General features: G+C 62.1%; 46 protein-coding genes and 3 tRNA genes (1 of these 49 cut by a window edge). 29 read left to right on the forward strand and 20 right to left on the reverse strand.

Translation table 11 applies throughout. From position 1 onward, the window contains the following. Positions 1 to 21 precede the first annotated feature (21 nt). Positions 22 to 462, forward strand: coding sequence for an acyl-CoA thioesterase (locus tag EI293_RS07830; RefSeq protein WP_125436587.1), 441 nt, complete (start codon positions 22 to 24; stop codon positions 460 to 462). Between the two features lie 65 nt (positions 463 to 527). Here the strand turns inward: EI293_RS07830 and EI293_RS07835 are convergent, their stop codons facing one another. Beyond that, entirely contained in the window at positions 528 to 1,064 is a 537-nt protein-coding gene (locus EI293_RS07835) for a DinB family protein (protein WP_125436588.1), read from the reverse strand. A 77-nt stretch (positions 1,065 to 1,141) separates the two neighbouring features. On the opposite strand from EI293_RS07835, the gene EI293_RS07840 reads away from it, so the two are divergent. After that, positions 1,142 to 1,816 carry a nitroreductase family protein gene (locus EI293_RS07840; protein ID WP_125436589.1) on the forward strand — a complete coding sequence of 225 codons (675 nt, stop codon included), beginning with the start codon at positions 1,142 to 1,144 and terminating at the stop codon, positions 1,814 to 1,816. Positions 1,817 to 2,073: 257 nt separating this feature from the next. On the opposite strand, the gene EI293_RS07845 is transcribed toward EI293_RS07840, so the two are convergent. Together EI293_RS07845 and EI293_RS07850 are read right to left on the reverse strand one after the other, a co-directional pair. Further along, entirely contained in the window at positions 2,074 to 3,057 is a 984-nt protein-coding gene (locus EI293_RS07845) for a pyruvate dehydrogenase complex E1 component subunit beta (protein WP_125436590.1), read from the reverse strand. A 194-nt stretch (positions 3,058 to 3,251) separates the two neighbouring features. Further along, complete coding sequence (locus tag EI293_RS07850; protein ID WP_125436591.1) at positions 3,252 to 5,066, reverse strand: tetratricopeptide repeat protein; 1,815 nt, start codon at positions 5,064 to 5,066, stop codon at positions 3,252 to 3,254. Positions 5,067 to 5,230: 164 nt separating this feature from the next. Here EI293_RS07850 and EI293_RS07855 point away from each other — a divergent pair, with 164 nt between their 5' ends. Beyond that, positions 5,231 to 5,449, forward strand: a complete 219-nt coding sequence (locus EI293_RS07855) for a PspC domain-containing protein (protein ID WP_044002502.1) — start codon at positions 5,231 to 5,233, stop codon at positions 5,447 to 5,449. Positions 5,450 to 5,534: 85 nt separating this feature from the next. Here the strand turns inward: EI293_RS07855 and EI293_RS07860 are convergent, their stop codons facing one another. Continuing rightward, positions 5,535 to 6,620: a glycosyltransferase family 2 protein gene (locus EI293_RS07860; protein ID WP_246010575.1), complete on the reverse strand. Its 1,086-nt coding sequence runs from the start codon at positions 6,618 to 6,620 to the stop codon at positions 5,535 to 5,537. After that, entirely contained in the window at positions 6,604 to 6,939 is a 336-nt protein-coding gene (locus EI293_RS07865) for a YbaB/EbfC family nucleoid-associated protein (protein ID WP_125436592.1), read from the reverse strand. Before EI293_RS07865 ends, EI293_RS07860 begins: the two co-directional genes overlap by 17 nt. Positions 6,940 to 7,698: 759 nt before the next feature. On the opposite strand from EI293_RS07865, the gene EI293_RS07870 reads away from it, so the two are divergent. The 4 genes from EI293_RS07870 (at position 7,699) to araA (ending at position 13,088) form a co-directional block, all read left to right on the forward strand. Beyond that, positions 7,699 to 8,775 (forward strand): aldose epimerase family protein, encoded by a 1,077-nt coding sequence (locus EI293_RS07870; RefSeq protein WP_125436593.1) that lies wholly within the window; start codon positions 7,699 to 7,701, stop codon positions 8,773 to 8,775. Between the two features lie 86 nt (positions 8,776 to 8,861). Further along, on the forward strand, positions 8,862 to 10,526 hold the full coding sequence (locus EI293_RS07875) for a ribulokinase (protein WP_125436594.1): 1,665 nt from the start codon (positions 8,862 to 8,864) through the stop codon (positions 10,524 to 10,526). Between the two features lie 78 nt (positions 10,527 to 10,604). Continuing rightward, entirely contained in the window at positions 10,605 to 11,300 is a 696-nt protein-coding gene (locus EI293_RS07880; protein WP_125436595.1) for an L-ribulose-5-phosphate 4-epimerase, read from the forward strand. A gap of 297 nt (positions 11,301 to 11,597) precedes the next feature. Beyond that, positions 11,598 to 13,088 carry an L-arabinose isomerase gene (gene araA / locus EI293_RS07885; RefSeq protein ID WP_125436596.1) on the forward strand — a complete coding sequence of 497 codons (1,491 nt, stop codon included), beginning with the start codon at positions 11,598 to 11,600 and terminating at the stop codon, positions 13,086 to 13,088. A 157-nt stretch (positions 13,089 to 13,245) separates the two neighbouring features. On the opposite strand, the gene EI293_RS07890 is transcribed toward araA, so the two are convergent. The 3 genes from EI293_RS07890 to tkt form a co-directional block, all read right to left on the reverse strand. Then, positions 13,246 to 13,896: an HAD family hydrolase gene (locus EI293_RS07890; protein ID WP_125436597.1), complete on the reverse strand. Its 651-nt coding sequence runs from the start codon at positions 13,894 to 13,896 to the stop codon at positions 13,246 to 13,248. A 102-nt stretch (positions 13,897 to 13,998) separates the two neighbouring features. Further along, on the reverse strand, positions 13,999 to 15,138 hold the full coding sequence (tal, locus tag EI293_RS07895; protein WP_125436598.1) for a transaldolase: 1,140 nt from the start codon (positions 15,136 to 15,138) through the stop codon (positions 13,999 to 14,001). Between the two features lie 151 nt (positions 15,139 to 15,289). Then, positions 15,290 to 17,350 (reverse strand): transketolase, encoded by a 2,061-nt coding sequence (gene tkt / locus EI293_RS07900; RefSeq protein WP_262706505.1) that lies wholly within the window; start codon positions 17,348 to 17,350, stop codon positions 15,290 to 15,292. 229 nt (positions 17,351 to 17,579) lie between these two features. Here tkt and EI293_RS07905 point away from each other — a divergent pair, with 229 nt between their 5' ends. Genes EI293_RS07905 through EI293_RS07915 form a run of 3 tightly spaced genes read left to right on the forward strand, consistent with a single transcriptional unit; the run spans position 17,580 to position 21,288 of the window. Further along, the gene (locus tag EI293_RS07905; RefSeq protein WP_170170299.1) at positions 17,580 to 18,680 is read left to right on the forward strand and encodes a LacI family DNA-binding transcriptional regulator; all 1,101 of its coding nucleotides are present in this window, start codon (positions 17,580 to 17,582) and stop codon (positions 18,678 to 18,680) included. Positions 18,681 to 18,686: 6 nt separating this feature from the next. Further along, on the forward strand, positions 18,687 to 19,391 hold the full coding sequence (locus EI293_RS07910) for a 3'-5' exonuclease (protein ID WP_125436600.1): 705 nt from the start codon (positions 18,687 to 18,689) through the stop codon (positions 19,389 to 19,391). Further along, complete coding sequence (locus EI293_RS07915) at positions 19,384 to 21,288, forward strand: DUF294 nucleotidyltransferase-like domain-containing protein (RefSeq protein ID WP_125436601.1); 1,905 nt, start codon at positions 19,384 to 19,386, stop codon at positions 21,286 to 21,288. Before EI293_RS07910 ends, EI293_RS07915 begins: the two co-directional genes overlap by 8 nt. A gap of 23 nt (positions 21,289 to 21,311) precedes the next feature. Here EI293_RS07915 and EI293_RS07920 read toward each other — a convergent pair whose 3' ends face one another. Together EI293_RS07920 and hutH are read right to left on the reverse strand one after the other, a co-directional pair. Next, positions 21,312 to 23,255 (reverse strand): T9SS type B sorting domain-containing protein, encoded by a 1,944-nt coding sequence (locus EI293_RS07920; RefSeq protein WP_170170300.1) that lies wholly within the window; start codon positions 23,253 to 23,255, stop codon positions 21,312 to 21,314. An 81-nt stretch (positions 23,256 to 23,336) separates the two neighbouring features. After that, positions 23,337 to 24,836: a histidine ammonia-lyase gene (gene hutH / locus EI293_RS07925; RefSeq protein WP_125436603.1), complete on the reverse strand. Its 1,500-nt coding sequence runs from the start codon at positions 24,834 to 24,836 to the stop codon at positions 23,337 to 23,339. 245 nt (positions 24,837 to 25,081) lie between these two features. Between hutH and EI293_RS07930 the strand changes: the two genes are divergently transcribed. Further along, on the forward strand, positions 25,082 to 25,951 hold the full coding sequence (locus EI293_RS07930; RefSeq protein WP_125436604.1) for a right-handed parallel beta-helix repeat-containing protein: 870 nt from the start codon (positions 25,082 to 25,084) through the stop codon (positions 25,949 to 25,951). Between the two features lie 277 nt (positions 25,952 to 26,228). Here the strand turns inward: EI293_RS07930 and hisS are convergent, their stop codons facing one another. The 6 genes from hisS to EI293_RS07960 form a co-directional block, all read right to left on the reverse strand. Next, complete coding sequence (gene hisS, locus EI293_RS07935; RefSeq protein WP_125436605.1) at positions 26,229 to 27,653, reverse strand: histidine--tRNA ligase; 1,425 nt, start codon at positions 27,651 to 27,653, stop codon at positions 26,229 to 26,231. 85 nt (positions 27,654 to 27,738) lie between these two features. Beyond that, a complete protein-coding gene (locus EI293_RS07940; protein ID WP_125436606.1) occupies positions 27,739 to 28,113 on the reverse strand; it encodes an STAS domain-containing protein in 375 nt (124 codons plus the stop codon). A gap of 142 nt (positions 28,114 to 28,255) precedes the next feature. Further along, positions 28,256 to 28,918, reverse strand: coding sequence for a DUF2459 domain-containing protein (locus EI293_RS07945; RefSeq protein ID WP_125436607.1), 663 nt, complete (start codon positions 28,916 to 28,918; stop codon positions 28,256 to 28,258). Between the two features lie 196 nt (positions 28,919 to 29,114). Beyond that, the gene (locus EI293_RS07950) at positions 29,115 to 29,585 is read right to left on the reverse strand and encodes a carboxypeptidase-like regulatory domain-containing protein (protein ID WP_125436608.1); all 471 of its coding nucleotides are present in this window, start codon (positions 29,583 to 29,585) and stop codon (positions 29,115 to 29,117) included. 208 nt (positions 29,586 to 29,793) lie between these two features. Beyond that, a complete protein-coding gene (locus EI293_RS07955) occupies positions 29,794 to 32,274 on the reverse strand; it encodes an outer membrane beta-barrel protein (protein ID WP_125436609.1) in 2,481 nt (826 codons plus the stop codon). Between the two features lie 770 nt (positions 32,275 to 33,044). Next, positions 33,045 to 34,448 (reverse strand): urate hydroxylase PuuD, encoded by a 1,404-nt coding sequence (locus EI293_RS07960; RefSeq protein WP_211339523.1) that lies wholly within the window; start codon positions 34,446 to 34,448, stop codon positions 33,045 to 33,047. A 223-nt stretch (positions 34,449 to 34,671) separates the two neighbouring features. Between EI293_RS07960 and allB the strand changes: the two genes are divergently transcribed. The 14 genes from allB (at position 34,672) to EI293_RS08030 (ending at position 50,919) form a co-directional block, all read left to right on the forward strand. Then, positions 34,672 to 36,006, forward strand: a complete 1,335-nt coding sequence (allB, locus tag EI293_RS07965) for an allantoinase AllB (protein ID WP_125436610.1) — start codon at positions 34,672 to 34,674, stop codon at positions 36,004 to 36,006. Between the two features lie 5 nt (positions 36,007 to 36,011). Further along, complete coding sequence (locus tag EI293_RS07970) at positions 36,012 to 37,295, forward strand: allantoate amidohydrolase (RefSeq protein ID WP_246010577.1); 1,284 nt, start codon at positions 36,012 to 36,014, stop codon at positions 37,293 to 37,295. Between the two features lie 56 nt (positions 37,296 to 37,351). Further along, entirely contained in the window at positions 37,352 to 38,098 is a 747-nt protein-coding gene (gene allE / locus EI293_RS07975) for a (S)-ureidoglycine aminohydrolase (protein ID WP_125436611.1), read from the forward strand. Positions 38,099 to 38,244: 146 nt separating this feature from the next. Then, a complete protein-coding gene (gene uraD, locus EI293_RS07980) occupies positions 38,245 to 38,769 on the forward strand; it encodes a 2-oxo-4-hydroxy-4-carboxy-5-ureidoimidazoline decarboxylase (RefSeq protein ID WP_262706506.1) in 525 nt (174 codons plus the stop codon). Further along, complete coding sequence (gene uraH, locus EI293_RS07985) at positions 38,766 to 39,104, forward strand: hydroxyisourate hydrolase (protein WP_125436613.1); 339 nt, start codon at positions 38,766 to 38,768, stop codon at positions 39,102 to 39,104. The genes uraD and uraH overlap by 4 nt, the downstream gene beginning before the upstream one ends. After that, positions 39,101 to 39,661, forward strand: a complete 561-nt coding sequence (locus EI293_RS07990; protein WP_125436614.1) for a DMP19 family protein — start codon at positions 39,101 to 39,103, stop codon at positions 39,659 to 39,661. Before uraH ends, EI293_RS07990 begins: the two co-directional genes overlap by 4 nt. Positions 39,662 to 39,748: 87 nt before the next feature. Next, the gene (locus EI293_RS07995) at positions 39,749 to 41,182 is read left to right on the forward strand and encodes a DUF6986 family protein (RefSeq protein ID WP_125436615.1); all 1,434 of its coding nucleotides are present in this window, start codon (positions 39,749 to 39,751) and stop codon (positions 41,180 to 41,182) included. A gap of 186 nt (positions 41,183 to 41,368) precedes the next feature. After that, positions 41,369 to 42,616, forward strand: coding sequence for an efflux RND transporter periplasmic adaptor subunit (locus tag EI293_RS08000; RefSeq protein ID WP_125436616.1), 1,248 nt, complete (start codon positions 41,369 to 41,371; stop codon positions 42,614 to 42,616). A gap of 140 nt (positions 42,617 to 42,756) precedes the next feature. Further along, on the forward strand, positions 42,757 to 44,205 hold the full coding sequence (locus EI293_RS08005; RefSeq protein WP_246010578.1) for a TolC family protein: 1,449 nt from the start codon (positions 42,757 to 42,759) through the stop codon (positions 44,203 to 44,205). Positions 44,206 to 44,587: 382 nt separating this feature from the next. Further along, entirely contained in the window at positions 44,588 to 45,253 is a 666-nt protein-coding gene (locus EI293_RS08010) for an ABC transporter ATP-binding protein (RefSeq protein WP_125437137.1), read from the forward strand. 182 nt (positions 45,254 to 45,435) lie between these two features. Next, positions 45,436 to 46,716, forward strand: coding sequence for an ABC transporter permease (locus EI293_RS08015; protein ID WP_125436618.1), 1,281 nt, complete (start codon positions 45,436 to 45,438; stop codon positions 46,714 to 46,716). Positions 46,717 to 46,743: 27 nt separating this feature from the next. Continuing rightward, positions 46,744 to 47,943, forward strand: a complete 1,200-nt coding sequence (locus EI293_RS08020; protein ID WP_125436619.1) for an ABC transporter permease — start codon at positions 46,744 to 46,746, stop codon at positions 47,941 to 47,943. Positions 47,944 to 48,006: 63 nt separating this feature from the next. Beyond that, entirely contained in the window at positions 48,007 to 49,389 is a 1,383-nt protein-coding gene (locus EI293_RS08025) for a sigma-54-dependent transcriptional regulator (RefSeq protein WP_125436620.1), read from the forward strand. 231 nt (positions 49,390 to 49,620) lie between these two features. After that, positions 49,621 to 50,919 (forward strand): sensor histidine kinase, encoded by a 1,299-nt coding sequence (locus EI293_RS08030; RefSeq protein ID WP_125436621.1) that lies wholly within the window; start codon positions 49,621 to 49,623, stop codon positions 50,917 to 50,919. Between the two features lie 121 nt (positions 50,920 to 51,040). Here EI293_RS08030 and EI293_RS08035 read toward each other — a convergent pair whose 3' ends face one another. The 4 genes from EI293_RS08035 to EI293_RS08050 form a co-directional block, all read right to left on the reverse strand. Next, on the reverse strand, positions 51,041 to 52,498 hold the full coding sequence (locus EI293_RS08035) for a toxin-antitoxin system YwqK family antitoxin (RefSeq protein ID WP_125436622.1): 1,458 nt from the start codon (positions 52,496 to 52,498) through the stop codon (positions 51,041 to 51,043). Between the two features lie 169 nt (positions 52,499 to 52,667). Then, complete coding sequence (locus EI293_RS08040) at positions 52,668 to 53,849, reverse strand: acetyl-CoA C-acyltransferase (protein ID WP_211339527.1); 1,182 nt, start codon at positions 53,847 to 53,849, stop codon at positions 52,668 to 52,670. Between the two features lie 222 nt (positions 53,850 to 54,071). After that, complete coding sequence (locus EI293_RS08045) at positions 54,072 to 55,037, reverse strand: tetratricopeptide repeat protein (protein ID WP_170170301.1); 966 nt, start codon at positions 55,035 to 55,037, stop codon at positions 54,072 to 54,074. 5 nt (positions 55,038 to 55,042) lie between these two features. Continuing rightward, positions 55,043 to 55,969, reverse strand: a complete 927-nt coding sequence (locus EI293_RS08050) for a VWA domain-containing protein (protein ID WP_125436624.1) — start codon at positions 55,967 to 55,969, stop codon at positions 55,043 to 55,045. A 255-nt stretch (positions 55,970 to 56,224) separates the two neighbouring features. Between EI293_RS08050 and EI293_RS08055 the strand changes: the two genes are divergently transcribed. The 4 genes from EI293_RS08055 to EI293_RS08070 all read left to right on the forward strand — a co-directional run. Next, positions 56,225 to 56,312, forward strand: a tRNA-Ser gene (locus EI293_RS08055). A 103-nt stretch (positions 56,313 to 56,415) separates the two neighbouring features. Then, a tRNA-Pro gene (locus tag EI293_RS08060) sits at positions 56,416 to 56,489 on the forward strand. Positions 56,490 to 56,542: 53 nt separating this feature from the next. After that, positions 56,543 to 56,616, forward strand: a tRNA-Arg gene (locus EI293_RS08065). A gap of 222 nt (positions 56,617 to 56,838) precedes the next feature. Beyond that, positions 56,839 to 57,671: the 5' portion of a VPS10 domain-containing protein gene (locus tag EI293_RS08070; RefSeq protein WP_125436625.1), read on the forward strand. 502 nt of this gene lie beyond the right edge of the window; the window shows 833 of its 1,335 coding nt (coding positions 1–833); it begins with the start codon at positions 56,839 to 56,841; the stop codon falls past the right edge of the window.

Here is a 57,671-nt window from a genome sequence, read left to right on the forward strand (position 1 = left end):
GCTAACAGCCTCCCCTTCTTTATGTCTGTTTTCGAGAAAACCTACACCGTGCGCTGGGCCGATATGGACCCGAATGGTCACATGCGCCACTCTGCCTACGCCGATTACGCCGCCCAGCACCGCATTGAGTATCTGTCGGAACACGGTTTCACGCTGCCATTCTTCGCTAAGACCGGTATCGGCCCCATCCTTTTCCGGGAGGATACCCGCTTTCTGAAGGAGCTGCACATTAATGAGCAACTGCGCGTAACGGGTGAGTTGGCCGGCCTGAGCGAAGACGGCTCCCGCTGGAACATTGTTCATACCCTCTATAAGCCCGATGGCCGTTCGGCCGCTACCGTGAGCGTGGAAGGTGCCTGGCTGGATCTGCGCGCCCGTAAACTCACCGTGCCGCCTGCTGAAATTACGGCCCTCATGCGCGAGCTGCCCCGCCACGCTTCGTATCAGGATATCGTACGATAGTCACGTAAGACGTGAAATGCCCCCTGTCATTGCGAGCGAAGCAGTGGCAGGGGGCATTTCACGTCTTACGTGACCTTCCCGGCAATTCGCTCCACCTGTTTCTGGTGGTGCAACACGTGGTCGAGCATGAAATCCAGAGTTTGGTAAATGGTGAGCATACCGGAGCGGGGGTGCTTGAAAATGGCGCGGTCCAGCAGGTTCCCGGGATACTCATTGAGCAGGCGCTCCAGGCGGCGGCGCACTGCTTCCCATTCAGCCTGCAGCTCCGGCAGGGGGGGCACTTCGGCGGGCGTAAGCTTCGCCAGATAGGAGGGCACCTTGAAGCGCGTGAAAGGTAGCCGCAACGCCATCCGCAACAGCCGCGACTTCAGAAACGCCGCAAACCCGGACTTCTCCAGCGTTTCCGCCTGCAGCAGCTTCTTCTCCATGTACTGCCCGATGCCCATTTCTGAAACCACCAGATGCTGCACAACCTGCGCCGCCGACCACTGCCCCGGGCCCGGCGACTGGGTGGCTTTGGGGCCCAGGGCCGCCACGGTGGTCAGCATATGGGTGGTGGCATGTTCCAGCTGTTCAAAACGAAGGTGCAGACGGTGATTCATAAATGGGTGGGAGTGGAAACGTAGCTTTGAGCAAAAGGTACGTAAAATCTATTCTGACCTTTTCCGTCCTTTACGTTATGACTGCCAACTCCGCCTTCCCTTTTCGCCCATATCAATCAATTACTTTGTCGGAGGAAGAAATGGTGCAGCGAAGCACTGCTTTCTACCAGCGGCTCAATCAGCGCCGGTCCGTGCGCGACTTTTCCAGCCGTCCGGTTCCGCGTGAGGTTATTGAAAACCTGATCCGCACGGCTGGTACCGCGCCCAGTGGCGCTAATAAGCAGCCGTGGATGTTCTGCGCCGTGCAAAATATGTCCCTGAAACGCCAGATCAGAGCAGCGGCCGAGCAGGAGGAAGTGGAAGGCTATGCCCACCGCATGCCGCAGGAATGGCTGGAGGACTTGGCCCCGCTGGGTACTGATTGGCGGAAGCCGTTCTTGGAAGAAGCGCCGTGGCTGATTGTGGTATTCCGACGGATTTACGAACCTCAGCACGATGGCAGCCAGCGCAACAACTACTACGTGACGGAGTCGACGGGCCTGGCAACGGGCCTGCTGCTGGCCGCCGCGCACGAGGCCGGGCTGGTGGCCCTCACCCACACGCCCAGCCCCATGAACTTCCTGACGCGCCTGCTTGACCGCCCCAAAAACGAACGGCCCTTCCTGCTCATTCCCATCGGCTACCCGGCCCCCGATGCTCAGGTGCCCGATATTCAGCGCAAGCCGCTGGATGAAATAAGTACTTGGTATTGAAGCTTTTTAGCAGGTTGTCGGAAGTTGTTAGAACCTCATGCTGAGCTTGTCGAAGCATCTCTACCGCAATGGTCAACGAAGCGGTAGAGATGCTTCGACAAGCTCAGCATGAGGTTCTGATGGACTTTATAAACAGCTTCACTACATGCTGAAAGGATATGCAAGCCGGCCGTTTGCCGGGAGTCAAGCAAAAAGGGTCAGCATCACATGATGCTGACCCTTTTTACGTATTGTAAAGCGCAGGGCTTTCTAGGAACTTACTTGGCTACGTACAGTACTTCCTTTACGGCCTTCACGGTGCGCTCCACGTTGGGCAGGGAGGCTTCGATGAGGGTAGGAGCGTAGGGCAGCGGCACGTCCATGCAGGTGATGCGCAGCACGGGGGCATCAAGGAAGTCGAAGGCGCGGCGCTGCACCATATAGGCCAGTTCCGAGCTGATGCTGGCCAGCGGCCAGGCTTCTTCCACAATCACCATCCGGTTGGTTTTCTTCACCGATTCGATGAGCGTGTCATAATCGATGGGCCGCACGGAGCGCAGGTCGATGACCTCGGCGTTGATGCCTTCCTTGGCCAGCTCATCGGCGGCGGCCAAAGCCACTTTCATCATTTTGCCGAAGCTCACGAGGGTTACACTTTCGCCGGGGCGCACCACGTTGGCTTTGCCAATCGGAATCAGATATTCCTCTTCAGGTACTTCGCCTTTGTCGCCGTACATCAGCTCCGACTCCATGAAAATCACCGGGTCGGCGTCGCGGATGGCCGATTTCAGCAGGCCTTTGGCATCGTAGGGCGTGGAAGGTACCACTACTTTCAGGCCGGGCGTGTTGGCAAACCAGTTCTCAAAGTTCTGGGAGTGCTGCGACGACAGCATGCCGGCGTTGCCGGTCGGCCCGCGGAACACCATCGGGGCCGTATACTGCCCACCCGACATCGACATGATTTTGGCGGCCGAGTTAATCACTTGGTCAATGGCTACCAACGAGAAGTTGAAGGTCATGAACTCGATGATGGGCTTGAGGCCGTTGATGGCCGCTCCCACGCCGATGCCGGCAAAACCCAGCTCGGCAATGGGCGTGTCAATCACGCGCTCCGGGCCGAATTCGTCGAGCATGCCCTGGCTTACTTTGTAGGCGCCGTTGTATTCGGCAACTTCTTCGCCCATCAGAAATACGCTCGCGTCGCGACGCATTTCCTCAGACATGGCTTCACGCAGGGCTTCCCGGAATTGGATGGTCCGCATAATCGGTTAGGAAAGTCAAAAAAGACGGTTCAGAAACAAAAAGCCGGCGCAAGTCCGGCCCGTAAAGCTACAACGACTAGCCGGGACGGGCAAACGGTGAAATTGCGAAGTGGTGAGTTTGATGTTCTGGTAGCACTACGTTTATAATCTGCGCCTACAAAAACATCAAACTCACCACTTCACAAATTTACCTTTTACCGCAGCACTTCCATGAACTGTTTACCCTTGGCGAAGTCGCGGAACTCCAGGTCCTCCACGGCGCGGTTGGCGTAAGTGCGGTCCAGCTGCACGGCGCGGCGCAGGTGCATGGCCATGGCGGGCTCGTTCTGCTGGCGAGCGGCCACTATGGCGAGGCAGTAATACACCAGCGGGTCCTGGGGGCGCAGGGCAATGGCTAGAGCATAAATGTCGGCCGCGCCCTGGTAGTTGCCTTTCAGCACGTAAATCAGGGCCCGGTTCATAATGTTCTGGTAGGTTTTGGAACTGAAGCTGAGGCTGCGCAGGGCATCATCGAGCTGGCCCACTTCAATTTCCAGGGCGGCCTTATCGGCGAAAATCTTGCTGAGCACGGCGCGGGGGCCGCCCAGCTTGATGGCGTAGTCGTAGTTCTGGAGGGCTTCCAGCTTGTCGCCGGCGCGGTGGTAGGCGCTGCCCACGCGGTAGAACAGCTCGGCGGTGGGGTTGCGGTGGGCCGCCAGCGTGAAGTTTACGGCCGCCCGGCGCAGGTAGGCCCGCTGCACTTTGGGGTTCACTTCCTTCTCGGAGCGCAGCAGCAGCACCACCGCCAAGTTGTGGTAGGCCTGCCAGAGGCCCGTGGTAGCCACGGCCGTTTCGTAGATGCGCTGCTTTTCGGCCAGTAGGGGCGTGAGGCTGGCCGAGTAGCGCAGCTCCTCGGGCGTGAGGGCGTCGGCCTCGGTCTGCTTCTCCACAATCTTCTTGGAGAGCAGGTAAATCTCCGAATCGTAGCGCTTGGGCGCGGAGTAGCGCACGGCCACCGTGCCGAAGCGCATGACGGGGTAAATGTACTGGTCGAGGTAGTCGTAGAAGCTGAGCCGGTGCAGGCTTTCTTCCTTCTGGGCGTAGGTGCCGGGCGTGTCGTTGATGAGCAGCAGCACCGAATCCTGCTGCCCGGGCTTCAGGGCCGACTGCTGCACCTTGCTCAGGAACAGGTCCCAGCGGCGGTGGTAGGCTTCGGTTTCAAAGTCAATCTGGCTGACCTTGTTGAGGTAGGAATCGGTGTCGACGCGTTTCTTATAGTAGTTCATCAGCGCCTTCACGCGCTTGTCGGCCAGGCGCGGGTCGTGGCGGTCCAGGGAGTCGGGCGAGTGGCCGGCCACAATCATCACCCGCTCGGTGTGCTGGTTGGCTTCGATGAAATCTTCCAGCGCCGCCACGTTGGTGCCCAGAAAGTTGCGAATTTCGGCCTTGCCCGCATCGAAAAAGAAGGGTAGCACCCGCGTGCCGCTTATGTTGTTGTCGGCCGTTTCGGGTAGCAGCGTAATGGCCGTATCCTGGCGCACGACCAGGCGACTGGTGGTTACGATACCCCGCGCCAGCCGGATTTCATTGCCTTTTACCCGCTTACCGCCGGGCTTGGTTTCGCGGGCATCAGGCAGGGCCAGCAGCTCACCGGGGCTTTTCTGGGGCGAGTACGGAAAGGAAAACTGCTTGCGAATAACGAGCTGGTCCTTGTTCTGCTCATCGTACACGTACTCACCCGAGATGAACGTGAGGCGGCCCACGGTATCCTCGCGCAGGCCGTTGTTGTAGCGGTAGGTGAGGCCCAGGTTATAGGCCGCGCCTTTGCGCAGATGGCTGGCGGGCACTTTGGCCGTCACCTCAAACAGCACGTTTTCGCCGTTGCTTTCCAGCACTGTAGGCTGCACCGTAAGCTCCTGCCCGGTCTGGGCCTGCTTCAGGACTTTGGATAAGGGCGAGCAGCCAGGTAGGAACACAGCGACTCCCACTAGGGCAACACCGGGCAGCAGACGAAACACGGAAACGGGCATAGACAAAGGGCAGGGGAAACCGCTAAATTCAGACATCAAACGGAAAAACCTTCCCAACCGACGTATCTTGTAGCGGCTTCGACGCGTAAGTGCTTGACAGCAGCCACTAATTATCGTATTTTGAATCAGGTTAGCCACTCCCGGCAGCTGAATACTCAGATGGTATGAAACGACTAACCGACTTCATTGAAAAGCAAAGCTTCGGCGTGTGTGATGCCATTGGCAAGCGGGTAGGCTTCTCTTCGGGCAGCGTGCGGCTGTCCTTTATGTACGCCTCCTTCTTCACCTTCGGCTCGCCGATTGTACTCTACTTTGCCCTGGCCTTCTGGATGAACGTGCGGCGGGCGTTGCGGCAGCAGCGCCGCACCGTGTGGGATTTGTAGCCCGCCGGGGTAACCGCCAAACGTTTGCGCTTTCACACAGAAACAGCCCGATCTGACTGGATCGGGCTGTTTCTGTGTATGGAAATTACATCAACTTGTTGGCTGGCAACTCGGAAAACTTGCGTTTGCCCTGACCGAAATACGCCCACACTAGGCTGCCCTGATATACGCCGGCCAACTCGGAACTGAGCCGCTTGACAGGCTGCTCCCGACGGCGCCAGCGCCAGTAGCTCAGCTTCCGTAGGAAATGCCAGTGCGCCCGCAGAATAGCCCGGAAGTCGGCGGAATTTCCCTGCAGTAGCAGGCGAAGAGCCGCTACCCAATCCAGCCCCAGCCGGAGCAGCAGCACGCCCGGCAACTCGGCCGAGTGCGTGTTCTTGTAGACCAGGGCCAGGCCGTTGCGGAAGTTGAGGTAGGTTTTGCGCGGGTTGGATTTGTGTAGCGTGCCGCCCCCCACGTGGAACACCGCGCAGCCGCCGTAGTACCACACCTGCCAGCCCGCATTCTGCAGCCGCCAGCACAGGTCAATTTCCTCCATGTGCGCAAAAAATGCCGGTTCCAGTCCCCCCAGGGCATGCCAAGCCTCCGCCCGCACCAGCAGGCACGCGCCGGTAGCCCAGGCCACCGGGCGCGGGTCGTTATACTGTCCGGTATCCGTTTCCAGCGTATCAAACAGGCGGCCCCGGCAGAAAGGGTAGCCCAGTTGGTCGAGGTAGCCGCCACCGGCTCCGGCGTACTCGAACTGCTGCCGTTCGGTGGCCCCGGCACTGTACTGCCGGATTTTGGGCTGACAGGCTGCCGCCAGTGGGTTTTGTTCCAGCAGCGCGCGTTGCGGGCCCAGCCAGCCGGGCGTCACTTCCACATCGGAGTTGAGCAGTACATAGTACCGAAACTCCGGCCCTAGTTGTGCCAGTGCTTGGTTGTACCCCTCGCAAAAGCCCAGGTTACCGGAGTTGAGTATAACGCGGACCTGAGGAAACTCCCGCCGTACCAGCGCCACCGAGTCGTCGGTGGATGCGTTGTCGGCCACGAAAACGGTAGCGCCCTCGGAGTGAGCCAGTACGCCGGGCAAAAACTGCCGCAGGAAGGGCGCCCCGTTCCAATTGAGGATGACAACGGCTACATCGGCGCAGCTACTAAGGGCAGCGGGCCGCTCAAAGGCCAAAGCCACCCAGGTCGAGGCCGGGAATATTGGGAATAAGGCCGGCGGTTTTGCTCTTGATTTCGGCACTAGCTTTCTCGCCGGCTTCCTCCATCACCTTGTTCACGGCAGCTACTACCAGGTCGGCCAGCATCTCCCGGTCCTGGGGTTGGAGCAGGCTTTCATCGATTTCCAGCTTCAGCAAGCGGCGCTGCCCATTGGCCGTAGCGCGCACCAGTCCCCCGCCCGATTCGGCGGTGGCGGTCAGGTACTGAAGCTGGTCCTGGGCTTGTTTCATCTTCTCCTGAAGATCCTTCATTTTGCTCATCATGCCCATCATGTCAAACATCAGGTAGTAGCGGTTAGTCCGGAAGACCGGAAAGAATGGTAGAAAAATTTCTGTTAGCCTCAGCGGCCTGAAGGGCGCTGCGCGGGGCAATTTACGTCAAACACCTGTACCGGGGGGGCGGTTGGGTTGGTGCTAGGCCGGGAAGCTGCGGATCGGGGCAGCGTTATCGCGCCGGCCGCCGGTCAATGCCCCTCAGGTGGTCTGGCTGCTCAATACGCTTACTTGGAAAGTAGAGGTGGTGTATCCAGGACAAAAGCAGTGGGTTTTTTAGGAGACAGGACTTATGCAAAGGGGGCTGATTTGCAGCATGCGCATTCAACTGCTGAATGAGGGCAGCCCGTTTTCTTTCACGACTTAGTCAGACTACCTCAGGCAAAATAAATCGACCGTGCGCACCGGGAGAGGCGCGCACGGTCGATTTATTTTGCCTGATTTACACAAACGATTGTGTGCATTCGAAACCTTTTCTACTTTAGACACCGCTTAACTGGATATTAATCAGGAAGTCAATTGACTTCGTGCACTGCGAGGATCTACTCACAGTAGCAAATTTCAGCGTTTTCTACGTCCGATGCGTTGAGTTCAGCCTCCGCGACAACTCATACGTTCTTCCTGTCATTTTTCCCCATGCTGTTCATGATAAGTTACTTTCGATATCTGTCAGCTCACAGCCAAGCGGCTGGTTTAGCTGCCTTGCTGGCAGTAAGCAGCTGCAATCAATCGACGCCGGCAGAACAGACGGCCGCCACTTCTCCCTCCATGACTGACACCACCCAAACCACTGCGGCCACCGCGCCGGTTTCGGCCTCGTTTGGCCAAACCCAGGACGGTACCGAAGTTCAGCTCTACACCCTCACCAACGGCCACGGTCTGAAGGTGAGCATCACCAACTACGGCGGTACCATCACCAGTCTGCTGGTGCCCGATAAAGCCGGTAAGCCGGGCGAAATAGTGCTGGGCTTTGCCGACGTGAGCGGCTACCAGAGCCCGGAGTTCCGGAAGGCCGGCCCGTATTTCGGGGCCCTGATCGGGCGCTACGGCAACCGCATTGCCAAGGGCAGGTTTACCCTCGATGGCCAGGAATACACCCTGGCCAAAAATAACGGCGAAAACACCCTGCACGGCGGCAAAATTGGTTTTGATAAGGTAATATGGCAGGCTGAGCCGGGCACCTCCGCCGAGGGGCAGACCCTCAAGCTCACTTACCTCAGCAAAGACGGCGAGGAAGGATATCCTGGCAACCTCAGCGTGACGGTAGTGTACACGCTCACGGCCGACGACACGCTGAAAATCGACTACTCGGCCACCACCGACAAGGCTACGCCCGTCAACCTGACCAACCACGCCTATTTCAACCTCAGCGGGGGCAAGGACGTGCTGGGCCACGAGGTGACCATTGCTGCCGACCGCTACAATGTGGTGGATGCCGGCCTGATTCCGACCGGCGAGCTGCGCCCCGTGAAGGGTACGCCTTTCGATTTCACCACGCCCCACACCATCGGCGAGCGGATTGCGCAGGTACCCGGCGGCTACGACCATAACTGGCTGCTGAACCCAGCCGCTGGTCAGCCCGCCGCTACCGTGTACGAGCCCACCACGGGCCGTACCATGCAGGTATCCACCACCGAGCCGGGCCTGCAGTTCTACACCGGCAACTTCCTGGATGGCACGCTAAAAGGCGCCAAGGGCCAGGTATACGGTAAGCATGCCGGCTTCTGTATGGAGACCCAGCACTTCCCCGATTCGCCCAATCAGCCCACGTTTCCGAGCACGATTCTGAAACCCGGCCAGACGTTGAAATCTACGACCATCTACAAGTTTGGCGTGCGCCAATAGGTGAAGTGTTGAAGTTGTGAAAAGCTCATCCAAAGGCCCACAGCTTCACAAAAGCACGATTTCACAACTTCTCAATTTCACCCTTGATGAAATACGTTATCGGCATCGACTACGGCTCCGACTCCGTGCGGGCCGTGCTGGTGAATGCGCATACCGGCCAGGAGGTAGCGCAGGCAGTCCACAATTACGCCCGCTGGAAAGAGCAGCGCTACTGCAACGCCACCAAAAACCAGTTCCGCCAGCACCCGCTCGACCACATTGAGGGCTTGGAAGCTACCGTGCGTCAGGTGGCCCGGCATGTGCCCGCCGAGCAGATTGTGGGCCTCGCCGTGGATACCACCGGCTCTACGCCCGGCCCCGTAGACGAGCAGGGCGTGGCTCTGGCCCTGAAACCAGGCTTCGAGGAAAATCCGAACGCCATGTTCGTGCTTTGGAAAGACCACACGGCCCTGCCCGAAGCCGCTGAAATCAACCACCTGGCCAAAAGCTGGGGCGGGGAGGATTTCACCCGGTTCGAGGGCGGCATCTATTCCTCGGAGTGGTTCTGGGCCAAGATTGCCCACGTCGTGCGCGAAGATGAAGCCGTGGCCCGGGCCGCTTACTCCTGGATGGAACACTGCGACTGGCTGACGCTGCTGCTGACCGGCGGCCAGCTGAAAACCTTCAAGCGCAGCCGCTGCGCCGCCGGCCACAAAGCCATGTGGCACGAAAGCTGGGGCGGCCTGCCCGCCGAGGAGTTTCTGACCCAGCTGGAGCCCCGGCTAAGCGGCCTGCGCGAGCGGCTGTTTGAGCAAACCTACACCGCCGACGAGGTAGCCGGCCACCTCTCCGAGGAATGGGCGCAGCGCCTGGGTCTGACCACCGACACGGTGGTGGCCGTGGGCTCCTTTGATGCCCACGCCGGGGCCGTCGCGGGCGAAATCGAGGCCTATTCGATGGTGAAAGTGATGGGCACCAGCACCTGTGATATTGTGGTGGCCCCCATGCACGAAGTAGGCGGGAAGCTAGTGCCCGGCATCTGCGGGCAGGTTGATGGCTCCGTGATTCCCGGCATGCTGGGCCTGGAAGCCGGGCAGTCGGCCGTGGGCGATTTGCTGGCCTGGTTCCGGGGCGTGCTGGAGTGGCCGCTACGCGCGTTGCTGCCAGAGTCGGCCGTGCTGACGCCGGAGCAGCAGGAGGCGCTACGGGAGGAGCTGAGCGACAAGATGATGGCCGAGCTGAACCGGGCCGCCGCCGCCGTACCCGCCAACGACTCGCAGGTGCTGGCCCTGGACTGGGTGAACGGCCGCCGCACGCCCGACGCCAACCAGGCCCTGAAAGGGGCCATCATGAACCTCACGATGGGCACCGACGCGCCGCAGATTTTTCGGGCGCTGGTGGAATCCATCTGCTACGGCTCCCGCCAGATTGTGGAGCGCTTCGAGCAACACGGTATTCCGATTAAGCAGGTAATTGGGCTGGGCGGCGTGGCCAAGAAGTCGGGCTTTATGATGCGGACTCTGGCCGACGTGCTCAACCGCCCCATCAAAGTAGCCGAATCGGACCAGGCACCGGCCCTAGGCGCGGCCATGTACGCGGCCGTAGCCGCCGGTATTCACCCCGATGTGGTAGCGGCCCAGAAGGCCATGGGCAACGGCTTTGCCGAAACCTATGCGCCCAACCCGGCCCGCGTGGCCGACTACCAGCGCCGCTACGAGCAGTACCAAGCCTTCGGGCAGTTTGTGGAGGACGCTACCCCGTCGATGGCATAAGGGTGGTTTTGGCTGGTGGTTTTTGGCTTATTGAACGAAGTCGGAGCACAGGCCAAAAACCACCAACCAAAAACCGATATGTACCAAGAATTGAAACAGGCCTGCTACGAGGCCAACATGCAGCTGCCGGCCCTGGGGCTGGTGCTCTTCACCTTCGGTAACGCCTCAGTGGTAGACCGGGAGCGGGGGGTGTTTGCCATCAAGCCCAGCGGCGTGCCCTACGCCACGCTGAAGGCCGAGGATATTGTGGTGCTCGACTTTGCCAACAACGTGGTGGAAGGCAGCAAACGGCCCTCTTCGGATACCAAAACCCACGCCGTGCTGTACGGCCACTGGGAGCATATCGGGGGAATCGTGCACACGCACAGCACCTACGCCACGGCCTGGGCGCAGGCCCAGCTGGACATCCCGATTCTGGGCACCACTCATGCCGACCACCTCACGGTGGATATTCCCTGCGCCCCGCCCATGGACGACCAGATGATTGCCGGCGACTACGAGCACCAAACCGGCTGGCAGATCATCAACGAGTTTCAGCGGCGCGGCCTCTCGCCCGAGGAGGTGGAGATGGTGCTGCTCAGCAACCACGCGCCCTTCACCTGGGGCAAAACCGTGGAAAAAGCCGTGTACCACAGCGCCGTGCTGGAGGAAGTAGCCCGCATGGCCTACCTCAGCTGCACCCTGCGTCCCGACGTGCCCCGCCTCAAACCGGCCTTGGTTCAGAAGCACTACGAGCGCAAGCACGGCGCGCATTCCTACTACGGCCAGAGCTAGAACGTAGCTCCTCTCCTTAGAAAGGAGGGGTTGGGAGTGGTTGACAACCGTTGAACATCTCCTGAAAAGCTGCTTGAGTTAAGGTTGAACAGTTGGCGAAACGATGTAGAGACGCAATAGTTGGAGTCTCGTCGTTGCTGAAGTTGACCGTTCCACGTCGTTGTTCAACGACGAGACGCAAAATATTGCGTCTCTACATCGTTCGATCTGCCAAAAAGTAACTTAAACAACTGCTTTGGCCTCCTCTCAACACAATCGATTAACTAAACTCACCCCGGTTGCATTCGCCTTTCACGCATGATAGACATCTCCCACTACGAAGCCTGGTTTATCACCGGCAGCCAGCACCTCTACGGCCCCGAAACCCTGGAGGAAGTAGCCCAACACTCCCAGCAGATTGCCGAAGCCCTCGGCTCGGCGCTGCCCATTAAAGTCGTGTATAAGCCCGTGCTGACGGGCCCGGCCGAGATATACCAGCTGATTCAGGAAGCCAACACTACCCCCAACTGCGTGGGCCTGATTGCCTGGATGCACACCTTCTCGCCGGCCAAAATGTGGATCAACGGCCTGAAGATTCTGCAGAAGCCCCTGGCCCACCTGCACACCCAGTTCAACCGCGACATTCCGTGGTCGGACATTGACATGGACTTCATGAACACCAACCAATCGGCGCACGGCGACCGGGAGTTTGGCTTTATCACGTCGCGCATGCGGGTGAAGCGTAAGGTGGTGGTGGGCCACTGGCAGAGCGCCGACGCGCAGGAGCGCCTCAGCATCTGGGCCCGCGTGGCCTGCGCCTGGGCCGACTGGCAGGGCGGCCGGATCGTGCGCTTCGGCGACAACATGCGCTACGTGGCCGTGACGGAAGGCGACAAAGTGGAGGCCGAGCTGAAGTTTGGCTACGAGGTGAACACCTATGGTATTGGTGATTTGGTGGCCGTGATTAACGAGGTGACCGAGGAGCAGGTAAACGAGCTGCTGGCCACCTACGAGCAGGAATACGAGCTGGGCGACATGCTGCAGGACGGCGGCAGTCAGCGCGAAGGCCTGCGCGACGCGGCCCGCATTGAGGCTGGGATGCGCAAGTTTCTGCAGGACAAAAAGGCCATCGGCTTCACCGATACCTTCGAGGATTTGCACGGTATGGTGCAGCTGCCCGGCATTGCCACCCAGCGCCTGATGGCCGAGGGCTACGGCTTCGGCGGGGAAGGCGACTGGAAAACGGCGGCCCTGGTGCGCGCCATGAAGGTGATGGGCGCGAGCCTGCCCGGCGGTAACTCCTTCATGGAGGACTACACCTACCACTTCCAGCCCGGCAACGAGTTGGTGCTGGGCTCGCACATGCTGGAAATCTGCCCCACCATTGCCGAGGGCAAGGTGAAAGTGCAGGTGCATCCGCTGGGCATTGGCGGCAAAGCCGACCCGGCCCGTCTGGTGTTCAACTGCCCGGCCGGCCCCGCGCTCAACGCCACCATCGTGGACCTGGGTCACCGGTTCCGGCTGATTGTGAATGAAGTGGAAGCCGTAGCGCCCGAGCAGGACCTGCCCAAGCTGCCCGTGGCCCGCGTGCTCTGGAAGGTGAAGCCCGACCTGAAAACCGGCGTGGCGGCCTGGATTCACGCCGGCGGGGCTCACCACACCGGGTACAGCCAGAATCTCACGGCCGAGTACCTCGAAGACTTCGCCGAAATGGCCGGTATCGAGTACCTCATCATCGACGACGAAACCCGCCTGCGCACCTTCAAAAACGAGTTGCGCTACAACGACGTGGCCTTCAGTCAGCGGTAAGCCGATACGCTAACCAGCACGTCATGCTGAGCGGAGCCGGAGGCGAAGTCGAAGCATCTCGCGTGCTGACGCTGGCAAGAGTACAGCCCGTCATGCTTCGACAAGCGGACGCCAGATGAAGCATGACGGTCTTTGATGACGTTCATTCTAGACTTTCCTAGACCAACCCCTGCATAAAGGCGTCGGTGTAGTCGGGGGAGAAGTGGCGGATGTTGGGCAGGTGGGCGAATTCGGCGGGCTCGTGGGTGGTGGTGAGGATGACGGCGGGCATCCCGGCGTTGAGGGCGGCCTCGGCCCCTTTGGGCACGTCCTCGAACACGAGGCAGTCGGCGGGCGCTATGCCGAGCAGGGCGGCGGCTTTGAGGAACGTTTCGGGGTGGGGTTTGCTGATGGTCACGTCGTCGGCCGAGACGATGACCGCGAAATAGTGGCGGATATCCAGCGCATCGAGCACGAAATCAATGTTGAACGGAATGGCCGCCGAGCCAATGGCCATAGGGATGCCCCGCTGGTGGGCGCGTGCCAGAAACTCCGGCAGCCCCGGCAGCAGCTGCAAATGCGGCCGAAATGCCTCCTGGTAGCGTTTCTCCTTTTCCATGGCCAGACGGGTCATTTCTTCTTCCGTAAATCGGTCGGGGCCAAACATGCGTACCAGCACTTCCTGGTTTTTGCCGTACATCTGGTGCTTCACCTGCTCGCGGGTGAACTGCCCGCCCAGGTCCTCGTTCAGCAGCTGCTGCCAGGCCTGGGTATGGTAGTCCATGTCGTGAATCATGGTGCCGTTGAGGTCGAAAATAAAGGCTTTCATGCGGGGGTGAATAGGTGATTGGGCCGGGAGTGACCGCTGCGGTAAAGGTAGCGGGTAAACAAAGCGGGGAGCCGTGTGCCGGCTCCCCGCTGGGGTTTGGGGTTAGTTGGTGGCCGCCGGACTGTCGGCCAGGGCTTCCTGTCGTTTCTGCTCCAGCACGGCCAGCAGCTTGCCGAAGGGCTCGGTGAACTTCTGCTCGCCTTCCTGCTCTAGCTGGTCCGTCAGGGCTTCCAAATCGAGGCCGAGGTGGGGTAGGCTGCCCAGCACGTCCACGGCCACCGGTTCGGCGAGGCGGCTGGCGGGCTGGCCGCCGGCGCGGTACAGGTCCAGAGTTTCCACCGGAATGGTATTCACCGTGTTCGGGCCGATGAGGGCCTCCACGTACTTGAGGTTATCATAGTTGGGGTTTTTGTTGCCGGTGCTGGCCCAGAGCAGCCGCTGGGGCTGCGCGCCCTGCGCCTGCAAGGCGGCCCAGCGCGACCCGGCAAACAGCTCCTGGTACAGCGTATAGGCCTGCTTGGCGCTGGCAGTGGCTACCTGCCCCACCAGACTTTCGGCCAACTCGCCCTGCTCACCACCAGCGGCGGCCAGTTTCTCCAGCTGCGGGTCCAGCAGCACATCGATGCGCGAGAGGAAGAAGCTAGCCACCGAATCCAGCCGCTTCACGGAGCCGCCGGCCCGCACCCGGTCTTCCAGGCCGGCCAGGTAGGCTTCGGCCACCAAGCGGTAGCGTTCCACACTGAAAATCAGCGTTACGTTCACGTTTACGCCGGCCGCAATCAGCTCCCGGATGGCGGGCAGACCGGCCCGGGTGGCGGGTACTTTGATCATCACGTTCGGGCGGTTCACGGCGTGCCAGAAGTGCAGGCCCTCGGCCACGGTGCCGGCAGTGTCGTGAATCAGGTTGGGCGACACCTCCAGGCTCACGTACCCGTCGCCGCCGTTTTCGGGGTGGTCGTAGAGGGGACGGAGCAGGTCGCAGGCGGCCTGTACGTCAGCCACGGCCAGCCGGGCGTAAATCTCCTCGGCCGACAAGCCCTCCCGGGCAAAGCGGCGGATATCGTCGGCGTAGTCATCGGAGCCGGCAATGGCCTTCTCGAAGATGGCCGGATTGGACGTAACGCCCCGCACGCCGTCCTCCGTAAGCAGGCGCTGCAACTCGCCGTTCTGCAGAATGTTGCGGCGAATGTAATCCAGCCAGATGCTCTGGCCGAAGCTGTGAATGGCAACTAATGGGTTCATATGTTGAGTGGTGTGGTTCGGTGAATCATCTGTCATCCTGAGCGGAGCGAAGGACCTTATCACGTAGGAACGTTACGTTCATATACAACTCGTTCAAATGTGGTAAGGTCCTTCGCTCCGCTCAGGATGACAGACAGCGTGCGGCAACTGCTTACGACCGGATTTCCTTGGGTTCCGTTTCCTCGGGCTGGCCGGCCAGCACCCACCGGGCCTGCTTCACCACATTATCAACCGAGAAGCCGAACAGCTCCAGCACCGCCTCGCCCGGCCCTGATTCGCCGAAGCGGTTCATGGCAATGACGGTTCCTTCGTCGGTGGCGTACTTGTGCCAGCCCAGGGGCGAGCCGGCCTCAATGGCCACGCGCTTGCGCACAGTGGGCGGCAGTACCTGCTGCTGGTAGACTTTGGGCTGCTGCTCAAACAGCTCCCAGCTGGGCATACTCACTACGCGAGCCGCTACGCCCTGCTGCTGCAACGCCTCCTGAGCCTGCAGCGCCAACGAAACCTCCGAGCCGGTAGCCAGCAGCAGCAGCTCCGGCTGGCCGCATTCGGCTTCGCGCAGGATGTAAGCCCCTTTGGCCACGCCCTCCCGGGCCGATCCGAACTGGCTTTGATCTAGCACCGGCAGCTTCTGGCGGGAGAGGATGAGCACCACCGGGCTTTTGGGCTTGGTGAGGGCCACGCGCCAGGCTTCCACGGTTTCGTTGGCGTCGGCGGGGCGCAGCACAATGATGTTGGGAATGGTGCGCAGGGCCGCCACCTGCTCCACCGGCTGGTGCGTCGGGCCGTCCTCGCCCAGCCCGATGCTGTCGTGCGTAAACACGAAGGTGGCGCTGGATTCGGCCAGGGCGGTGAGACGGATGGCCCCGCGCATGTAGTCGGAGAAGGTGAGGAAGGTGCCGCCGTAGGGCCGCACGCCGCCGTGGTGGGCCATGCCATTCATGGCCCCGCCCATGGCGTGCTCGCGCACCCCAAACCACACGTTGCTGTGCTCATAGCTGCTCGGCTGGAAGCTCACGGCCCCACTGGTGGGCATTTCGTTGGAGCTGGCTAAGTCGGCTGAGCCGCCGAACAGGAAAGGCACGCTCTTTTTCAAAGCGTTCAGGGTTTTGCCGGAAGCCTGGCGGGTGGCCAGCGCGCCATCGGCGGCCGTGAAAACGGGCAGGGCGGCGTCCCAGCCCGCGGGTAATTCCCCCGCAAACGACGTCCGGAACAGCTCCCACTCGGCCGCAAATTCCTGCTGGTACGCCTCGGTTTGCTGCTGCCACTGGGCCTGCAGTTCCGCACCACGCCGGCCCGCTTCGGCCAGGTGGGTGCGCACTTCATCAGGTACCACAAACGTGGCCTCGGGGTCGAAGCCGAAGAATTCCTTGGCTTTCTTCAGGTTTTCGGGGCCGAGCGGGGAGCCGTGGACTTTGCTGGTGCCTTCCTGGGGGCTGCCGTAGCCGATGATCGTCTTGACGGAAATCAGTGAAGGCCGCCCGGTTTCCTGCTGGGCAGCTTTGAGTGCGGCCTCAATGGCATCCAGGTCGTTGCCGTCCGTCACGCGCTGGGTGTGCCAGCCGTAGGCCTCGAAGCGGGCCAGCGCATCCTCGGTGTAGGAGAGGTTGGTGGGCCCGTCGAGACAGATGTCGTTGTCGTCGTAGAGGTAGATGAGCTTGCCCAGCTTGAGGTGGCCGGCCAGGGAGGCGGCCTCGGCGGCAATGCCTTCCATCAGGTCGCCGTCGCTCACAATGGCATAGGTGAAGTGGTCCTGCAGCGCGTGGCCGGGCCGGTTGTACACGGCGGCCAGGTGGGCTTCGGCCATGGCCATGCCCACGCCGTTGGCGAAGCCCTGGCCCAGCGGCCCGGTGGTCACCTCCACGCCCGGCGTCATGTTCGACTCGGGGTGGCCGGGCGTGCGGGAGTGCAGCTGCCGGAACGCCTTCAAATCATCCAGGGACAAATCGTAGCCATAGAGGTGCAGCAAACTATACAGCAGCGCCGAGCCGTGGCCCGCCGACAGCACAAATCGGTCCCGGTTGGGCCACTTCGGGTCCTGGGGGTTGAAGCACAGGATGCGGGAGAACAGTACGTAGGCCATCGGGGCCGCGCCCAACGGCAGGCCGGGGTGGCCGGAGTTGGCAGCCTGCACCATATCCACCGACAGCAGGCGGATGGTGTTGACGCTTTGTTGGGCGAGGTCGGAGGTGGAGGTCGGGGGTATGGTCACGGCAGAAAACAGAAGGGGGAACAAAGCGAAGCTACGGCGAATAGGGCCCGATAAAAGACCCGCCGGGTGGCCGAAAAGCGGAAAAAAGACCGGTATCGATACCGTAATCGGTGCCGGTAGCTTGAAGCCGGCCGGCGGCCAGAAAAAAAGGCGCTGCCCAGCCGTTCGGCTCCGTTGGTTGCGGCCGGCTGGCTACCTTTACACAAAGCATTGTGTAACGCTTTTCCGCATGGCCCCTCGCAAGAAACCTGAAACGCCGCCCGCCGCCCGCACGTCCGTTTCCATGGCCGACCTGGCCCGGGAGCTGGGCGTGTCCATGACTACCATTTCCCGGGCCCTGAGCGACCATTACAGCATCGGGCCGGAGATGAAGTCGAAGGTGCTGAAACTGGCCAAAAAGTATAACTACCAGCCCAACCGCCTGGCCTCGGCCCTGCGCAAGGGTAAGAGCAAGCTGCTGGGCATTATCGTACCCTATATCGAAGGCCGGTTTTTTCCGTCGGTAGTTCACGGCATCGAAACGGCCGCCAGCCGGGCCGGCTACAACGTCATCATCTGCCAGTCGAACGAGGATGCGGCCCAGGAGCGGCGCAACGTAGAAGCCCTGCTCAGCGCGCAGGTGGCCGGCATTATGGTGTCGTTGTCGCGCACCACCACCAGCTACCAGCACTTCGATAAGGTGCAGAGCCGGGGCCTGCCGCTGGTGTTTTTCGACCGCAGCGTGGAGGGCGAAAACGTGAATGCCGTAGTGCTCAACGACCAGGAAGGTGCCCTGATTTCGACCCGCCATCTGTTGCAGCAGGGGTGCCGGCGCATTGCCCACCTGGCCGGTCCGCAGCACCTGAATATCTACAAAAACCGCCGCCAGGGCTACCTCGATGCGCTCCGCGAAGTCGGCCTGCCCGTGGAGGAGGAGTTGCTGGTGTACACCGACATGACCCAGGATGAGGGAGCTGCCGCCATGCGCCACTGGCTGGCCCTGCCCAACCCGCCCGACGGCATCTTCTCGGGCGGTGACTACTGCGCCCTGGGGGCCATGCAGGAAGCGGCCCGGCAAGGCGTACGCGTGCCCGACGACGTGGCCATTACCGGCTTCAGCAACGAGGCCTTCACCGTCATCACCGAGCCCACCATCACCACCATCGACCAGCGGTGCGAGGAAATGGGCCAGGCCACTGTGCGCCTGCTGCTGGAGCTGATTGAGGCCAGCGGCACCCCCTTCACGCCCCGCCAGATTGTGCTGCGGCCGGAGCTGCTGATCCGGGACTCGTCGTTACGGGACGCGCGCAAAACGGCCGGCCGCCGCGCCGCCAAAGCCGCCACCCGGTAGCCGATTATGCCCGCGCAGTACCTGCTCTTCGTGGATACCGAAACCACGGGCCTGCCGGCCCGCTGGCACCGGCCGTATGCCGAAGAATGGGAGTGGCCCAGTATTGCGCAGCTGGCCTGGGAAATCTACGGGCCCGATGGCACGCTGGTAAAGGCCGAGCAGGCCTATCTGCAGGTGCCCACCAACCGCCTCACGGCCGAGTCGGAAGCTATTCACGGGCTCACGGCGGAGTTGCTGGCGGCCCAGGGCCAGGAGCCGGCGGTGGTGCTGGGCCGGCTGCTGGCCGATCTGGCGCAGTACCGGCCCCGGGTAGTCGGGCATTTTCTGCGGCTGGATTTCCATGTGCTGGGGGCCGCGCTGCTGCGGGCCGGCTTGCCCAACCCGCTGCCCGGGCTGCCCCAGTTCTGCACCATGCAGGCCAGTCCCGCCGCCCGGCCGCAGGGTCCGAAGCGGCCGTTGCGGCTGCACGAGCTGCACGAGCTGCTGTTTCACGAGCCCATGACCCGCCTGCACGACGCGGCCGTGGATGCGGCGGCCACCGCCCGCTGCTTTTTTGAGTTGCGCCGCCTCGGTATCATTTCAACCGAAATGCTCAACGGCCAGCCCCCGCTGCTGCCGCCCGATGGCCGCTCGGCGCGCCGTTTCCCGTGGCCCTGGCTGCTGACGGCGGCCGGTTTTCTCTTCCTGGTTTACCTACTTGCTCATGGATAATCGACTGGCTTTTCTGCGGACGGTGGCCCCGTTTAACCTGCTGCCCGAGGAGGTAATAGGCGGCGTGGTGGGGCTGCTGGAAGAGGTGCAGTACAACAGCGAAAAGCTGCTCTACCAGCAGGACGCGTCCAAGCTGCGCAGCCTCGATATCATTGCGGAGGGCGCGTACGAGACGTTTTTCTACGACAGTGACCAGCACAAACGGCTACCCGAAGTCTACGGTCCGGGCACCTGCTACGGCGGCATGTCGATTCTGCTCAACAAGAAACGCTCCCTGCGCACGGTGGCCGTGCGCAAGGGCACCCGCGTGCTCCAGCTGCCCCGCCGCGACTTCCGGGCGCTATGTCTGGCCTACGAGCCGTTCTTCCACTACTTCACCGCCCGCTACGGGGAGCGGATGCTCGATGAGGAGTACGCCCACTTCGTGAAGCCCGCCGCTCCGCCCGAGCAGAACTACCTGGTGGCCGACCAACTGTTTTCGCGCCGCATCAGCACCCTGGAAGTGCGCCAGCTGGTGACGTGCCCGGGCGAGCTGCCCATTTTTGAGGCGGCCCAACGGATGGCGGCGGCCAAAGTCAGCTGCCTGTTCGTGACGGATGCGCAGGAGGCCATTACCGGCTACTGCACCGATATTACGTTGCGCGACTCCGTCATTGCCCGCCGCCTCGATGCCGGCCGGCCGGTGCAGGAAGTGGCCGCCACGCCGCTGGTCAGCATCTCGGAGGAGGCCTACGTGTACGAGGCCGTGCTGCGCATGTTCCAGACCAAAACCCGCTACCTGCTGGTGGAAAAAGCCGGCCGCTACGTGGGTTTTCTGAGCCGGAATAAGCTGCTGAGTGATTTGGCCCAGTCGCCGTTCATGTTCATTCAGGCCGTGAAGCTGGCCCAGAGCCCTCGGGAGTTGAAGCGGCGCTGGGAAATGGTACCCGACATCGTGAACCAGCTGCTGAGCCGGGGCGTGAAGGCCGACATCGTGAACCAGGTCATCAGCACGGTGGTCGATACCATTTCGCTGAAGGTGATTGAGCAGGTTCTGGCCGAGCATGGGCCGGCCCCGGCCCGCTTCGTGTTCATGGTGCTAGGCAGTGAGGGCCGCAAGGAGCAGACGCTGGTCACGGATCAGGACAACGCCATCATCTACGAGGATAAAGCCAACGAGCACCGCGAGGAAGTGCGGGCCTGGTTTCTGCGCTTCGCCACCACGGTTTCCGACGAGCTGAACCACATCGGGCTGCACTTCTGCACGGGCGGCTTCATGGCCAAAAACCCCAAGTGGACGCACTCCCTCTCGCACTGGAAACGCAACTACCGCCAGTGGATGAGCGAATCGAACCCGGAAACGGTGATGCAGATGGCTACCTTCTTCGACTGCCGCTACCTGCACGGCGACGCCGCCCTGATGCAGGAGCTCTACGACTTCCTGCGCGAGGAGCTAACCCAGCCCCTCGACCGGTTTCTGTTCTACATGACCCGCAACGCCTTGCAGTACGAGCCGCCCCTAACCTCGTTTCTGAGCCGGTTTCGCACGTTTGAGCAGGAAGGCCAGCGGGTATTCGACCTGAAAAAGGCCATGTCGCCCATCGTGGATCTGGTGCGGGTGTACGCGCTGCGCCACCAGGTTTTCGAAACCAACACCGGCCAGCGGCTGGCCCGGCTGCGCGAGTTGGGCGTGTTCAAAGAGAAGGAGTACCAGGAGCTGCTGCAGGCCTACTATTACCTCATGGGCATGCGCCTGCAGAAACAGGCCCGCCAGCTCATCAACGACCGGGAAGCTCCCACCAACTACCTCGACCCGAGCACCCTGACTCAGGTGGAGCAGGTGACGCTCAAGGAAATATTCAAAGTAATCGGCGACTTCCAGCTCAAAATCAAAGTCAGCTTCACCAAGTCGCTGTAGAGGTAGCGCGGGCAGCCGGCCGGTTACCTGATGATGGTGACGGTGCCGTGCTGCACCAGCCGTTTCCCCTGCTGGTCCGTGGCCTCGAAGCGCCACACGTAAGCCCCGGGCGCGGGCGCGGCGGTGCCAATGCGGCCGTCCCAGGTCTGGGTGCGGCTGGTGGCCTGGAACACCTGCTGGCCGTTACGGTCAATAATGGTGAAGCGGAAGTTGTCCAGGTAGCGGCCCTTGAGCTCCAGCACGTCGTTCAGGCCGTCGCCGTTGGGCGTGAAGGCCGTGGGCACGAACACCTTCACCTGCCGGGCTACCGAGGCTACGTTGGAGAAGCTGCTGGGTGCTGACGTGGGCAGGCCACCGCCTGTGGCTTCCACGCGGTAGCGCACCACCTGCTGGTCTTGGGGCGGCTGCAAATCGAGGTAGGTGAGGCCATTGACCAGCACGCGGCTCAGCTCGGTGTTCGTGGGCGAAAGGGTAATGACGCGGTAGCTGACCGGCGCGGAAGCCGTCGGGCCACGCAAAGCCGTCCAGTTCAGGCGAATGGTGGTGCCCTCGTCGTTGGCGGCGCGGGCGTCCAGCAGCACGGGGCACACGGGCGCACTATCGGCCGAGCGGTTGCCGCAGGCATCCAGAAACCGCACGGCGTAGCACAGCGGCTCGGCCGTGTTGGGCGTCACCAGCGAGTCGCGCACGGTGCGGGCGGCCGTAGCGCGCAGTTCCTGGCCGTTGCGCAGGTACGTGAGCTGCCCGCCGCCGGGGCTGCGCGGCACCATGGCCGTCAATTCTACCTGGTTGCGCAGGTTGAAGCTAGCTGTAAGCAGCGGCGTAGCCGGGGCCAGGGTGGAGGTGGTAGTTACGGAAGCTTCGTTGGACACGGAACTGGTGGTGCCCATCGTCAGGCTCACGCGGTAGCGGTAGGTGAGGCCGCAGGTTACGGCCGTATCGATGTACTGGGTGGTGCCGGCCGGGACGGAAAGTTGCACAGTAGTGCTTCCCTCGGTGCGGCTCAGGGTATAGCTACCGGTGGCCTCGGAGGTCCAGCGCAGCAGGTTGCGGCCGTTCTGGGCGGTGGCCGTCAGGGCCACCGAGCACAGGACGAACGAGGATGCGCTGGCCACCGAAGGCTGACACGCATCCTGCAGCAGCAACCGGTAGCAGCCCGGCAGCGGGGTATTACTCAGGGTAAAGCTGGTAAGATTACCGGCCACCGGAGCCACCGTGCGGTAGCCCCCGGGAGCAGCGGCATCGGCTACCTGTAGGCTGTACAGGTACTCGGGCTGCAAGCTGCCAAATTGAAATTCGGCGCTGCTACCCTGCACCGTGAGGCTGCGCAACGCGGGCCGCTGCGGAGGCGGTAGCGGCGTGAAACTGCGCGTAGCAGTACCGGCGCATAAGTTGTTCTGCGCTTGCGCGTAGCGGCCAATGACGCTTACGGTAGCAGGACCGTTGGCCGGATACGTAACCGGCGTATTGCGCGCGGCGGGTACCGGCGCATCGTTGCCTACCTGCACGAGATACTGGTCGTAATTCGTGTCCGTAATGGTGACCTGCACGAAGCCGGGGGCGCAGGTTGTCAGGGTGAAGGTGGGTGGTGGCGTGCTCTTGACTTCGAAGGGGCGGGAGAAGATGATGCCCTGCGTGCCGGCTCCGGAGCCTTGGGTGTTTTGAGTGATAATTAGCGGTCCGGGAGTTGTGGGAGTAAATGTCGTCGTGGTATCAGTGAAGCCTGAGCAGACGATGGTGCTGGCCTGCCGGTAATAAACCTGGGCCGGGTCGAGAGCTCGGCCGCTGCAGTCGCGCAGGCGTACCGGCCGGCCCGCGCACAGCGTGCCGACCAGGAGCTGGCCGGTAATGGCATCGTAGGCCTGAAAGCAGGCTCCGGAGTTGGGCGTGTTAACGCATGGACCCTGCGCCCGCATCGAGGGAACCAGGCTGGTAAGCAGCAATAGTAGCAGAAGAAGTCGTTTCACTATCCTCATAACGAAGCACTCGCCTGGTTGCGTACCCGGGCGGAGCTAAAGTAACAAAAGGCTGGGGGAGGGTAGCGGCGTTTACTCCCACTCGTACGTCCGCACGAAAGCCGCCGCCGCGTGCAGATCCGGGTACAGTACCCGGTCCTGGCTAACGAAGGCTACTTTCTCGCGGAAGGCGGCTACCAACTGCTCCAGCGGTGCGGAGGTGCGGGCGGGGCGACGGAATTCCAGGGCCTGGGCCGCGTTCAGCAGCTCGATGCCCAGCAGCTGCTCCACGTTCTGCACCACGCGCAGGGCTTTGGTGGCGGCGTTGGCCCCCATGCTCACGTGGTCTTCCTGGCCGTTACTGCTCACCACGCTGTCCACCGAGGCGGGCGTGCAGAGCTGCTTGTTCTGGCTCACGATGCCGGCGGCCGTGTACTGCGGAATCATCAAACCCGAATTTAGACCCGGCTCGGCCACCAAAAAGGGCGGCAGACCGCGTTGCCCGCTGATGAGCTGGGTAGTGCGCTGCTGCGAGATGCTGCCCAGCTCGGCGGTGGCAATGGCCAGCATATCCAGGGCCAGGGCCAGCGGCTGCCCGTGGAAATTGCCTCCGCTCAGAATGGCATCGTCGTCGGGAAAGATGTTGGGGTTATCCGTCACGGCGTTGCACTCCGTTTCCACGGTCTGGCGCACGTAGGCCAGCGCGTCGCGGGAGGCACCGTGCACCTGGGGCATGCATCGGAACGAGTAGGGGTCCTGCACTGCCGTTTTGGGCTGACTTTGCAGCTCTGAGCCCGTCAGCAGCGCCCGCACCCGGGCCGCCACCGTCAGCTGCCCGGCGTGGGGCCGGATGCGGTGCAGACGCTCATCAAACGGCTCACTGCGCCCACCAAACGCCTCTAATGACAGCGCCCCGATGCAGTCGGCGGCGGCCAGCAGGCGTTGGGCGCGCAATAGGCCATGCACGGCGTAGGCCAGCATAAACTGCGTGCCGTTGAGCAAAGCTAGGCCTTCCTTGGCTTCCAGCACCAGCGCCGGCCAGCTAAACAGGCTCATGGCATCGGCGGCGGCCAAGCGGTAGCCTTCGTAGTTGACTTCGCCCAGGCCCAGCAGCGGCAGGCACAGGTGCGCCAGCGGGGCCAGGTCGCCGCTGGCTCCCAACGAGCCTTGCTGGTACACCACCGGCAGCATGCCCCGGTTGTAGAAATCGAGTAGGCGCTGCACGGTGGCCAGCTGCACGCCGCTGTGGCCATAGCTCAGGCTCTGCACTTTCAGCAGCAGCATCAGGCGCACCAGCTCGGCGGGCACCTCCTCGCCCGTGCCGCAGGCGTGCGACATGAGCAGGTTGGTTTGCAACTGCTGCCGCTGGTGGGGGGCAATAACTTTGTCGCACAGGGAGCCGAAGCCGGTATTGATGCCATAAATCACCGCGTCGGGGGTGCGCTCCAGGCGGTTCTGCAAGTACTGGTGGCACTCCGTGATGCGCTGGCGGGCTTCCTCGCTAAGTACCACGCGGGCCTTGGTGCACAGCAGCTGGTCGAGGGTGGCGAGGTCGAGGTGGGTGGAAGGGGTGAGGACGAAATCCTGGGCCATGGGAGGAAAGGGTGCGGGCCGTGGGTGTGAGGCAGCGCCGGGAACCGAAAGGTAGCAGTTTGGGCCAAAGCTGCCCCCAAACCGCAAAAATCAGGCCCCGGCTTTGCACACGATGCCGGTATCGTTCCCGGCATCGTGTGCGCAAGTTTAGTGCGGAGTGGAGAGCTGGACCATGCGGCAGGCTTCTAGCTTTACTGCCGACTAGTCAAGCGCTTACATCTTTTCCACAACCCACCAATTCCCGCATGAAACAACTAGCAACCCTGGCCCTGCTGGCCCTGGCGGCCACCGCCTGCAGCAAGCAGCACGACCCCGCTCTGCCCGCCACGCCCGCCGCCGCCGCGCAGTCGGCCAACGTGAGTACCACCGTGACTACCGAAGCGGCTTTGCGCACGGCCATCAGCAACGCCAAGCCCGGCGACATCATCACCATCAGTGGCACCATCCGCCTGACTAGCACGCTGCAACTGCTCAAGAGCGGCACCAGCAGCGCCAAAATCAACTTTACCGGCGGCGTGCTCGACTGCTCCGGCATCAGCTCGGGCTGGGGCGTGAAGGTGAACGGCAGCTACTGGAACATCACCAACATGACCATCAAAAACGCCCCCGACTGCGGCCTGGTGTTCCAGCAGGGCGGCTACAATTACGTGTACAAGGTTCTCACCACGGCCAACAAGGATTCGGGCCTGCAGGTGTACAACGGTGCCCACGACAACCTCATCAGCTACTGCACTTCCACCGAGAACTACGACACGGCCAATGGGGGCGAAAACGCCGACGGCTTCGCCTGCAAGCTCTCGGGCGGCCGCAATAACAAGTTCGACCACTGCACGGCCAACCACAACTCCGACGACGGCTGGGACTTGTACGGCCAGCCCTACACCGTCACTATCACCAACTGCACGGCCACCAACAACGGCTTCGGCGGCAACGGCGACGGTAACGGCTTCAAGCTGGGCAGCGCCGGCCAGACGATTCCGCACACCGTGACGGGCTGCACCGCCAGCACCAACAAGGCCAGCGGCTACGACGGCAACGGCAACACCGGCCGCATCACCATCACCGGCAGCGGCGGCACGGGCAACGGTAAAACCCTGTTCTACCGCATTTACTAAGCGGTTTCAAACGCCCGAACGTCCCGGTCCGGCGGCTGCAGGCCGTCGGGCCGGTCGACGTAAGCTGATGTTGTTACGAGGCGGTTCGGGCATTATCGTTCGGTGTTAACTGATTCGGGCGTGTCGCTCAGAAACCAACCGACTCAGGCGTAGTTGTTCAGCCGGCAACCGGTCCGACGGCTTTTTTCAGCCGTCGGACCGGGACGTTCACGATGCAAAAAGTGCCAAAAACCTAGATTTCCGGCACTTTTTGCATCGTGAGTAACGGGGCTTTCCGCTATTTCGTCAACTCGGTTATGGCTTCTTCCAGCGTCACAACCTGCTCCTGGCCAGTGGCCAGGGTTTTGAGCTTGAACTGGCCGGCGGCGCGTTCCTCGGGTCCCTGGATGAGTACGTAGGGAATGCCTTTGGCGTCGGCGAACTTGAACTGCTTGCCCAACTTGCCCGCCTCCGGGAACAACTCCGAGGCCACGCCGGCGGCGCGCAGCTGCCGCAGCACCGGCAGCATGGCCAGCTCGCTCTCGGCATCGAAGTTGGTGAGCAGGCAGCGGGTGGTGGTGGCCACGGCCTCGGGGAACAGCTGCAGGTCCTCCAGGCAGTCGTAGAGGCGGTCCACGCCGAAGGAGAAGCCCACGCCCGACACGCCCGGCAGCCCGAAAGCCCCCGTGAGGTTGTCGTAGCGGCCCCCGCCGCTCACGCTGCCCATGTTCACGTTGTTGATCTTAATTTCGAAGATGCAGCCCGTGTAGTAGCTCAGGCCCCGGGCCAGGGTCACGTCGAACTCCAGGTTCTGCCACTTGTCGAAGCCGAAGCCGCGCAGGTAGGCCAATACCTGCTGCAAATCCTGCAGGCCCTTGTAGCCGTCGGCGGTGGCGTTGTCGGGGGCCACGCCGGCCGTCACGAACCCAGCCAGCAGCCGCTCCAGCTTCTCCTCGAAGTCACCTTCCACGCTCAGCAGATCAAACAACCGCTCAGCCGCGGCGGCCGAAAAGCCGCGTTCCAGCAGCTCCTTTTCCACGCCTTCGCGTCCGATTTTATCGAGCTTGTCGATGGCCGTGAACAGGTCTATTTCGGTGCCCTCGCCGCCCAGCGCCTGGTAGAACGCGCCCAGTACCCGGCGGTGGTTAATTTTGATGGTGTGGTCGGTGAGGCCCAGCGTGGTGAGCACCTCCGACATCATCAGCACGATTTCGGCCTCGCAGAGCAGCGAATCGGTGCCCACCACGTCGGCGTCGCACTGGTAGAACTCACGGTAACGGCCACGCGCTGGACGGTCGGCGCGCCACACGGGCTGAATCTGGTAGCGTTTGAAGGGGAAGGTGAGCGTGCCCCGGTTCATCACCACGTAGCGGGCGAAGGGCACAGTGAGGTCGTAGCGCAGGCCCTTTTCGGCAATTTTGGGCAGGACTGCCCGTGTGCCAGCTATGAGGTCTTCAGGAGTTACCTCCTCCTTCACCACGTCGCCCTTCTGCTTTTTCAGGAAGTTGCCTGAGTTGAGCACTTTGAAGATTAACTGGTTGCCTTCTTCGCCGTATTTGCCAGTCAGTACCGAGAGGTTTTCCAGCGTAGGCGTTTCGAGCGGGGCGTAGCCGAACTTCTCGAACACGCGGCGGATGACGCCAAAAATATAGTTGCGGCGGGCCACCACGGCGGGGCCGAAGTCGCGGGTGCCTTGGGGGATGCTGGGTTTCTGGGCGCTCATCAGGAAAATCGGAATGCAGGAATACGGCCGCAAAATTCGCGGATTGCATCGAATTTTCCGGATTTCCCTGCAGGTTCCTCCGAAATCAGACCCGGAACGACATCTGGCCGGAGCCCGTTTCAAAGTCGATTTCCTGAATGGCATCGAGCAGAGAAGGCACCAACAGGGGCTGGGAGGCCACATCCAGGTACAGAAAATGGTGCTGGGCCGGCTGCGGGACATGGCACAGAATCAGTCGGCGCTCCTGCGCGTGCAGCATAAACGCGTAGGCCAGCAGCAGGTCAATGGCTTCTTCCGAAACGGTGTCTACTAAGCTCAGATCAACCAGAATAGCTTTTTTCTCGCTCCGACTGGCCCGGTGCAGGGCCCGCGTGAGCTTTACTTCGTCGGAGGAAGAGGTATCGGGCGAAAGGATAAGTAAAAATCCGTTGGGCAATATTTCGCGGTGAACATCGAGCATTCGCGCAGTGGAAGGGTAGGCAGAGCAGATAGGAACAGCTTTGCTTAACGAGAAACGCCCCACTGTCGGTTGCAGATAAAACGGGGAAAAAGTAGGATGAACGGGGCTTTTTGGCAGGTGAAAACCTCAGCGGCTTCCCAAACTACTTCACCACTGGTCGGCTACTGCGTCGGGCTTGGAACAGCACCGAGCCCGCCAACGGCGCTTTTAAAGCCGCCCGCAGGCCGGCCCGGCGCAGGCCCCGGTTCGTCCAGTCGTTGCAGGTGCGCAGAGCATGGTAGCGGCCGGTGGCGGGGAAGAAGAAGTCGTGCGGAGTGTAGCCCGTGGTCTGCCGCAGCGGCTGCCGTCCCAGCGAATCGGGCGGCCCGAACGACTGCCGGATGTAGCTCGTGAGCTGCGCGTACTGGGCCACCGAAATGCGCAGCGGCACCACGTAGCGCCCCGAATCGGGGGCGGCGCGGTAAAAGTTGACGTGCATAAGTGTTTTTGAGGGGAAAACCGCGCCGGCAATAGCTCTGGGGCCCGGAAACTGCCCGCCCATCGAGCCCAGATAAAACCGCTCGTTGCCCCAGCCAAAAGCTACGTAGGGGTAGCGCGCAAACCGGGCCGTCAGGGCCGGCTGGTTCAGTTCGCGCAGCCAGTGCCGGCCGGTTCGGGCTTCCTGCATCGGCAGCACCACATCGGTATGGAACCCGTTCGACACCACAAAAATGGGCACGCCGCCCGGCGTCTGCTGAAACCGGCGGTTCACGGGCACCAGCGTCCCGGTCATCAGCAGCAGAATAAAGGCAACAAAAGCCGACATACAGGTTCGGGAAACAACACGTTGCTAAGGTAGCGCACATGCAGCATGTGTAGCTCAAACGTCCCGGCCGGCAGCTGAAAGCTACCGGTCGGGACGTTCAGACAATGGCTTCGGGACAACAAAAACCGGCCCGGCTACCTACTTGCTGCCGGAGCAAGTGAGTAACCGGGCCGAGGCTACCGGAAGTAGCGGGGTGCTAGGACCGCACGCGCACCGCGGGGCGGCGGGGTTCCAGCTCCGCAACCGGCGCGCTGCGCTTGGCCCAGGCCTTTTTGTCGGCACGGGCTACTAGCGGCATATTCAGCGGTACCATCACCACCGTGCCCAGCGTGTGGGCGGGCTGGCCGGCGCGCAACGCCAGCACCGGTCCGAATTTATGGTAGCCGAGCACCGTGGTGCGCACCGTGTAGGTGCCCAGCGGCAGCCCCGTGGCCCGGAAATGCCCGTTAGCATCTGTTTCCACCGACTTCACGAAGCGGCCATCGGCAGCGCGCAGCAGCACCACGTAGGCGTGAGGAATGGGCTCCTGGCTCTGCCCGTCGAAGAGGCGGCCCGAGACGGTGCCCCGGCGCGGGGCCGTATCGGCGGCCTGGGCAGGCAGTTGGGCGGCCGTAGCCGAGAGGAGAGAGAAGCCCAGCAGGGCGCGGAAAGCAAAGGACGTTTTCATGGCAGTACGGAAAAAAGATGGCGAAAAGTGGCCGCTGCCGAAGCCTGGGAAACCGGCGTAATGCACGCCTGAAAGCCCCGAGGGCGGTCTGAAAAATCAAATTCAATCGAGCCCGAAGCGGGTGCCTGCCGGCATCTTATCGGGGCATAATTCCAACCCTAAGCGGGCGGATGCCGGGGTACGGGTGGTGCAATGGCAGCCTGGAGAATTACCCGCCGAAGCCCCCGCCGCCGCCTTTGGGCGCGCCGTCGATGCGGCCGGCTTTGGCTTTCGAGGCGCCCACGTACCAGGTGAAGCCGAGCCAGCCCACCCGCGTTTCGGGTTTGGTGTAGAGCGAGGCTGTGAGGTCGGGCGAATCGACGATGGAGCGGCGCACCTGCGTGTTCAGCACATCGGACACGCGCAGGGTGAGGGCGGCGCGGTTCTGCCACATGCGCTGGCGCAGGGCCACATCAATGCCCCCGTAGGCCAGGCGGCGGCCCTGGGCCGTGAGGATGGCCGAGTTGTACTGGCCGGTTAGCTGCACATCGAGCGTAGGAGTGGGCGTGAAGTTCTGATTCAGGCGCACGTTGCCGGCCAGGGCGCGGCGGTCCACGGTGTTTTCGGCGTTGGTCTGGAACTGGGTGCGGTAGAGCGAGCCGCTGGCCTGCACACGCCACCAGGCCGTGAGGGGTTGGGCCCAGGTCAGCTCCAGGCCCACGTTGGCGGTAGTGCCGGCGTTGCGGTAGGTTTCCACCAGCACCAGCCCGGCGGCGGGGTTGCGGTTGGTAGCCACCGTATCCACGTTGCGTAGGCGCTGAATGGAGTTGTTGGTGAAGCGGCCGAACAGAGTGGTCGTAATTTCGGCCCCGCCGGGCAGGCTCAGCTGGTGGCCTACTTCCAGGTTGTGGCTGAACTCGGCCCGCAGCGCCGGGTTGCCGAGGCGGTAAAAGCGCGGGTCCTGATAGAGCGGCACGGCCAGCTGCTGCATGAAGTTGGGCCGGTTGAGGCGACGGGCGTAACTGAAGGACAGCTGCTGTGGCTGCGCCCCGCCCTTGGTGGAATCGGCCGCGCCCAGGCCCCGGCTGATGCTGGCGGTGGGAAACAGGCCCAGGTAATCGAGTTGAAATTTGCCCTGGCCGCCGTTTACGGCCCCGTTGGTGTTGGTGTACTCGGTGCGCAGGCCGGCCTGGGCGTTCCAGCCGTTCCAGCCGCGCTGGAAGTTGGCGTAGGCGGCCGGCACCGTCTCGCGGAAGTTGTAGGCCAGGGACCGGGCCGGGTCCCGTACGTATTGGTCGGGGGCGTCAGTCTGGAGGGCAAACAGGTCGGCGGTGCCGTTGCTGCGCTGCTGCTGCACCTTCAGGCCGGTTTCCAGCTTGCCCTTGTTGCCAGCCAGCGGGTGGGTGTAGTCGAGCTGGGCGAAGTAGATGCGGCCCTGCACCTCCATCAGCTGCCGCCAGCCGCTGAGGGCACCTTCGTCCAGCGTCTGGGTTACGGGCACGGTGGCGTCGATGAGTACGGCCCCGCCCACGGCCGTCAGCTCGCGGCCCTGGTGGGCGGCCCAGGTGCGGCGGTAGCTGCCCACGTTTTCCAGCACCCGCACATCCACATTCAGCTCCTGCTGGCCCAGTTGGGTAGTAGCCGGCTGCCCGGCCCGCTCGGTGCTGAGGCGCTGGAAGCTCAGGTCCTGCTCGTGCTGCCAGGTCGGCGACACGCTCAGGTTCAGGCTCTGCTCGGGTGTCAGCTCATAATCCAGGCCCAGGCGCAGGGAGTGGGAGTCGTTCCGTTCCCGGCCGGTGCCGTCCTGGCGGGTGGTCACGTCGCCGGCGGTCTGGCGGTTGTCGCTGCGGTTGCGGTAGTACTCGTCCTGGCGGTCGTAGCTTGCACTCAGGTTGCTTTTGCCTTGGTGCCGGTTCAGGCTCAGACTGGCGTTGTACTTGTCGCCGGTGCCGCCCAGCAGGCTGGCCTGGCCGTTGACGCCATTTTTGGTCTGCTTTTTCAGGATGACGTTCAGCACGGCCGTGCCCTGGGCATCGTACTTGGCCGAGGGGTTGGTAATGACTTCGATGCGCGAAATCCGGGAGGCCGGAATCTGGTCGAGGCGCAGACCCGTGCCGCCGTTACTGCCGCCCGAGGGCTTGCCATCAATGAGAATGGTCAGGTTGGCCGAGCCGCGCAGACTCACCGAGCCGTTGGCATCTACCGCTACTGAGGGCACATTGCGCAGTACATCGGTGGCCATACCGCCCACGCTGGCCAGGTCTTTTTCCACGTTGATAACGCGCTTGCCGGGCTCATTTTCCACGGTGGCCCGCTCGCCGGTCACCGTCACGCCTTTCAGCTGCGTAGCGGTAGCGGCTAGTTTCAGGGTGCCCAGGTGCAGAGTGGGCGCGGCGGCCGTGAGCTGCACCGGGCGGCGGTAGTTCTGGTAGCCCACCGCCGAGGCTTTGAGCAGGTAGGAGCCCAAACCCAGCTTATCCAGGGCAAACGAGCCGTTTTCGAGGGTTTCGGCCCCGGCCACGAAGCTGGAATCCTGGGCGCGGAGCAGCACCACGTTGGTGAAGGGAAGCGGCTGGTTGTTAGCCTGGTCGAGGAGGGTGCCGCTCACGGCGCCGGTAGGTTGCTGCTGGGCCGTGGCGGCCAAAGGCAGGAGCATAGCGAGGAACCCCAGGCCCCGCAGGGCCCGGCCGGAAAACAGGAAGGAAGTCATAGGAAGGGAGTGGTTGAGGAAAAATCGGGCAAGGAGGGGCTGAGTCCGGTGGCCGCGGTTCCGCCGGAGGTAGCATGGTTGCCAGAAATTCAAACGTGATGAGCAGGGGCACAAACCGCCGGAAAAGCGGGTGCCAGACAACCGAAAACGCTGGGCGGCAGCAAAGAAGCAACTGCTTCCGGCCGGGGCCCGACACCCGGCCCGGTTGGCGCAAGGTGGTTTTCGGGGTGGGCCGCGTCGGGCTCCGGTGAAGGAACAGCGGCGCGGCAGGTACTTTATCTAATCAACGTTTCAAAGGTAAGCAAAGGTACTATGTGACGCAAGGTACTGGTGATATTAATTTTCTGTTTCCTCGAAAACCTTGTGTTTTGCGGTACCAAAGCTGTTCTCGCGTGGTAGTCAAAAGCCACCAGTGGTCGGCCCCTGGTTCAGGCGGGCCGACAGAAGGGTAGATGGGAGCCAGCCTTCCGGCGTTGCCCGGTGGTATAAGTTTTTTGCCATATTCTTCCGACAACCTATAACCATCAGCAAAAAGGCCTCTGGTAAGTACCAGAGGCCTTTTTGCATGCGGAAGAGTACATCATACGTCCCGGTCCGACGGCTTTTTAGCCGTCGGACCGGTCGAAGTAAGCTGAAGTTGTTCCGTTGTCGTTGGGAAGTCAGCTGCCGGAAACCGGCCCGACGGCGGCATGCTGATGATGTTACGCTTTCGTGCTGACGAACTACGCGACAACCGGTCCGACGGCTTCCAGCCGCCGGACCGGGACGTTCTACTGGTTCAGTGCGCCCTGTTCAATCCAGCAGCGCAGCAGGTCCCGTTCCGCCTGGGTCATGTGGGTTTTGTTGTTCTGGGGCATTGTTTTGGTGATGACCACGCGCTGCATAATCTTATCCTGCAGGCGAATGATGTCCTCGGGCGTATCGTACACCACGCCGTTGGGGGCCGTCCTGAACACTTCATCGGTGGGCGTGGCTGAGTGGCAGCGGATGCACCGCTGCTGCACCACGGCCTGCACCTGGGCCATGCGCACGTTGGGCGTGCAGGCAGCCGTGGCCCCGGCATCGGTTTTGGGAGCGGTTACGAAGGCCACGGCCAGCAGCAGACCGGCCGCCACGGGCAGCACGAGGCCGGTAGCCTGGTGCTTTTCGCGCAGGTTAAGCCAGTGCTTCACGCCGGCCGTGCCCAGGGCAATGGCCGCCAGCACCGCCCACGGGTAGCCGTGGCTGAAGGTGCTGGGGAAGTGGTTGCTGACCATCACAAACAGCACCGGCAGCGTGAAGTAGTTGTTGTGCAACGACCGGAGCCCGGCGTGCTTGCCCAGCTCAGGGTCGAGGGGCAGGCCCTCGGTAGCAGCCTGTACCATGGCTTTCTGGGCCGGAATGATGATGAAAAATACGTTGCCCACCATCAGCGTGCCCAGCATGGCCCCGAAGTGAATATAGGCTGCCCGCGCGCTGAACACCTGACAGTAAAACCAGGCAAACCCGGTGCAGATTAGCACCGCCAGCAGGGCCATAGCCACGTTGTTGCGTACCAGCGCCGTGCGGCAGAGCCCGTGGTAGAGCACCCAGGCCACCGCAAACGAGCCCACCCCAATAGCCACGCCCGCCAGCGGACTGATGGCCAGCACCTGCGGATCAATGAGCATGCTGCCGGCGTTGAAGTAGTACACCACAAACAGCAGGCTGAAGCCGGTAAGCCAAGTGAAATAAGCCTCGTACTTAAACCAGTGCAGTGCCTTCGGAATTTCCTGGGGCGCCTGCTTATACTTTTCGAGGTAGTAGAAGCCGCCGCCGTGCACGGCCCAGAGGTTGCCGGCCAGCTCCTCGCGCACGTTATCGGTGCGGTTGAGGGCATTTTCCAGGAACACGAAGTAGAACGAGGCCCCAATCCAGGCAATGCCGAATGTGACGTGCATCAGGCGCACCACAATGTTGAGCCATTCCATCAGGTGGCCTTCCCAGGTGGTGCCCTGCACCAGCAGGTACGCCACGGCCAGCACAAACAGCACCGCCAGCACCGTGAGGGCGTAGGCAAAGCCCTGAATGGTAAAACCCTGGGTGCCCAGCTCGCCGCCCCGGTGGGTGTGCGCCATGCGGTGCAAAAAAGCACTTCCCCCCACCAGTAGCAGCACCACGGCCGCCACTAGGGCCAACAGTAAAAAATGCGTCATCGAAAGCCAAAGAAAACAAGCGCCCGGCCGGGTCGGACCAAAGAAAAAATCAGACTGCCGCTTGCCCTATCTCCCAGAAGCTGAGTTGGCTGAACCGGCCGCGAGTAGCCAAACAGCCGGTTGCCGCCGCTTTTCAGGAAAAGGCAATTGGTTCCGGTAGTTTACAGGAAAAATGGGTATTGTTTTAAATATTATCATTTTGTAAATCAATTCAGTGAAAAGTATGAATGATTTTGCGATTAGTAGTGAAGAAATTATAATGACTTCCGGCTCCCGGCCGGGGCTGGTATTGGTGCGCAACGGCCGCATTCTGGATGTAGTGCCGCCCGATACCGCCGTGAGCTGTCCGGTGCACCACCTGGGCCACCGGGCCGTTCTGCCGGGCCTTATTGATCCGCACGTCCATATAAACGAGCCCGGCCGCACCGACTGGGAAGGGTTCGACACGGCCACCCGCGCCGCCCTGGCCGGCGGCCTCACCACGCTGGTCGATATGCCCCTGAACTCGGCCCCGGTCACGACTTCGGTAGCCAGCTTGGCGCTGAAGCGGGCGGCCACGGCCGGACAGCTGCATACCAACTGCGGCTTCTGGGGCGGCGTGGTGCCCGGTAATGCGGCCGAGGTGGAGGGGCTGATTGCCGAAGGCGTACTTGGGTTCAAGGCCTTTCTGACGCATTCCGGTATCGATGACTTTCCGAACGCCACCGAGGCCGACTTGCGCCAGGTAATGCCGCTGCTGGCCCGCCACGGCCTGCCGCTGCTGGTGCACTGCGAACTAAGCCAAGACGATGACGCCTGGAAGCAGCACGATAAACGCTCCTACGCCAACTACCTGGCCTCGCGCCCCAAAGCCTGGGAAGACGAGGCCGTGGCCCTGATGATCCGGCTGTGCGAGGAAACCGGCTGCCCGGTGCACATCGTGCACTTGTCGTCGGCCGATTCTCTACCGGCCATTGCCGCCGCCAAGGCCCAGGGGCTACCGCTTACGGTGGAAACCGGCCAGCACTACCTGTTTTTCGCGGCCGAGGATATTCCTGATGGCGGCACGGCCTACAAGTGCGCCCCGCCCATCCGGGAGCGGGCCAACAACGAGCAGCTGTGGCAGGCCCTGCAAACGGGCCTCATCGACTTCGTCGCCACCGACCATTCACCCGCGCCACCCGACCTGAAGCAGCTGGCTACCGGCGACTTTACCACCGCCTGGGGCGGTATTGCCTCGCTGCAGCTGGCCTTGCCCGTGCTCTGGACGGCCGCCCGGGGCCGCGCCGTGGGACTGGCCGACGTGGCCCGCTGGCTCAGCACCAACCCGGCCCGGCTCATCGGGCAAAGTCACCGCAAGGGCTGCATTGCCCCCGGCTACGACGCTGATTTGCTGGTGCTGGACGCCGCCCAGACCTTCACCGTCACGGAAGAGCTGCTGCATCACCGCCACAAAGCCTCGCCCTACCTGGGCCGGGAGCTGCGCGGGGGGGTGGAGCAGACGTACCTGGCCGGGCAGCTGGTGTACCAGCGGCCGGAGTTCCGGCAGCTTAATCAAGGTGAACTCCTAACCCGCTGAACCGCTTGGAAACGCCCGAAACCACGTACCTGGCCCGCGCCGGGCGCATTATGCAGCGCATTGAGGCACTGGCCGCCATTAGTGAGGACCCCGAAGGCATTACCCGCCGCTTCGGTACGTCCGCTTTCGGGCGGGGGCAGCAGCTGGTACAAGGCTGGATGGCGGCGGCCGGCCTGCACACCCGCCTCGATGCCATCGGCAACGTGCGCGCCCGGCTGATGAGCCGCCGGCCGGGCGCGCGCACCTTCGTGCTGGCCTCGCACATTGATACGGTGGTAAATGCCGGGAAATTCGACGGGCCGCTGGGGGTGCTGCTGGGGCTGGATCTGCTGGAAAACCTGGCGTCCCGAGGCGCGGACCTGCCGTTTCACCTGGAGCTGATTGCCTTCAGTGACGAGGAAGGCGTGCGGTTTCATACTACCTACCTGGGCAGCAAGGTGGTCACCGGTGCCTTTGAAAGCAGCCTGCTGGCGCGGCAAGACGAGGCCGGTATCACGCTGGCCGAGGCCATTACCACGATGGGCGGTGACGCGGCCCGCATTCCGCACGAAGCTATACCGACTGCCGACTGGCTGGGCTACTTTGAGGTGCACATTGAGCAGGGGCCGGTGCTCTGGGAACGGAACCTGCCGGTGGCGTTGGTGACGGCCATTGCCGGTCAGCAGCGAGTGGAGCTGACGTGGCGCGGCATGGCCGGCCACGCCGGCACCGTGCCCATGGCCATGCGCCAGGATGCCCTGGCCGGTGCCGCCGAGTTTGTGCTGGCCGTCGAGCAGTTCGGCCGCCAGTACGCCCATGAGTTGGTAGCCACCGTGGGCAAGCTGGACGTGCGCCACGCGGCCAGCAACGTCATTCCCGGCGAAATCAGTTGCAGCCTCGATCTGCGCAGCCCCGATGCCGCCCGTCTGACCGCCGCCGCTCAACAGGTGCAAGCCCTGGCCCAGACTATTGCCGAGCGGCGGGCGCTACACCTCACCTGGAGCCCCGTGCAGACCACCGCCCCCGCCACCTGCGACGCCGGCCTGAACCAGTTGCTGGCCCGGGCCATTGCCGCAGCCGGCCACGAGGTGGTGCCTTTGGTGAGCGGGGCCGGCCACGATGCGGTGCCAGTTTCGCGGGTGGCCCCGGCTGCCATGCTGTTCGTACGCTGCTTTCAAGGCATCAGTCACAACCCCCTGGAAAACGTGGAGCTGCCCGATCTGGCCGCCGCCGTGGAAGTCTCGGCGCGTTTTCTAACCTTGCTGGTCACGCATTTCACTGAGCAGGAAACTACCAGGATACCTGAGTAGGAAAGCCGCAGGACAACCGGCGAAAAGCAGTGAAAAATCCCCTAAATCTGTGTTCCATGAATCTTAGCTCCGCTACCCGTTCCGTCGTCCGGCGCAACCACGCCATCATTGCCCCCGATGGCTACATCAACAGCAACGTACCCGGCTGGACCGGCGGCACCGTCAACGTCATCATCAACGAGCAGATGGGCGCGCGCCTGTGCCAGACGCTGGTTACGCTACGCGCCGAGGGTCGGCTGGAAGGCCACACGGAAGCTTCGCAGATATTTTTCTACGTGGTGGAAGGCGCGGTGCAGGCTACGGCCGGCGGCGAAACCCGCCCGCTCAGTCAGGGCCAGTTCGTGTACGTGCCGGTGGGGCAGGAGTACAGCTTTGAAAACCCCACCGAAGGCACCCAGCTGCTCACGTTTCACAAGGTGTACGAGCCGCTGGCCGGCCACGCGGCGCCCGGCATCGTGTGGGGCGAAAAGGACGACAGCAAGGCTCCCGTGTACATGAACGACGAGGCCCTGCGCATCCAGGAGCTGCTGCCCAACGAGCTGGGCTTCGATATGGCCGTGAATATCTTCACCTACGACCGGGGTGGCCACCTGCCCATGGTGGAAACCCACATTATGGAGCACGGCCTGCTCTACCTTGCCGGCCAAGCCATCTACGTGCTCGACCAGGAGTGGTACCACGTCCGCCAAGGCGACTCCATCTGGATGGCGCCCTACTGCCAGCAATGGGCTACTTCCGTGGGTAAAGAGCCCTCCGTGTACATCTACTACAAGAACGTCAACCGCTTCCCCACGGTGGTATGATGTCTGTGTGGTCCTGAATTAGAACGTCCCGGTCCGGCGGCTGCAAGCCGTCGGGCCGGTTGCCGCCAGCTGACGTTATTACGTCATCGTGCTGACAAACCAGACGACAACCGGCCCGACGGCTTGCAGCTGCCGGACCGGAGAGCATGACTTCAGTTTCCGCTATGACCCTACCAGAACTCAACAACCTGCCGGCCGCTGCCCGTGCCGAGGAACTGCGCCGCTGCTGCGGTTCCGCCGCGTGGGTGGCGGCCCTGAACCAGCAGTTTCCCTTCGCTGACGCCGAAATGCTCTATCAAACCGCCACTAACACTTGGAATGACCTGAGCGCGGCCGACTGGCGGGAGGCGTTTGCGCATCACCCCAAAATCGGGGATGTAGGGGCGTTGCGGGAGAAGTTCGCCAGTACCAGTACCTGGGCTGAGGGCGAGCAGGGTGCAGTGCGGCAGGCCTCGGAGGAAACGCTGCGGGCGTTGGCGGCCGGCAACGCGGCCTACGAGCAACGGTTCGGCTACATCTTCATCGTGTGCGCCACCGGCAAATCGGCAGCCGATATGCTGGCGTTGCTGCAGGCCCGGCTGCCCAACCCGCCCGAACAGGAAATTCGCGTAGCCGCCGCCGAGCAGGACAAAATCACCCGTATTCGCCTCGAAAAACTACTTGCCGCATGAGTCAGCTGACCACCCACATTCTCGATACCACCCGAGGCCGGCCCGCCGAGGGCGTCACCATTATCCTCTCGGGGCAGCAACCGGCCGGCTGGCAGGAGCTGGCCCGCGGTACCACCAACGCCGATGGCCGCTTGCCCGACCTGCTGCCGGCGGGCCACATGCTGCCCACCGGCACGTACCAGTTGCGCTTTCTGGTGCAGGAGTACTTCGATAAGCTGGAAACGCCTTCGTTCTACCCCTTCGTGGAAATCGTGTTTTCGGTGACTTCCGCCGAGCACTACCACGTACCGCTGCTGCTGAATCCGTTCGGCTATTCTACTTATCGAGGCTCATGAGTTACTGGTCTTTCATAAAAGGGTGGTTGTCCAGAACAAGCGGACTTAAATCCCCTACGCTACCCACTATTCCTGCCACTGTTCTTACTCAGGCAAACGCAGATGATTGGGAATATTTATTCGTTTTTATTGACGCGTATACCTCACAGGCCGAGCCAGATATGCTGGTTAATCAACTGTTTTCTTTTCCGGATGATGCTTGCACACTCATTCTGTACAGTGAATTACATGGTCAGGTAACAAACGGAGGCTTTATCCAACTCATTCAAAACGGCTACGGTAGACTTATTTTCGATAATCCGCTCGCACAGGATCTTGAACGTTGGGGCGCTTTGCAGCTGGCGCGTATTGTTCAGGAAGCCGGTGTCATTTACCATACGCACAAAAGCTTACTTGAGCGTAAGCGCACCCTTGCGGAGTTTTCGGCTCTCTATAAGGAATTTCAATACTTTGACCCATTGGAAACCAGATTCTACGAGGTGATGGATGAACAGACTGCCCTCATTCGCACCTATGTTGAGCAGCATAACGCACAGTTCGCACACGTAGTACAGTAATTCCCTTCCTCATCTCCTCCCACCCACAGCTACCTGTTTTGTCTTGTCTTCATCAGAAGACAAGACAAGAAGAGCGGAATCAAGCCCATGAAACTCAGCTTACCCGAAGCCGATAAAACCGCGCTGCTCAGCCAGCTCGGCGAAGCCAACCGCCAATTTCAGCAAACCTACCCCGGCGACCGGCCCGACCGGCAGCCGGTGCATACCGTGTACGGCGGGGCCAACCTGTTCAAAGCCGATACCTGCGTGCGCATGGGTGACATTGCCCTCAACAACCTGCGCACGTACGCCCCCAACTTTGTGGAGCTGGCCCGGGTACTGCGGCTGGAAGGCCACGAGCAGTTGCCCACGCTCCAGGCCGACATTGAGGCCCTGACGCAACGCCTGGAAAAACTTAGTCCCGAGAACCGCAAACGGGAGCCCGGCTGGCTGGCTTACTCCATTTATAACAAGATTGTCCGGAAGCTCCAGATGGAAGCGGTGGAAGACTTCCGCATCGACTTTGAGGATGGTTTCGGTAACCGGCCCGATGCGGAGGAGGACGCCACCGCCGTGCAGGCCGCGCAGGAGCTGGCTCAGGGCATGCGCAACGGGACTATTTCGCCCTTCATCGGCATCCGCATCAAGCCGTTTACCGAGGACCTGAAAGATCGGGGCGTACGCACGCTCGATATCTTCCTGACCACGCTGCTGACGGAAACCGGCGGTAAGCTGCCCGCCAACTTTGTGGTGATGCTGCCCAAAGTGACTATTCCGGAGCAGATGAGCACCATGGTGCGCCTGTTTGAGCTGCTGGAACAGGCCAACGGCCTGGAGCCCGGTACGCTCAAAATGGAAACGATGGTGGAAGCTACCCAAATCATCATGGATGAGGACGGCCGCAACCCGTTGCTGCGCATCATTCGGGCCAGTGAGGGCCGCTGCGTGGCGGCCCACTTCGGCACCTACGACTACACGGCTTCCTGCGGCATCACGGCCCGCTACCAAACCATGGCCCACTCCGTCTGCGACTTTGCCCATCACATGACCAAGGTGGCGCTGGGCGGCACCGGCGTTTTCCTCTCCGACGGGGCCACCAACGTCATGCCCATCGGGCCGCACCGGGGCGAGAACCTGACGTTTGAGCAGCTGCGCGAGAACCGCGAATCGGTGCATAACGCGTGGCGGCAGGGGTTTCATCATACCACCCATTCGCTCATCAACGGCCTGTACCAGGGCTGGGATCTGAACCCGGCCCAGCTGCCCATGCGCTACGCCGCTACCTACCACTTCTTCCTCAGCAGCTACGACGATGCCGTGTTCCGGCTGCGCTCTTTCGTGGAGCGGGCGGCCATTTCCACCCTCACCGGCGACATTTTCGACGATGCGGCTACTGGTCAGGGCCTGCTCAACTTCTTCCTGAAAGCGCTGAACTGCGGCGCCATTTCGGAGGAAGAAATCCAAGCCACCGGCCTTACCACCGCCGAAATCCAGACCCGTTCCTTCTTCCGCATTCTGGAGGGCCGCCGAGCGGGGAAGTAGGAGCGGAAGGCAACGTTTCGGGAGAATAACAGCCTTGCCAGTACCGAACAACCTGTCCGAATCTGGACAGGTTTTCGTTTTTATAACAAGGTTGTTATCGGTGTAAATAACTGAAAGAAAGATTATTATGAAAATGGCACGGCCGTTGGCTACGTCCGGTAGAACCCTTCCGCTACCTGTACGAAAATGGACAGAGCCATTTCCCAAACCACGCAAAACCGCCGCCAACGCCGCCGCTGGCTGCTGGGCGCGGGGCTGCTACTGCTGCTGCTGGCGGGCCTGCTGGCCTTTCGCACGGTGCTCCGGCCCGGCCTCAGCCGCAACGCCATCCTCACGGCCCGCGCCGAAACCGGCGACGTCGAAGCCTCCCTCACGGCGGCCGGCGTCATCATCCCAGCCCACGAGGCGGTGATTACCAGCCCCATCCAGAGCACTATCCGGCGGGTGGCGGTGGCGGTGGGCAGCCGCGTGCAGCCGGGCCAGACGATTCTGGAGCTGGACAGGGAGCTGACGACTACTGCGCTGGCCAAACTCCAGGACGAGCAGCAGCAGCACCGCAACAAGAACAGCCAGCTCCAGCTCAGCCTCGAAAAAGCCCTCAACGACCTTCGGTCTCAGGAGCAGGTGCAGCAGGTGAAGGTGCGCAGTCTACAATCGGCGCTGCGCGACGAGCAGTATCTGCTGAAGATTGGGGGCGGCACCGCCGAGAGCGTGCGCCAGGCCGAGCTGAACTTGCGCGTGGCCCAACTAGAGCAGCAGCGCCTCACGGAGCAGATCCGCAACCAGCGCGCCGCCAACGCGGCCGACGTGCGGGAATTGGGCTTCACCCTGCAGATCCAGGACCGTAGTATTACGGAACTGGCCGGTAAGCTGGCGCAGGCCAACATCAGCAGCCAGCAGGCCGGCGTACTGACCTGGGTGAACGAGGACCTGGGCACTACCGTGCAGGCCGGCGACCCGCTGGCCCGCGTAGCCGACTTGAGCCGCTTCCGCGTGCGCGCCACCATTTCCGACTCTTACGCCGATGCCCTGCACCTGCAGGATGCGGTGGTTGTCCGCATCAACGGCACCGATTTGCGCGGTACCATCAGTACCATCAGTCCGGCCGTGGAAAAGGGCGTGGTGACGTTCTACGCGGCCCTGCAGCAGGAACATCACCCGGCTCTGCGCGCCAACTTGCGGGCCGATGTATTTGTGGTGACAAAAGCCCACCACAACGTAGTGCGCCTCAAAAACGGCCCATTCTATCAGGGCGGTAAGGAGCAGGCGGTATTTGTGGTGAAGGATGGCAAAGCCACCCGCCGCACTGTGCAGTTCGGCGACAGCAACTTCGATTACGTGCAGATAACCGGCGGCCTGCAGCCCGGCGAGGAAGTGGTGGTATCCGACACGAAGGACTACGCCGACACGCCCGAACTCACCCTTCACGACTAACGGCCATGCCACAGCTTTTCTCCGTCCTAGCCGCCTGGGTTGTAGAGACGCAATATTTTGCGTCTCCCGTCAGAACGGCCGGTAATACTCCTGCCAGAACTACCTCACCGAAACAACATCAGCACGCGCCGAGACGCGAAGTGTCGCGTCTCTACATCGGGCTGCTGCTCTTGCTGACAACTCCTGCGCTGGCCCAGAACCAGCCGCCGGCTGTGTCGCTGGCGCAGGTGATTGAGTTGGCGCTCAGCCAGTCGGCGGTGGCGCAGCAGGCCGCCACCAGCCGCGACCAAAGCTACTGGCAGTGGCGCGGCTACCAGGCAAACTACCGGCCGCAGCTGGGACTGCAGGGTACGCTGCCCGGTTTCAGCCGCGCCGTGACGCCCGTGGTGCAGCCTGATGGTACCACTGACTTCCGGGCCGTGCGCATCAATAACTCCAACCTGGCCCTGACGCTCACCCAGAACATCGGCCGCACCGGCGGGCAGGTGTTCGTGGCCTCCGAGCTGCAGCGGTTCGATGATTTCAACGGGGGCCTGAAGCGCTACAACAACCAGCCCGTAGCCATCGGCCTCACCCAGCCGCTGGGTTCCTTCAACAACCTGAAATGGGCTCGCCGCCTGGAGCCGCTGCGCTACCAGGAAAGCCAGCGGCTGTACGTGGAGGAGCGCGAAACCATTGCCCAGCGCGTAACGGAGCTGTATTTTGATGTGCTGCAGCAGCAGGTAAACGCTGAGGTAGCCAGCCAGAACGTGCAGGCCAACGAGGAGCTGCTTCGCATCGGGCAGGAGCGGTACCAACTCGGCCGCCTCTCCCAGAGCGACGTGCTGCGGCTGGAGCTGAACCTGCTGAACGCCCGCCAGGCCGTGGCCCAGGGCCAGCTCGATGCCCAGAACGCCGCCGTGGAACTCCAGATGTACACCGGGCTGCCGGCGGAGCAGCTGCGCCTCGCGGTGCCGGAAGCTGCACCGCGGCTGGCCGTGCCGGCGGGCCGGGCCCTGGCCGAGGCGCAGCAGCACCGCAGCGTGGTGCTGGCGTTCCGTCGGCGGTTGCTGGAAGCCGAGCGGACCGTGGCCCTGGCCCGGGGCAGCACTGGCTTTCAGGCCACGCTGGCCGCCAACCTGGGCTATGTAAACCAGGCCAGCAACCTCTGGGACACCTACGCCGCCCTGCAGAACCAGCAGCAGGTCCGCCTCACGTTCGCGCTGCCGCTCGTGGATTGGGGCCGGCAGAAATCCATCATCAAAACCGCCGAGCTGACCCGCCGCCAGGTGCAAACCGATGTGGCCCAGGAAGAAGCCAGCTTTGCGCTCAGCGTGGAGGTACAGGCCGCCCAGCTCAGCACCCTGGCCGGGCAATTGGCCCTCACGGCCCGCGCCGATACGCTGGCGCAGCAGCGCTACGCCATTGCCCAGGCCACCTATAAAGTGGGCCGCATCAGCCTCACCGACCTCACCATTGCTTCCGCCGAAAAGGACCAGGCCCGCCGCACCTACATCTTGGCCCTGCGTGCCGCCTGGGTGGCCCACTACCGCCTGCGCGCCCTTACCCTCTACGACTTCGAGCGGCAGCAGCCACTGGCCGCGCAGTAGTGCCCCGGTCCGGCGGCTGCAAGCCGTCGGGCCGGTTGAAGTCAGCTGACGCCCGAACGACGACGCAACAGCGTCAGCTTGCGGCAACCGGCCCGACGGCTTCCAGCCGCCGGACCGGCACCCCCGAAACGGCTGCAACCGAACACCGTGTCCGAAATCGGACATATTTTGCGAGGGGCGGAAGAATGAAATGGCGTGTAAGTGATTGACTGAATGAATCTTGAATAATTGGCACTTGGCTTGGCTAGGGTACCGTACTCCGGCCCGCCGACTGCCCGCAACCGGACAACTTCCGCAACCTCTCCCGACTACTCCCATGGAAAACATCCTGGCTCCTGCCGAAACCCGTCCTGCCGCTCCCCGCCTCCCAGCCGGCCCGCCCGTGCTGCAGCTGCGCAACATCGAGAAAGTGTACCAGACTAAAACCATCGAAACGGTGGCTTTGCACCAGGTGAACCTGACCATCGGGAAGGGCGAGTTCGTGTCGATTATGGGGCCGAGCGGCTGCGGCAAATCTACGCTGCTCAGCATTATGGGACTGCTGGATGAGCCTACCAGCGGCGAAATTGAGCTGGATGGCCGCCCCGTGCAGAGCTACTCCGACCGGGAGCTGGCTGCGCTGCGCAACCAGAAAATCGGGTTCGTGTTCCAGAGCTACCATCTCATCAACGACCTCTCGGTGCTGGATAACGTGGAGCTGCCGCTGCTGTATCGGCCGGGCGTGGGCGGCAAAGAGCGCCGGGAGCGGGCCTACGCTGCCCTCGATAAAGTGGGCCTGAGCCCGCGCACCAGCCACTTTCCCGGCCAGCTTTCCGGCGGGCAGCGCCAGCGCGTGGCTATTGCCCGGGCCCTGGCCGGCCGCCCCGAAATCATTCTGGCCGACGAACCCACCGGCAACCTCGACTCGGTGATGGGAGAGGAGATATTGGACCTGCTGCTGCACCTCAACCGCGAAGGCACCACCATCGTGATGGTCACCCACGACGAGCAGCAGGCCCTGAAAACCCAGCGCCTCATCCGCTTCTTCGACGGCAGCCAAGTAAGCTAGGACGTCACTGTCTGACCTTCATGCTTGATCTGGCGTACGCTTGCCGAAGCATCTCTACCGCTTTGTTGCAAGGCTATTTGATTAGTCAGAGGTAGAGATGCTTCGACTGCGGCTACGCCTTCGCTCAGCATGACAGACTACATGCCCAGCATGACGGGTCCTTACTCTTTAACTGAAACTACATGCTACTTTCTTACCTCAAACTTGCCTGGAAAGTCCTGCTGCGCCGTAGGTTTTTCACGTTTATCAACCTGTTCGGCGTGAGCTTTACGCTGATGATTCTGCTGGTGGTGATGGCCCTGGTAGACCACGTTGTGGGGCCCAACATGCCGGAAAAGCGCATCGACCGGATGCTGTTCGTGAATACCATCCGGCAGGAGATGATGGACGGCCACGGCTGGATGAACCGGCCCGCCAGCGTGCATTTCGTGGATACCTACATCCGCCGGATGAAGACGCCGGAGAAAGTCGCCATGACGTCGAATGTGTACGATGCCACGGCCTTCACCAACAACGGCCTGCTCCCGCTGGACGTCCGCTACACCGATGGGAATTTCTGGCAGATCATGGACTTTGAGTTTGTGGATGGGCGGGCGTTCAGTGGGGCCGAGGTGGCCCAGGCCCAGCGCGTCTGCGTCATCAACGAAGCCACGGCCCGCAGCTACTTCGGCACCGCCGACGTGGTGGGGCGCACCATCGAGGTAGACCTGAAACGCTACCGCGTGGCCGGCGTGGTGCGCAACGTATCGGCGGTGCACATTGCCTCCTATGCCGATGTGTGGGTGCCCTACACGCTGAGCCCCTCCCTGGTGCGCGACAACAGTATCGGGGGCGAATTTCTGGTGGTGCTGCTGGCACCCACGGCGGCGGCGGCCCCGGCCATGCGCGAGGAATACCGCCAGATGATGCAGCGCGTGGAAATCCCGAATCCCAAGGAAGTGAAGGCCATCTATTCCTACGCCGACCCCATGCTGGCCACTTTCACCCGCGCCCTTCACATCACCCGGGCCGTGGGCTCCGGCAACTCCCAGACCCTGGACAACGACAACGTGGGCGCTTTCTACCTGATTTGTACCCTCATGGGGCTGCTGTTTATGCTGCTGCCGGCCCTGAACCTCGTGAACCTGAACGTGACGCGCATTCTGGAGCGCTCCGGCGAGATTGGGGTCCGCAAGGCTTTCGGGGCCACGGGCCGCAACCTGGTGGGGCAGTTTCTGGTGGAAAACGTGGTGCTGGCCGTAGTGGGCGGGCTGTTGGGCCTAGGCCTGGCCGCCGGGGCGCTGGCCCTGCTCAACGAGGCCCACGTGGTAGCCTACGCCCAGTTCAGCCTAAGCTGGCGGGTGTTTGGCTGGGGGCTGGGGCTGGCCCTGCTGTTCGGGCTGATGAGCGGCGTGTACCCCGCCTGGAAAATGTCGCGCCTCAACCCCGTAGTGGCCCTGCGCGGCAGCGGCGAGCAGAAATAGAACGTCACCTCATCACCACCTGGCCTCATGCTTCGTCATCTGTTCAAACTTATCTGGAACCGTAAGCGCAACAACCTGCTGCTGGTGTCAGAAATATTCTTCTCGTTCGTCGTGCTGTTTGCCGTGGGCACCATGCTCATCACCTTCGGCACCAACTTCCTGGCCCCCCACGGCTTCGATTACCAGCAGGTGTGGCGGCTCGAAATCAGGGCCGGCCAGAACGAAACCATGCCCCGCACCGAGCTGGACGAGGTGCTGCGCCAGGTGCAGGCTCTGCCCGGTGTCCGGCAGGTGGCCCTCGCCAGCGACAATATGCCCTTTATCTTTCGCACCAATACGTCCGCGTTCAGCTACCAGGGCCGGAAATCGGAGCAGTCGAACATATACGACACCGACGACCACTACGCCCAGGTGATGGGGCTGCAGCTGCGCGAAGGCCGCTGGTTTGCCAAGGCCGACGACGGCAGCCACCACCGGCCGGTAGTCATCAGCCAGGATTTGCGCCAAACCCTGTTCGGCAACGAGCCGGCCCTGGGCAAAATCTTCTCCTGGGCCGAGCCCGGCCCCGACATCAAGCCCGAAGACCAGTTTCAGGTGACGGGCGTGGTGGACAACGTGCGGATGGAAAACGACTTCGGGCCGGCCGTGCCCTCCATGTGGATTCGCCTGCTGCCGTTTGACTCCACCCGCTGGGAAACGGCCAACGTGGTGGTACGCGTGGCCCCTGGCTCCGGCGGCGAACTGCAGGAGAAAATAGCCCGCACCGTGGCCGGCGTCACGCGCCAGTGGACCACCATGGTGCGCGTGGTGGACGAGGACCGCCTGCACAAGCGCCGCTACACCATTGTGCCGGTGGCGGGGCTGGCCCTGGTGAGCCTGTTTCTGATTGTGAACGTGGCCCTGGGTTTGTTTGGCGTACTGTGGTACAACATCAGTCAGCGCCGGGCCGAAATAGGCCTGCGCCGGGCGATGGGCGCAACCGGCTCGGCCATCAGCCGGCAGTTTCTGGGCGAAATGCTGGTCGTCAGCACGCTGGGGGTGGTGCTGGGCTGTTTGCTGGCGGTGCAGTTTCCGCTGCTGGGCGTGTTTGACCTGCCCCCGAAGTTCTACCTGGCCGGTATTGCGGTAGCGGGCGTGGCCGTGTACCTAATCACGGCGCTGTGCGCCTTCTACCCCAGCCGGCTGGCGGCCGGCATCCATCCGGCCGTGGCGCTGCGGGAAGAATAACGCCTGAAAAAGAGCCTGCCCGCCCAGATTTGTCTGCCGATTTCCGTCCTTCGCCCCCGAGTTATGATACTGATTGCCGACGACGACCTGGCCGTGCGCACTTCGCTGGGGCTGCTGCTGAAGCAGGCCGGCTACGCGACGCGCGCCGTGGCTACGCCGGAGGCCGTGCTGGCCGCCGTGCAGGAAACGCTGCCCCGCCTGCTGCTCCTGGATATGAACTTCTCCCTCGACACCAGCGGCCACGACGGCCTGGAGCTGCTGGCCCAGCTGAAGCGCCTGTACCCCGCGCTGCCCGTTGTGCTGATAACCGGCTGGGGCAGCATCACGCTGGCCGTGGAAGGCATGAAAGCCGGCGCCGCCGAGTTCATCACCAAGCCCTGGAACAACGACGCCCTGCTGCAAACCATCCGGACCATTCTTCGCCTGCACGAGCCGGACGCCGAAACCGACCCCACTGGCCTCAGCCGCCGCCAGCTGGACCGGCAGTATGATTTCCGGGCCATTGTGGGGCAGGATGCGCGCCTGCTGCAGGTGCTGCGCAATGTGGGCCAGGTAGCCGCCACCGATGCCTCGGTGCTGATTGAGGGCGAATCGGGGACGGGCAAGGAGCTGATTGCGGAAGCTGTGCACCAGAACAGCCAGCGCCGGCGGCAGCCCTTCGTGAAGGTGAACCTGGGCGGTATTTCCGCTTCCCTGTTTGAAAGTGAGATGTTCGGGCACCGGCGCGGGGCCTTCACCGACGCCAAAACCGACCGGGTCGGCCGCTTCGAGTTGGCCAACGGCGGCACCATCTTCCTGGATGAAATCGGGGAGCTGGATTTGAGCAGCCAGGTGAAGCTGCTGCGCGTGCTCCAGGACCGCACCTACGAGGTGCTCGGCGACAGTAAGCCCCGCCGCCTGGATATCCGCGTGATTTGTGCCACTAACCGCAACCTCACCGAAATGGTGCAGCAGGGCCGCTTCCGGGAGGATCTGTTTTACCGCATCAACCTGATTACGGTGCGCCTGCCCGCCCTGCGCGAACGGCCCGAGGATATTCCGCTGCTGGTGCAGCACTTCGTGGACGGGCTGCGCGCCACTTACCACCGCCCGGCCCTGAAGGTGGGCACCCGCGCCCGCCACTGGCTGCAGGAGCAGCCGCTGCCGGGCAACATCCGGGAGCTGAAAAACCTGGTGGAGCGCGCCGTGCTGGTCTCGGGCAAGGACGAGCTCGGCCCCGATGACTTTCAGGCCCAGTTTCAGCCTACCCCGGCGCGTATTCCGGAGCCGGGCGAACTACCGGAACCCGGTACCATCACCCTCGACGAGCTGGAAGCCCGCATGATCCGCCGCACCCTGGAGCACTACGGCGGCAACATCAGCCGCGTAGCCAAAGCCCTGGGCCTGAGCCGCGGCGCCCTCTACCGCCGGCTGGAGAAATATGCTATTCCGTTCGATGCGGAGTAGGAGGGAAGCGAGCCACCGGCAACCCCAGAACGTCATGCTGAGCGGATAAACCACGTCATGCTGAGCTTGTCGAAGCATCTTTACCGCTGGCTAATTATTCGCAGCGGTTTCCTGAACGATGTAGAGACGCGACACTTCGCGTCTCCTCGTTGAACGATAAGCGTTGGGGCGGCGCGGACGACGAGACGCTAAGTGTCGCGTCTCTACACCCTACTTCCCTGAATCCTATTCATGACCCTGCGCCTGAAATTCCTGCTGTTCGTGACCATCATCCACGCCGTACTCATTGTGCTGGCCGGCCAGATGATGCGCACCAATGCCCCGCTGTTTGTGGCGCTGGAAGTTTTGCTGCTGGTCAGCATCTTCTTCACGGTGCAGCTGTATCGGGGCTTCGTGCGGCCGTTTCAGCTGATTGCAGCCGGCACGGAAGCCATTCGGGCCAAGGACTTCTCCATGAAATTTGTGCCCGTGGGACAGCACGAAATGGACCAGCTCATTGAAGTGTACAACCACATGATTGATGAGCTGCGGCAGGAGCGGGTCACGCAGCACGAGAAAAGCTACCTGCTCGAAAGCCTGATCCGGGCGTCGCCGGCCGGGGTGCTGCTGCTGTCCTTCGATGGGCGAATTGAAGGGGTGAACCCCGCCGCCGAGCGGATGCTGGGCCTGCCCACGGCGGCACTGCTGGGCCTGCCGCCCGCGGCCGTGCCCGGCAACTGGGGCCCGGCCCTGGCGTCGCTGGCCGGGCAGGGGCCGCAGGTAGTGCAGCTTTCGGGGCTGCAGACGTACCGGGCGCACTGTTCCCGGTTTGTGGACCGGGGCTTCACGCGCCAGTTTATCGTGCTGGAAGAGCTGACGCAGGAGCTGATCCGACAGGAGAAAAAGGCCTACGAGAAGCTGATTCGGATGATGTCGCACGAAATCAACAACTCCATCGGAGCCATTAACTCCATTCTCCAAAGCTTCCACCACTACACCCCCCAGCTGCAGCCCCAGGACCGCCCCGATTTTCAGGAAGCCCTTGAGGTTTCTATCGGCCGCAACACCCACCTGGCCAACTTCATTGCCAATTTCGCCACCCTCGTGCGCCTGCCGCCGCCCCAGCGGCAGCCCACCGACGTGCACGAGCTGCTGCGCACCACGGCGCGCCTGCTGCAGGTGCAGGCGGAGCGCCGCCACATCCGGTGGCACTGGGAATTGACTGCTGGCCCGCTGCTGGTTGACCTCGACCCGCTACAGATAGAGCAGGTGTTGCTTAACATCAGCAAAAACGCCCTCGAAGCCATTGGGGAAGCGGGCAACATCTGGGTGCGCACCAGCCAGGAACCCGCGCAGCTCATCCTCGAAAACGACGGCCCCGGCCTGGCCCCCGAGGTGCAGCGCCGCCTGTTCACGCCCTTCTTCAGCACCAAGCGCGACGGTCAGGGCATCGGCCTCACTCTCACCCGCGATATCCTGCTGCAACACGGCTTCCGGTTTCAGCTGCAAACCCAGGAAAACGGCCGCACGGCGTTTACCATCTGGCTGTAACTCACCGGTCCGGCGGCCGAAGGTCGTCGGACCGGTTGCCGTCTGGTCCGTCCGAACAATGACGTAACACCATCAGCTTACGTCAACCGGCCCGACGGCCTTTGACCGCCGGACCGGTGGGTTACTTCCGTTTGACGGGGGCGGCGGGTTTGCGGTTGGGCATGGGGCGCACGGCCGGGGCGGGGGCGCCGGCGGGTACTACTTGGCCGTTGCGGAAGGTTTTCTTTTCCTGCACCGTGCTGCCATCCGGCCCGAAATACGTCCAGACGCCCGATTCCTTGCCGTTGCGGAAGGTGCCGGTTACTTCGGCGGTGCCGTCTTCGCGCAGCTGGCGAAAGGCGCCGGTTTTGAGGCCTTTCACGTAGGTGACTTCGGTTTTGAGCTTGCCCGAGGGGTAGAACTCCTGGCTCAGGCCGGTGGGCCGGCCGGCCTCATACACCAGCTTGCTTTGCAGCGCGCCGGTGGGGTAGTAGGTCAGCTGCTCGCCCACCAGCTTGCCGTTCAGGTAGGTCTCCTGCTTCTGCAACTGCTTGCCGCCCACGTGAAACGTGCGCCACTGGCCGTTGGGCTGCCCGTTTTTGTATTGCTGCTCGCCCTTGGCCATACCGTCCTCGTAGTACAGCGTGATGCGCCGGTCGCGGCCCTGGTTGCTGTATTCCGTCTTCTGCTCCGTCTTGCCCGATTCGTATAAGTCCAGCTGCGTGCCGGTGAGCACGCCCTGGCGGTAGGTCTGGGTGCTTTTTACAGCTCCGCTTTCGTAGTAGGATTTGGCGGGACCATCGAGGTTGCTGGTGCCGCCGGCCAGACTCTTGGCCTGCTTGGTGAGGTCGTCGGCCAGCGGATTTTTCACGGCCCGGCCTACCAGCGTAGCGGGGGCGTAGGTTCCCTCGGTGCGCAACTTGCCCGAGCGGTAGTAGCTGCGGTAGCTGCCCCGGCCGGTACGGTCGGCCTGCACGTCGGTTTCCAGCTGCCCGTTGTCGTAGTAGGTTTTGTAGGGGCCGGCCAGCAGCCCTTTGCTGTACACGCCTTCACTCTGCAGCTGGCCGTTCTCGTAGTAAGTTTTGGCCGGACCGCTGGCCTGGCCGTTCTGGTAGGTTACCTCGGCCCGGGGCTTGCCCGAGGGGTACAACTCCCGAATAACGCCGGCCGGCTGCCCGTTGGTGAGGGTGGTTTCCAGCTTGATTTCCCCGTTGGGATGAAAGTAGCGCAGCGTGCCGGTAGGCTGATCTTCCTCGTAGGTGCCTTCCTGGGCCAGCTTGCCGTTGTCGTAGTAGGTTTTGAACGGCCCCTGACGTACGCCCTGCTGGTAGGTGACTTCCAGTCGTCGGCCCCCGTTGGGGTGAAACTCCACGTAGGCCGAGTCGCGCTTGCCGTCGGTGTAGCGCGTCTGGGCCTCCAGCTTGCCGGAGTAGTAAAACCGCTTGTACGGCCCCTGCATCACGGTGTCAGCCGCCACCAGGGCCGAGTATACTTCGCGCTTATGCACGTTGGTGGAATCAAAATACGTCGTGAGCCGACGCAGCTTTTGGGCGTGAGCAGCAGTGGAGAGCAGGAGCAGGGCAAGCGTAATTCGTTTCATAGCCGCAAGAACGGGAGAAAGCCAAAAGTATTTTTTGCGCCGGCTGTTAGCACAAGTTCAGCCAGTAGCCAAGCCGCACACAAAAGCCCTGCCGCAAAACTGCAGCAGGGCTTTCGGGTAAATGTCAGCACGAATCTGTGAAATCCAAAAAGTCGGCTGAATACGTGTCTTACAGCTTCTCAATAACGATGCTGCTCGCGCCGCCCCCGCCATTGCAGATGCCGGTCACGCCGATTTTGCCGCCTTCATTCTGCAGCACGTTCAGCAGCGTGGTCACGATGCGGGCTCCGGAAGCACCCAGCGGGTGGCCCAGGCTTACGGCTCCGCCGTACATGTTCACGTTGGTGCCTTCCAGGTTCAGTAGCTTGTTGTTGGCCAGCGAAACCACCGAGAAAGCCTCGTTGATTTCGTAGAAATCCACTTCCGAAGCATCTACACCGGCATGCTTCAGCGCCTTCGGAATAGCCAAAGCAGGCGTGGTGGTGAACCACTCGGGGGCCTGCTCGGCGTCGGCGAAGCCCCGGATGCGGGCCAGCGGCTTCACGCCCAGCTCCTCGGCCTTCTCGCGGCTCATGAGCAGCACGGCGGCGGCGCCGTCGTTGAGGGTGGACGCGTTGGCGGCCGTCACGGTGCCTTCCTTGCCAAAAGCGGGCTTGAGGCCGGCAAACTTGGCAAAATCAGCCTTGGTGTACTCCTCGTCGTCGCTGATAACGGTTTCCTTGCCGCGCACCGAAATGGTCACGGGCACAATTTCGTCCTTCTTCTTACCGGCCTGGGCGGCGGCGGCACTCCGCTCGTAGCTCTGCTGGGCAAAGGCATCCTGCTCCTCGCGGGTGATGCCGTAGTGCGTGGCGGTGCGGTCGGCGGCTACGCCCATGGCGAAGTCGTGGTACGGGTCCCAGAGGCCGTCCTTCATCAGACCGTCAATCATCTGGCCGTGGCCGTACTTGGCCCCGAACCGGGCTTTATCCAGGTAATATGGCACATTCGACATGCTTTCCATGCCGCCGGCCAGTACCACATCGGCCTGACCCAGCATAATGGCCTGGGCGGCAAACATGATGGCTTTCGAGCCCGAAGCGCACACTTTGTTGACGGTGGTGCATTCCACGGTATCAGGCAGGCCGGCTTTCTTAGCCGCCTGCCGGGCCGGAGCCTGACCCAGGTTGGCCGAAATAACGTTGCCCATAATCACCTGCTCTACTTCTTTGGCCTCAACGCCGGCTTTTTCCAGAGCTCCTTTCAGGGCAATGGCACCCAGCTCAACAGCCGACAGCGACGACAGGCTACCGCCAAACGACCCAATAGGGGTGCGCACGGCGGCTACAATAACTACTTCTTTGATTTGCATGATGCGGTGGGGTGGGAATGGTTGATCAAGGGCTTAAAGGTAGCAAGGTTTGGCGACGAGGCGGATGGCAACGGTTGGCAGAAGATGTACGGGACGAGTGCAACCCCGCACGTCATTCCGCGCGGGCTCTCGTTGAAATCCGGTTGCAATGTCAGCCCGCGTCATTCCGCGCGTGCTTGGAATAGCACTCGGATTCTTACTCGCCCTTCTCCGCTACCAGAATCACCAACCCGGCTTTCCCTTTACTTGCGGCTTGGTGGCTTTGCGCGGCAGCTGCTGCAAGTATTGCTGCTCGGCCGTGTGCAGGGCTTCCAGCAGCTGGCGGGCCTGGCCGCTGCTCAGATTCATTTGCTGGAGCCGGGCACGCTGGGTTTGTAGGTTGATTTCCGCCGCCGAAGCTGCCTCCGAACCGCCGCGCCGGCTGCTACCACCCGGTGCTTCCGGCCCGGTTTCTTCGTCGCTGATACCCCGTACGTTGCCGGGCTGGCTGCCACGGGCTACAGTGCGCTGCTCTCCGGAGCCGGGCTGGAAGCCGGAGTTGGCCGCGCTGCCGGGCTGCGCAGAAGGCCGTTTGGGGTCACGCAAGCCATTGGCATCGGGCCGGGGCTGCGGGGCGTTACGCGGGTCGCGGGGAAGTGCAGGGTCAGTGAGCTGCCCCCGTTGATCTGTGCCGGCCCTGGGCTGAGTCTGAGCAGTAGGTTCCGGCTGCCTGGCTTCCGGGTTGCCATCGGTACCAGGCGGCGGCAGCTGAGGCGGGGTAGTTTGGCGGGCCAGATAGTCGCGTAACCGCTCGTAGTTGAACCGGGCTTCCGCGTTGGCAGCGTTAGCCAGCAGGGACTGGCGCAACAGGCTTATTGCCTGCGCGTAGTCGCCTTTAGCAGCGGCCAGCGCACCCAGCTGCTGCAACGCAACGCTGCGCATAATCAGGTTTTTGCTGATAGTCAGGTGATTGTAATATTCCCGCGCCTCGCCCGGCCGTCCGGCGCGGGCGGTGGCATGCGCCAGATTCAGCCATACTGCTTCATCCCGGGATTCCAGCGTTACGGCGGCTTCCTTATAGGCTACGGCGGCGGCGGCATAATCCCGGCGAACATACGCCGCCGCCCCGCGCTCCACCGCCGCATTTCGGTCATGGATGCGCGTGAGGCCTCCCCAGGCACTCAGCAGCACTATTCCACCTAACAACACACTTCTCACGGCCGAATTACTTTCACGGTTATCAGGATGTCCAGCATAATCAGAACCAATGCCACTACCAGCGGGTACCGGTAGCGGTTGTCCGCTACCGAAACCGTTCTGACCTGTTGCGTCTGGCCTTCTACGCGGTTCAATGCATTCAGCAGGAAAGGAAACTCATCGCGCTGGTCAGTCAGTTCGAAATACTGTCCGCCGGTCTGCTCAGCCAGCTGCCGGAGTGGGGCCGGTACCAGCCGGGTAATGGCCTCACGTCCTTTAGTGTCGCGGAGGTAGCCCCGGCCGCCGCTCTGCGGAATCCGGCTGCCTTCAGTGGTTCCCACCCCCACCGTAAACACGCGTGCCCCCGAGCGGGCCAGAATGCGCACAGTTGGCTCCAGATTTTCCCCGAAATCTTCCCCGTCTGTTATAAGGACCACCGCCGTAGCCCGGGGCGGCGTGACGCTAGTGGCGGAATCCGGCGGTATGGCTGCTAGTCGGGTCAGTAGCAACTCCAGTGGAGGCACCAAGTTGGTACTGCCCGGCGGTACCAGGGTTGTTTGCAGCGTACTGATGAAGAGTTGCAGAGCTGCCTGGTCATAAGTGAGAGGGCATTGCACGTAGGCTTCGCCCGAAAATACGATGAGCCCCAGCCGGTCGGCGGGGAAGCGGCTGGTAAGCATAGCGAGTTCGGCTTTTACCTTTTGCAGGCGGGAGGGCACTACATCGGGCGCATCCATAGAGCGGGACAGGTCCACCAGCAGCCACACGTCTTTACCGGAGGTTCGTACCGGATTCTGGGTGACACCGTAGGCCGGCCCCAGCAAGGCCACCGCCAGCAGCCCGAAATATAGGAGCCGTAGCCCCAGCTTCCAGCCCAGCCGCCAGCCCCGCTGCCCCAGTGGCGCCGCCAGCCGGCGCGTCCGCAACAGGTAGCCGAGGTACAACAGAAAAAAAAATATGGCCGCCAGCACTTCGGACCAACCCGGCCAATATGCCCAGCTCAGCACGACGGTAACCCCTTCATGTTCAAAATGCAACCAGTGTAAAAGGTAGGTAAAAGCGGCGGCGGTGGTTCTGGGGCAATGCCCCGAAAAGGCCGTTTAGAGTGGCAAGATGGAAGATATTTTTTTCGAAAAGGGTTTGTATGTCCATTCTGCTCGTATATTTGCACACCTTTCAACCGGAAAGGAGTTCAACACGGAGAGGTGGGTGAGTGGCTGAAACCAGTAGTTTGCTAAACTGCCGTAGCTCTAAAGGTTACCGGGGGTTCGAATCCCCCCCTCTCCGCATGTTTTTTAAGATTGAAAATTGAGAATTAAAAATCAAACAGGGTGTCACAGAAGTGTTGACTGCCGGCTGGTTTTTAATTCTTGATTTTTAATTGCCCATTCGGGGTGTAGCGTAGCCCGGTATCGCGCCTGCTTTGGGAGCAGGAGGCCGCAGGTTCGAATCCTGCCACCCCGACGTTTAGACAAAAGCCGTTTACCCACCTCGGGTGGACGGCTTTTGTTTTAGTTGACCCCGTAGCTCAGCTGGATAGAGCAGCTGCCTTCTAAGCAGCCGGTCATGTGTTCGAATCACATCGGGGCCACACTGATATTCAGTCACTTAGCTTAATTGCTAAGTGGCTGTTTTGTTGCGAGTGGAAACCTTGGTTGTATTTTGGGATAGACTGCCAGGGTAGTTATGATTTTTATGTAAGAGCTCGGCTGCTAAAGCAGTCGGGCTTTTTTTGTAAACTAGAGAGCAACTTGACGAGTGCTAGTACAGGAGTGTAATCCCGTTCCTTCCTTTCTAACCCCCTCTTTACCCGATGAAAAAAACTGTACTTCTTCTGGCCGGTGGACTGTTGCTGGCCACTGCCGCTCAGGCTCAATGGGTGCAACAGCCCTTCTCCTTTGCCCAGGATTTGCTGCCGCTTTACACCGATGCAGTAGATGCTAATACTGCCTGGGCGCTATCCAGCGGGCTGTTTACCCAGGATCCCGCTAACCAAGTCGCCCGTACGTTCAACGGGGGGCAAAACTGGACGGTACTGACAGTTTCCGGAGTGAATACCGCTACGGAAACCGTGCAGAGTCTGTCGGCAGTAAGCGCAACCACGGCGTGGGTAGTCACCTTAAACGATACCGGTGGCCGTATTCTCAAAACGTCGGATGGCGGCTCGACCTGGGTGCGGCAAGGCACTAATGCGTTTTCAGCCGACAGTTACCCTAATACCATTTACTTCTTCAATGCCAACGAAGGCATGGTGATGGGCGACCCGGACGGAGCTAATGGCGGCGGGCCGGAAATCTACTACACTGCCAACGGAGGCACCACCTGGACCCGGGTCCTTAATGTGCCGGTTGGTACCTCCGGGGAATACGGCACCTTTTTTCCGCCGGCAGCAGTAGGCAATTCCATCTGGTTTCCGAATGACGAAGGGGATATTTTCCATTCTACGGACAAGGGCGTAACCTGGACCGTAGCGCGGGACGTGGCTTCGGAGCCCATCGAAAACATTGCCTTCCGGGATGAGCAGAACGGCTTGGCTGTTATTGCCGATGCCAACGCTACCAACCACGAACTATACCGCACTGCGGATGGCGGTACTACTTGGCGCCGCACCACTTATACCGGCCCGTTGCGGGGCTGGGGACTCGA

This window comes from Hymenobacter perfusus (genome assembly GCF_003944765.1).
Lineage (GTDB): Bacteria > Bacteroidota > Bacteroidia > Cytophagales > Hymenobacteraceae > Hymenobacter > Hymenobacter perfusus.

What these genes read in the sequence shown, in the direction of transcription:
- EI293_RS07830 (WP_125436587.1), top strand. Translation starts at nt 22, where the DNA reads ATGTCTGTTTTCGAGAAAACCTACACCGTGCGCTGGGCCGATATGGAC.
- EI293_RS07835 (WP_125436588.1), bottom strand. Translation starts at nt 1,064, where the DNA reads ATGAATCACCGTCTGCACCTTCGTTTTGAACAGCTGGAACATGCCACC.
- EI293_RS07840 (WP_125436589.1), top strand. Translation starts at nt 1,142, where the DNA reads ATGACTGCCAACTCCGCCTTCCCTTTTCGCCCATATCAATCAATTACT.
- EI293_RS07845 (WP_125436590.1), bottom strand. Translation starts at nt 3,057, where the DNA reads ATGCGGACCATCCAATTCCGGGAAGCCCTGCGTGAAGCCATGTCTGAG.
- EI293_RS07850 (WP_125436591.1), bottom strand. Translation starts at nt 5,066, where the DNA reads ATGCCCGTTTCCGTGTTTCGTCTGCTGCCCGGTGTTGCCCTAGTGGGA.
- EI293_RS07855 (WP_044002502.1), top strand. Translation starts at nt 5,231, where the DNA reads ATGAAACGACTAACCGACTTCATTGAAAAGCAAAGCTTCGGCGTGTGT.
- EI293_RS07865 (WP_125436592.1), bottom strand. Translation starts at nt 6,939, where the DNA reads ATGTTTGACATGATGGGCATGATGAGCAAAATGAAGGATCTTCAGGAG.
- EI293_RS07870 (WP_125436593.1), top strand. Translation starts at nt 7,699, where the DNA reads ATGACTGACACCACCCAAACCACTGCGGCCACCGCGCCGGTTTCGGCC.
- EI293_RS07875 (WP_125436594.1), top strand. Translation starts at nt 8,862, where the DNA reads ATGAAATACGTTATCGGCATCGACTACGGCTCCGACTCCGTGCGGGCC.
- EI293_RS07880 (WP_125436595.1), top strand. Translation starts at nt 10,605, where the DNA reads ATGTACCAAGAATTGAAACAGGCCTGCTACGAGGCCAACATGCAGCTG.
- araA (WP_125436596.1), top strand. Translation starts at nt 11,598, where the DNA reads ATGATAGACATCTCCCACTACGAAGCCTGGTTTATCACCGGCAGCCAG.
- EI293_RS07890 (WP_125436597.1), bottom strand. Translation starts at nt 13,896, where the DNA reads ATGAAAGCCTTTATTTTCGACCTCAACGGCACCATGATTCACGACATG.
- tal (WP_125436598.1), bottom strand. Translation starts at nt 15,138, where the DNA reads ATGAACCCATTAGTTGCCATTCACAGCTTCGGCCAGAGCATCTGGCTG.
- EI293_RS07905 (WP_170170299.1), top strand. Translation starts at nt 17,580, where the DNA reads ATGGCCCCTCGCAAGAAACCTGAAACGCCGCCCGCCGCCCGCACGTCC.
- EI293_RS07910 (WP_125436600.1), top strand. Translation starts at nt 18,687, where the DNA reads ATGCCCGCGCAGTACCTGCTCTTCGTGGATACCGAAACCACGGGCCTG.
- EI293_RS07915 (WP_125436601.1), top strand. Translation starts at nt 19,384, where the DNA reads ATGGATAATCGACTGGCTTTTCTGCGGACGGTGGCCCCGTTTAACCTG.
- hutH (WP_125436603.1), bottom strand. Translation starts at nt 24,836, where the DNA reads ATGGCCCAGGATTTCGTCCTCACCCCTTCCACCCACCTCGACCTCGCC.
- EI293_RS07930 (WP_125436604.1), top strand. Translation starts at nt 25,082, where the DNA reads ATGAAACAACTAGCAACCCTGGCCCTGCTGGCCCTGGCGGCCACCGCC.
- hisS (WP_125436605.1), bottom strand. Translation starts at nt 27,653, where the DNA reads ATGAGCGCCCAGAAACCCAGCATCCCCCAAGGCACCCGCGACTTCGGC.
- EI293_RS07940 (WP_125436606.1), bottom strand. Translation starts at nt 28,113, where the DNA reads ATGCTCGATGTTCACCGCGAAATATTGCCCAACGGATTTTTACTTATC.
- EI293_RS07945 (WP_125436607.1), bottom strand. Translation starts at nt 28,918, where the DNA reads ATGTCGGCTTTTGTTGCCTTTATTCTGCTGCTGATGACCGGGACGCTG.
- EI293_RS07950 (WP_125436608.1), bottom strand. Translation starts at nt 29,585, where the DNA reads ATGAAAACGTCCTTTGCTTTCCGCGCCCTGCTGGGCTTCTCTCTCCTC.
- EI293_RS07955 (WP_125436609.1), bottom strand. Translation starts at nt 32,274, where the DNA reads ATGACTTCCTTCCTGTTTTCCGGCCGGGCCCTGCGGGGCCTGGGGTTC.
- EI293_RS07960 (WP_211339523.1), bottom strand. Translation starts at nt 34,448, where the DNA reads ATGACGCATTTTTTACTGTTGGCCCTAGTGGCGGCCGTGGTGCTGCTA.
- allB (WP_125436610.1), top strand. Translation starts at nt 34,672, where the DNA reads ATGAATGATTTTGCGATTAGTAGTGAAGAAATTATAATGACTTCCGGC.
- allE (WP_125436611.1), top strand. Translation starts at nt 37,352, where the DNA reads ATGAATCTTAGCTCCGCTACCCGTTCCGTCGTCCGGCGCAACCACGCC.
- uraD (WP_262706506.1), top strand. Translation starts at nt 38,245, where the DNA reads ATGACTTCAGTTTCCGCTATGACCCTACCAGAACTCAACAACCTGCCG.
- uraH (WP_125436613.1), top strand. Translation starts at nt 38,766, where the DNA reads ATGAGTCAGCTGACCACCCACATTCTCGATACCACCCGAGGCCGGCCC.
- EI293_RS07990 (WP_125436614.1), top strand. Translation starts at nt 39,101, where the DNA reads ATGAGTTACTGGTCTTTCATAAAAGGGTGGTTGTCCAGAACAAGCGGA.
- EI293_RS07995 (WP_125436615.1), top strand. Translation starts at nt 39,749, where the DNA reads ATGAAACTCAGCTTACCCGAAGCCGATAAAACCGCGCTGCTCAGCCAG.
- EI293_RS08000 (WP_125436616.1), top strand. Translation starts at nt 41,369, where the DNA reads ATGGACAGAGCCATTTCCCAAACCACGCAAAACCGCCGCCAACGCCGC.
- EI293_RS08015 (WP_125436618.1), top strand. Translation starts at nt 45,436, where the DNA reads ATGCTACTTTCTTACCTCAAACTTGCCTGGAAAGTCCTGCTGCGCCGT.
- EI293_RS08020 (WP_125436619.1), top strand. Translation starts at nt 46,744, where the DNA reads ATGCTTCGTCATCTGTTCAAACTTATCTGGAACCGTAAGCGCAACAAC.
- EI293_RS08025 (WP_125436620.1), top strand. Translation starts at nt 48,007, where the DNA reads ATGATACTGATTGCCGACGACGACCTGGCCGTGCGCACTTCGCTGGGG.
- EI293_RS08030 (WP_125436621.1), top strand. Translation starts at nt 49,621, where the DNA reads ATGACCCTGCGCCTGAAATTCCTGCTGTTCGTGACCATCATCCACGCC.
- EI293_RS08035 (WP_125436622.1), bottom strand. Translation starts at nt 52,498, where the DNA reads ATGAAACGAATTACGCTTGCCCTGCTCCTGCTCTCCACTGCTGCTCAC.
- EI293_RS08040 (WP_211339527.1), bottom strand. Translation starts at nt 53,849, where the DNA reads ATGCAAATCAAAGAAGTAGTTATTGTAGCCGCCGTGCGCACCCCTATT.